Below are 55,292 nucleotides of genomic sequence, written 5' to 3' on the forward strand. Positions count from 1 at the left end.
TTGTTGGCCCCGGCTCTGCTGCTTTTGAAGTTATGCGAGATTTTGTCTACCACTTACCCGTTATTGTTACCCCAAAATGGGTTAAATCCCGTAATTCGCCAATCGCATTACGTAACCTACTTTATTATTTACTTGAATTATTAAAGTTCGAACCATGCCGCCATCAAGTCATGGACATCGCTGGCCCAGWAGATATCACCTATGAATCGCAGATGCGTATACTGGGCCGCCAAGCAGGGAAAAAAGTACGTATTTTACCTGTCCCCTTCTTAACCCCGAAATTTGCCGCACTTTGGTTACGCTTTATTACTTCGGTACCCACAAATATTGCTAAAGCCCTAATCGGAGGCTTACGATTCGATCTTCCTGCTGACGGCAGTGCAATACAGTCTCTCATTCCTCAATACCTGCTCAGTTACGATGAAGCCGTAGAAGAATGTTTAAGTCATGAAACCGAAGTCGTTAGAAGTGATATTTGGGGGTTTGACCCTGATGCTTTATCTCGCTGGCAACCAGGCTACGGTTATTACCCTAAGCAGGCAGGTTACACCTTACAAACAGACGCGACGTGCGAACAACTCTGGCGACAAGTGCAACTTGTGGGTGGTAAAGAAGGTTATTTTTATGCCAATTTTTTGTGGCGCATACGGGAATGGATGGACTTTGCCATTGGTGGGAATGCATTAAAGCGCCATCGGCGCGATCCTAATGAACTACAGCTCGGCGATAAAGTAGATTCATGGAAGGTTATTAACCTTAAAGAGAATAAGTTTCTCTCGTTATTATTTGGCATGAAAGCACCAGGGCTTGGCCGCTTAGAGTTTACTATCGAGGATAAAGGCGAATATCGCGAGGTCGACATTCGTGCATGGTGGCACCCCGCTGGTTTTACTGGCCTACTCTATTGGTTTGCCATGATGCCAGCCCACTTGTTTATCTTTCGAGGTATGACGCACGCCCTTGTCAAGCGATGCAAAGCAAAGGGACATGATGGTAAAAGTGATACACTCTAATAGGCCATCCATTGGCCGATATCATCACAAAATATGTAGATAAAAAATAAGCGAGAGCAAAAGCCCTCGCTTACTTATTCAGCCAATATGGTACCTTTTAGCGTGTTGGCAATTCAGGCAAGTGTGAACCCGCATTTCCTGGGTAAACAAGGTACTCACCATGGTACTTAACCATCGACTTATAATCCGTCACTTTATACAGCAACAAACCGTGCGCAAACGCGGCGTCAACCAACGCTTTAGCATCGCCACGAACAAAAAATGAAAGAGGCTTCACCAGCTCATCACCTTCTGAAAACCCGGCTTTAATTTGTGCCGAACACACCACTAATGAAGCTTGGCCATCCGTAAAATGCTTAACCTTACGATTAACTTCATATTCCGTTGTCACTAACCAATCATCAGCTTCAAGCTGCTGGTATAAAGCATCAATTTGGCTTTTGCTGATCGCTTTACCACTGTTGTTGTCATCAGCTTGAGTTCCACCTATCGTGTATTGAATGTGCTCAAACTGCTGCTTTAGTTGTGCATTCTTGCCCTTGCTTCGAGCTTGTTTTTGCCACGCAATAAGCGTTTTAGCCACACAATGATCATAATATTGCTGCTTGATCACTTTTGTAACCCAAGCACTAAGAAAATGGGTTTCACTGATTGGATTACGTGGTGTTTTACCTGATGACTGAGATTCAGACAATAAGGTTAAGCCATCGGTTACTAGTTTATAAATCTCTTGATAAAAAGTTGTCATGTGTTTCCTTAAGCATCACGCGATAAAAACCAGTAAAAGCCAGCAGATAAAAACGCACACAGCGCCATTGTAATTGCCATCGGCCATGCCGATGAATTGTGCATTAAAGCAACCAACCCACCGACAACAGTACCGGTTCCAAATCGCATTGTACCTGCCAATGAAGAAGCCGTCCCCGCCATATGCGGGTACTTAGCAAGCAAGCACGCCATTGTATTACTACCAATGATAGAAATTGTACCAACAAATAGCATGACAGGGATAACAACCCCCCACAAGCCTAGGCCTAGCACCTGCCCAAGAATCGCACCGATACCCGCAATTAGCTGAATAATCAGTCCAAATCGTAACATCCAATGCGAGCCCATTTTTTTAACTAAGCGTCCATTAATACTGGTCATTAATATTAAACACACGACATTTAAGCCAAATAACAAGCCAAAGTGTTCAGTGCTTACATTGTACAAATCGATGTAAACGAATGACCCAACAGTTAAAAACGTAAACATGCCTGCAAATGAAAAGCCACTACAGAAAATCAACCCAACAGCCGTCGGTGTCGTTAGCATTTTGGCGTAATTACGTAGGGTCGAACCAAGATGAAAAGGCAAACGTTTTTCAGGTGGCAACGTCTCGGGAATACGAAAGACAACGGCGATGACAATCAGTATCGCAAAGCCAGCCAATACCCAGAAGATCGAGCGCCAGCCAAACCATATCGATAAGTACCCCCCTAACATGGGTGCGATAAGTGGAGCAATCGTCATGACCAAGGTAATAAACGACATCATTCGAGCAAATTCTTCCCGCTCAAACATATCACGTACCAAAGCCTGAATTATGACCGCGGCAGCAGCGCCAGCAAAGCCTTGTGCAGCACGAACCCACGTCAGTTCAACGATACCTTGACTAGTTGCACTGAACATAGCAGCAATCGCGAAAGCAATAACACCAATGATTAAAATTGGTTTTCGTCCGTAACTATCGGCTAAAGGTCCATGTAAAAGCTGTCCAATAGCAAAGCCTGCGGTATACGCTGTTAATGTCGTTTGGACTAAGCTTGGGTTTACTGCTAAATCTCTGGCAATCGTCGGCATTGCCGGTAAATACATATCGATGGCAAGTGGTGTTAATGCACCAATCGCACCAAGAATAATAATTAATTGCAAGCTCAGCTTTTGGCCGTCTTGTGTTGTCATATGAACTCTATTACTGCTGGAATTATCAAGAAGAAGCTTATTGTACGATGAATTAGCTGAATTGACTCTTTCTCAATAAGAAAGATTGCGTTTCTAATAAGGTATCTACGGGATATGACGTAGATACTCGGCTTTCACCAATAGTTTATAGTGGGAAAAACTAAACAAGGGAGCAAAGCTCCCCTGAAAATCGTTTGTCTAATTTTGAATAAACGTTGAAACGCCTACTCTTACTTTTGAAACGATGCGACTTCTTCTTCCGTCAGTTGGCGGTATTCACCCGGCTCAAGCTCTTCATCAAGCTCAACACTGCCAATCTGCTCGCGATGTAGCCCAACAACCTTATTACCAACAGCGGCAAACATACGTTTAACTTGATGGTATTTACCTTCAGAAATGGTAATAACAGCTTCACGCTCACTTAAAATTTCAAGTTTAGCTGGTCGTGTTAGATCTTTTTCACCACGCAATTGCACCCCTTCAGCAAACTGCTGAATAGTTTCTTCTGGGAGAGGATCAGCCAACTCCACATAATACACTTTTTCGCAAACATGGCGTGGAGACGTTATACGGTGAGACCATTGCCCATCATCGGTAAGTAAAACCAACCCTGTCGTATCACCATCTAGGCGACCCGCTACATGAAGTTTTTCAGGGCTTACTTCATCAATAAGTACAAAAACCGTTGGGTTGTAGTCATCCACATGGGAACACACAAAGCCTGTTGGCTTATTAAGCATAAAGTAACGGGGACCATTGAACCGCAAAGAACGACCGTTAAATTCAACGTCACAATCATCAGTGACTTTTAGTGAGCCATTTTTAACAACCTCACCATTGATTTCGATCTGCTTGTCTTTTAGCAGTTTACCTGCTTCTCTGCGGGTAATACCTAGCGTGGTACTTAGGAATTTATCAAGCCTCATTACTGGCTCCATATGGTACAAAAACGCGCATCATAACAACTTACACATTGTATGCACATCTTAACGCGCATTATGAGCTAAAATAGAAGCGATCGTTGACATCATTCAATATGCAACCCTAGGAATTTGTGTAAGCTTTAAAGTTCAAGGTTATTTTTCAATTTCTAACGAACATCTAAATCTCGAACATTTTTTACTTTATGTGGTCTGAATTATTGGACGTGTCAGATATTGGTTACGTATAAACAGGATGTATACCTTTCACTACGTTTGGGTAGTGAAGCCTAACTGCTAAGGTCAAAATATGAACATCTCACTTGTTGCGCCAAGTATGTCATCAAAGGATATGCTACTTAAACTCGTTGAGGAGCTATTTGAATATGAAGTTCTTCCTCAAAAGAAAGAACAGACTCAACACGCAATCAATCAGCTTCTTAGTAACCCCGAACTCGGCCAAGCTTGGTTTATCGAAATAGACAACGATGGTGAAAAAGTCATTGCTGGGCATATCATTGTTAGTTACAGCTTCAGCCTTGAACACGGTGGACGGGTTGGTTTAATCGACCAATTTTACCTCAAACCAGACTGGCGTCAGCAAGGGATCGGCACAGACCTTATCCCTCAAATTGAGCAACATACTGCTGAAGCTGGCGTACACGCCCTTTCACTTGAAGTAAATATCGGTAATAAAGGTGCGCGTAAATTCTATGAAAAGCATGGCTTTGTTCCTCGACGCCAGTTCTGCATGATGACCAAAGTGATTAGCCCAAGCGAAATACCACTGACTATTGCCTCATAATACCAACATCAGAATAACTGCTTCATAATAGTGAACTGCCTAACCAAGAGGCAGTTCAAGTATCCAATCAACACTCGCCAATAAGCATAACGATCGGTACACTAGCAAGCCTCATCTCGCCATGCTCATTACGCCATTTTATGTATACCCTTCGTCCTTATCAGCAAGACAGCGTCAACGCAACTATCCATTACTTTCGTAAAAACTCTACCCCAGCAGTACTCGCTTTGCCAACGGGTGCAGGTAAGAGCCTAGTGGTTGCTGAGCTTGCAAGGATAGCCCGTGGGCGTGTTTTAGTACTCACTCACGTAAAAGAACTGGTAGAGCAAAACCATGCTAAATATGAAAGTTATGGCCTGAAAGCCTCTATTTTTTCTGCGGGGCTTGGTCGTAAAGAAACCGATAAGCAAGTTGTCTTTGCCTCTGTACAGTCTATGGCTAACAGTCTCGAGTTATTTGCCAATGAGTTTTCATTATTGGTTATCGATGAATGCCACCGTGTACCAGACGATGAAAATAGTGCATATCGGAAAGTCATCGCTCATGTTCAGAAGATAAACCCAGGCATTAAGATCCTTGGACTGACTGCAACCCCTTATCGCCTTGGCATGGGCTGGATATACAAGTACCACACGCGTGGGCAAGTGCGCACCGAACAAGAGCGATTCTTCCGAGACTGTATCTTTGAATTACCCATTCGTTATTTACTTGATGAAGGCTTTCTAACCGAGCCCAAAGTCATGGACATGGCAGTACTTGGCTATGACTTCTCCAGTCTAAAAGCATCAAACAGTGGCCACTATAAAGAGTCAGAGCTCGATAGTGTTATCGAAAAATCAGCCCGTGCGACCCCTATGATCATTGAGCAAGTCATTGACTATGCCAAAGATCGCCGCGGCATCATGATTTTTGCTTCGACTGTAAACCATGCGCAAGAAATCATGGGCTACCTTGAAGGTGAAAACGCCGCTCTCGTTGTTGGCGATACGCCGTTAGATGAACGAGATCGTATTATCAACAGCTTCAAGCGCCAAGAGATCAAATATTTAGTTAACGTTTCAGTACTTACCACAGGTTTTGATGCACCGCATGTTGATCTGATTGCGATTCTTCGTCCAACAGAGTCCATTAGCCTTTACCAACAAATCGTTGGCCGAGGTTTGCGCTTATCTGACGGAAAAAAAGACTGTTTGGTTCTTGAGTATGCAGGGAATTGCTACGATTTATACCAACCCGAAGTCGGCGACCCTAAACCAAACAGTGATAGTGAAGTGATCATGGTGCCCTGCCCTGCTTGTGGCTTTAACAACAGCTTTTGGGGCAAACTTGATCCTGCAGGCTTCTTAATTGAACACTATGGGCGTCGTTGCCAAGGCTATTTCGAAGATGATGATACTGGTGAACGTGAAGAATGTGGTTATCGCTTTAGAGCTAAATATTGCGAAGAGTGTGGCGCTGATAATGATATTGCCGCGCGTCGTTGTCATCAGTGTGATGCGGTGATGGTCGATCCGGATAAAAAACTCCGAGACGCGCTGAAATTAAAAGATGCCATGATCATGAAGTGCACTGATCTGCGTTTAGAGCCAGGCAAGAACAAATTTGAAAAGCCGCAATTAAAAGTTATCTACGTCAGTGATGAAGGCTCAGAAATTAGTGAAGTTTGGCCGTTATCGACTAAAGGACAAAAAAACGACTTTTTGCGTAAATTCATTAACCCGCACCTAGTGGATCGTCACCGTCCATTCACTGATACCGCACCAACAAAGGTCGCCAATAATGAACACCGTCTACGCCCGCCAGAAATCATTATTGCCCGCAAAAGTGGTCGATTTTGGGCGATTCGAGATAAGCTATTTGACATTGATCAGTACCAAAAAGCGTAGTCATATATAATTACATAATATCGACAATGACCGACCAAAATACAAATGGTTACAATAAAGTCGATTTTATTGTTTAAGTTATGACACTCAAAGGGATTGCATAATAGCAATATCATCTCCCATCATTACAATTCATAACTTGATCATCATCATAATGCTTCAGGGACTTAGTATTGAAGAACTTTAACAAGGCTGTATTACCACTTTTGCTAATCGTTACACCATTTTCAGCCAAGGCGATGACAACGTTCGATACCCGAAGTGTAGGTATGGGGGGAACAGGTGTAGCCTCTGCCAATTACCTTACAGCAAGTTTCCATAACCCTGCCCTTACAGCAGCTTATGGATACGATGATTCTTTCGGCTTAATCCTCCCTATGGTCGGTGCCCGATTACATGATGCTGATAATTCACTGGATAAACTTGACCATTTTCAAGAACTCGATAACAACCTTGGTAACAATCCTACGCCAGACGAGCTCAATCAATGGCGTGAAGCACTAAGACAATTAGATAATAATACATTAAATGCTGAAGCCAACTTAGGTATCGTCGTCGCGATTCCCAATCGTTATTTAAGTACCAACTTTTTTATTCAATCACAGATGTCTGCCATTGCAGCGTTTGATGTTAATGATGATGATTTAACCTTAGACGATCCTGCTAATTCAGAACTGAAATCCCAAGGCCAAGCTATTGCAGGGGCAACAGTCGATGTCGGTTTTACATTCGCAAAATCATTTGGTCCTAAAGATCAGCCATTATTTGTGGGCATTTCACCAAAATATCAACGCATCTATGCGGTTAACTACATAGAATCCGTGGATAAATTTGAAGATGATGACTTCGACTGGGCTGATGAGTATGTTGAGAAATCGACAGTTAACATTGATATTGGTGCAGCTTACCAAGTTACCGATGATATGTTGGTTGGTATTACAGGACGCAACATAATCAAACATACCCTTGCCGCTAATCCTCAAAATAGCATAAGGGCAACCTACATTGTGAACCCTGAATATGTCTTGGGTATCGAGTATGAGCTTGATTGGATTAGCCTTGCCGCAGACATTGATTTAAACACTAAAAAGTACTTCAAAGAGTACGACTATAAGACTCAATACGCCCGCTTAGGTGCAGAACTTGATGCTTGGGGCTGGGCACAATTTCGTATGGGTTACATACACAGCATGACAAGTTTTACCGATGATATGGTAACCCTCGGCTTAGGTTTCCGCCCATTTGGCAAAATTGGGTTTGATTTGGGCGCACAAGCAGGTAAAGACGATAATTACGCTCTTTCAGCGCAAATGACGCTGAATTTCTAACCCAGCGTCCCCTACAAGTCGAAACCGATGAATTAAAAAAGGTCTAACCATTGGCTAGACCTTTTCATTTTCAGTCGAAAGTAAACTTAGAAGCTGTAATCTAGGTTTACGCCCCAGTTACGGCCGGGTTGAGTACGACGATCAATACCTTCCGTTGACGCGGTTGCACCGTCAAGGTCTTGGTACTGCCAATACTTCTCATCAAAGGCATTAAACAAGCCTGCACGTAGCGTCAGATCATTCATTGGACGGTAATATGCGGTCAAATCAACAACAGTGTAGCTTGGTGCATCAACATTCGCTTCTTCACCAGCTTCAGGCGCTTCCCAATCACTACCTGATTTAGAGGCAACCATTGTAACTGTTACTGCACTACCCCAGTTTTCACTTGGTGCATCATAACCAAGGCCTACAACGGTTGTGAATGGTGCAATCGTATTCAGGGTTTCACCCGTTTCTTTATCTTCACCATCTAGGTAGGCTAAAGACAAGCGTGCGTATGTACCCATCGGGGCGCTAAATGCTTCATCTAACCATAAGTTACCTTTGAACTCAGAACCATAGATACGTGCTTTATCAATGTTCTCATTGGTCGTAACTTCTACACTGCCATCCATTGTTGTCTGGCTTTTAATGAAGTTCTTGTAGTCATTATAAAATGCTGACAGTTCAAGGTTACCGAAACGGTTAGCCGCCCTCACACCCACTTCGTATGACTGACTTTCTTCCGGTTTAAGATCTGGGTTTGCCTCAATACGATAACCAAACATCGTATTATCTTTGTCGTAATACATTTCATGAATCGTCGGTGAACGGAAACCTTCGCTGTACTGAGCATACGTACTTAGGTTATTTGTCCAATGGTATACCGCACCCAAACGTGAAGTTAATGCATCGCTATTATGCTCTTCTAGGCCTGACGAACTGTCTGGTGTCGCGGTAAAGTCATCGTAACGAAGGCCTGCGGTAACGACCATTTGATCATCCATAAAGAACATCTGATCTTGTACAAATACAGCGCGTTTTTCAGATTCAGAGTTCGGCACTTCTTGGCTGCCAGGGGTACTTGATCCATCGTCCAAGTTATAATCGGTGTAACTTAGGCTAAATTTATCGTTTGCCGCTGAAACACCGTAAGTGAATTCGTGTCGGCTTGTAGCCAGCTCAATCATTTTCTGCATTTGTAGATCAAACTGCAAACTTTCATCTTTACCTGAACGGAAGCGATTACGATTTCCTTTTGCTTGAGTGTGATCAAAGCTATTGTGATCAGCATCGCTTTCTGTCCAGTTCACGCTCCAATCGAGTGTGTCAAACACAACAAGATCAGCTAACCATTCATGCTCAAAACCAATGCGATAGCGCTGATCTTCATCTTCACCACGTACATTGGTATAAATGTAACCCGGCATACCACCATCACGACCTTCACCAGATAAAATTTTACCATTGGCTGATCGGGTGAAGAATTCGCCAGTGACACCAACACGATGTTCATTGTTAATTTGGTAAAAAGCTTTCGCTAATACATTATGAGATTCAATGCTATAGGGGTCAGCTTGGCCACGATCTGGACCTGTTATATCAGCGCCATCACCATGGGTTTCAGTTTCGTTCCCATCTCGGTAGGTATAGATAACCATGGTTTCAAGATCGCCAGTTCTATTTGCAACCTCAACTGTCGCTTTATACTCATCGCTTGCACTGGCATAACCCGTTTTCAAGCCAACATGCGTATCATCACCAGCCCCAAGTAAATCTTCAGGGTTCTTGGTACGCATCAGCACTGTACCACCAAGCGCATCACTTCCGTATAAGGTTGATGATGGGCCTTTATTCACCTCAATTGCAGTAAGGGTATCAACTTCAATCGTATTGGAGTTTTTACGCATCACTTCAGCACCAGGATTGTAAGATGATGGTTGCTCTACACCATCCACCATTACCTTTACACGGCTACCGCTCATGCCACGAACCGTAAAGTCTTCCATACCAAACCGACCTTGACCGTTAACCTGCACGCCCGGTTCATACTTTAGCGCTTGCTTAACATCTGTTGCTAAGTTTTGCTCAATGTCTTCTGAAGACACCTTAGAAACACTTGAAGGCACATTTTTAATACTTTGCTCAGAGCGAGTCCCCGAGACAACAACTTCATCAAAAATAGAAACATCTTCTTGGGCATGAAGAGAAGGTGAAAGTGCTATCACTACAGAACTGGCAATCAAAGTAAGCTTGTAACTCATAATCCCTGCTTAAAAATATTGTTATCAACAAATCAGTGGCTGAGATTATTACAAATACAAACGATAATTACTATCATTATCAATGTGATTTCGATCGAATTTTTCTTTTCTTGCAGAAAACAGGCTATAGCAAGAGCTATAATTTCTGCTATTACGGCTTTAAATTTGATGCATCCCGAATATGATGAAAATTGAAGAAACCATGTAATATAATGGCTACCATTACTCAGTTTTAGCCTGAATTGCTTAAAATATAAGTCGTTGAATGAATATCATGGGATTTAAGCTTGCCGACTCCACGGATCGTTGTTACTATCCGCGCTCGTTTTTACGACATTGAGTAAGGTCGCATTACTTGATGAACTTATATATATAAAGAGTATTTACTATGTCTATGAAATTTGAAGCAGTTGTACGTACTGACCTAGGTAAAGGTGCGAGCCGCCGTCTACGTCACGCAGAAAAATTCCCAGCTATCATCTACGGTGGCGAAGCTGCTCCTGTTGCTATCGAGATCCTACACAGCGATATCATCAACCAAATGGACAAGCCTGAGTTCTACGAAGGCATCATCCTAGTGATCGATGGTCAAGAAGTTGCTGTTAAGCCACAAGACATCCAACGTCACGCGTTCAAGCCAAAAGTTGAGCACATGGACTTCAAACGCGTTTAATCGCATTTGTTACCATACTCAATTTAAAAGCGCCTTAGGGCGCTTTTTTTATATTCACAATTCCAATCGTAATACCTACCACTAAAACAACTCCTGTTGACCAGAGTCTTCCCGTTTATCGCTCTCCTGTAACAACTGATTTTTCGCCCGTAAAATACGCAAATAACGTTGATGGCATAGCCTAACTACATTTCGCTTCTGCTCATTAGTGAATTGCTGCCAATGGAAACGCTCATCTCGGCTGCGAAAGCATCCTTTACAATAACCACGGTTATTTGCCTGGCATACACCCACACAGGGGCTAGGAATCGTGAAGAAATCAAGTTGTTCCATAGACTACCTCTCCCCCATAAAACCATTAACAGCAAACTAGGCACCTTCTTTGATCATAATCGTTTATCATGCTGAAACCAAATCGGTTACATTAAAATAACGAATTACTATGCAAGTAACTTGCAAGTCCAACAAATATTCTGGTAACCTTTGTGAGGTTATCAGGGTCGATAACCGCTCATTTTAACAGTAGGTTACTTCACTACTGTGCTTCTAGGAGGGAACCATGGATTTTTTTGTACCATCGGCATCTAGCCCGAGTCAGGCAGAGTCAGTATTCAGCTCTATTGCTAACCATGTTGACGCACCAACACAAGAACAACGCATCTTTAAATTAGAATGGCAACATGAAGGTCAAGCGTGTACATGTGAAATAGGTCAACCGCTTCCGGCAATTTTCCGTACAGATGAAACTGTGTTAGCTATTTTTGACTGCGGTGACTTATATAAAATTTGTACACCAAATAGAGGGGCGATTAAATTCGATCCAATTCATGCCTCTAAAACATCAGTGAATAGCGTCGAGTATTTCGGCTAATATCAACAATCTTCGTTGATATCATCACAATAAAAGCCCGCTAAATGCGGGTTTTATATTAATTCAACGCTCAATTCACAGATGGCTAAGCAGCCAGTTTATACTGCCGTCACCCCTGCTTCAGAAAAACTCGCCATATTGTTATAAAACTCGACTGCAGCTCTTAATATCGGTACCGCTAATACCGCCCCTGTACCTTCACCTAACCTCAGTGATAAATCCAATAAAGGCTTTGCATCAAGCATCTGCTATTTCCTTGTGTTAGCAAATTAAAATAATCCTAGTTGTGGTGCGGTGATCTCATCAAAATGTTTACCGATAAATGGCAGTATTCCGTCGGCAACAGGCTTTAGTTGCTTATCTACATAGTGGTCGTAGTCAATAAGGCTCTGCTGAGCTTCAATCGGTTCTGGGCCATTAATCGTGATAACGTATTCAATCCAACCACCATTTTGATATTGCATTGGACGATCAAGCTTTTTGTTCATTTCATCAGCCATTCGTGCTGCACGTACGTGTGGAGGGACATTTTTTTGATATTCAGAAAGGTTACGACGTAACCTCTTGCGGTAAATCAATTTACCGTCATAATGACCAGCTCGAGTATCTTCAACGTATTGTCTTACGTACTCCTCTACCACTTCGTCATGAAACACACGATGGTACAGTGCTTGCTGAAAATCTTGTGATAGTTTTGTCCAATCGGTTCTAACCGTTTCTAACCCTTTATAGACAATCCTTTCTTCATTGTTCTGCTTTACTAACCCGGCATACCGTTTCTTACTGCCAGTTTCTTGGCCGCGTATCGTTGGCATCAAAAACTTGTGATAATGGGTTTCATACTCAAGCTCAAGAGCCGAAGAAATGTTGTACTCCTGTTTCAAATGGTCATGCCACCATTGATTAATGTGGTCCACCAGCATCTGGCCAATATCATCAGCTTGTTCTGATGAATGGCTGCTCTTTAGAGAAACAAACGTTGAATCGGTATCCCCATAAATCACCTCGTACCCTTTTGCTTCTATCAGTTCACGGGTCGTTTTCATAATCTCATGCCCACGCATGGTAATCGATGAAGCAAGTCGGTGATCAAAGAAACGGCAACCCGATGAACCCAGTACGCCATAGAACGAGTTCATGATGATTTTGATTGCTTGTGAAAACGCTTTTTCACCCTCTTTTTTCGCCTGATCGCGCGCCGCCCATAAGTTTTCAATCATGCTAGGAAGGAAGTGTTTTTCACGGTGAAAGCGCCCACCTCTGAAACCGGCAATCGCCTTTTCTCCTTCCCGCCCCTCTTCGAGAAGCAAGCCTTCAACCAGCCCCAACGGATCAATGCGGAATGTTCTAATGATTGATGGATAAAGCGACTTAAAGTCCAACACTAATACCGACTGATAAAGTCCAGGTTTAGAGTCCATGACATACCCACCAGGGCTTGCAATCCAGTTCTCACTATCAAGGCTTGGGGCAACATAGCCAGCTCGGTGCAGTTGAGGGAGGTATAAATTTGTAAAAGCCGCGACCGAGCCCCCCACCCTGTCGATTTCAACCCCAGTTAAACAGCTACGTTCAATAGCAAAATCTAGTAAATGGGTATGTTCAAAAATACGGGTGACTAATTTACAGTCTTGAAGGTTATACTTGGCCAGTGAAAGCTTATCGTGGCGGAACATGTGATTAATTTCAGCCATACGATCATGAACATTATGTATATCTTTCCCTTCCCCCAATAACTCTTGCGATACTGACTCCAGCGACCAAGAACGAAAGTTATACGTTGCTGTTTTGAGCGTATCAATACCATCAAGTACCACACGGCCGGGAATAGTTATAAAGCCTTGGTTAGGGTTTTGATGTGATTTTCGCCAATGTGGTGGTTGTTTTCCACGCCCTATACGTAAACTAAGCGCATTCCATTCCGCCCGTTTAAGCAGCAAGTGAAAATCAAAGTCGATAACATTCCAGCCGATGACAATGTCCGGATCATACTGAATGAACCAACGTTCTAACGCGAATAGCAATGACTTTTCATCTTCTACCCATTCAATCCAATCAGCTGCGTCATCGTAGCTGTCAGCGCAACCAACCATTATCACTCGGCTGTCGGCATCACTATGAAGGCCTACGGAATATAAGATGCCTTTTTCTGAACACTCAATATCTAATGAAACAATGGATAGAGTCGGCTTATAGTCAGCCGACTTGGCTTTAACTTGCGAGTATTCTAAATAACCTGCACGCTGATGGGGCTGGCCTGAAAACGCTATGCCCCCCCGAATAAACCGCTCCATCAAATAGCGGTCTGCTAAACGAATATCAGATTCAAACGCTTCAACCCCAGCCTTTGCCAATATTTGAGGCAGCTGGATGCTGTCTCTTATTGACGAGCAATAGCATGCAGCCATATCTTGGTACTGAAAGTTTTTTAATGCCAAAGGCTTACAATTAACGCTAAGTCCAGCTTTATGGATTTCTTGTTGGGCAAGCACTAAGTCTTGCTGACGAATGAAGCAAACAGGTTTATCACCCTGTACAACAAGTCGCGCAGGGCCCGTTTCTGTCTTAACCCAAAGAATAACTTCCGTTGTTCCTCGGGTATCACGGCTTTGGCGCGTTAACACAAAACCATTGGATTGAGTTTGCAATGAAACCTCATTTGTTTATGTATAGCGATGTTAGTTCACGAACGTTCAGCGGTGACTAATTATCCGATTTTTCGCTCAATTTTGTCGAACTCAGTCACAATCCAGCCACCAAACTCATTAATCATAAATAATGCTGCTTTTTTAGGGACTTGCTGACCAGAGCACAAAATATACAGCCGCTCAATCTCGGTTTCTTTCTCAGGGTAGTATTTCAGAAACGTCTTCGCTGCATCGTCCAATGACAGTGCTAATTTTTTTTCTCGATGAAGAACTAGTGAGAAACAGCTCCAAATCATTTTCTTTGCAATAGCTTGGCAGTAGCCAATATAACTCGCGAGTACTTTCGTCGTCATGATTTTCTGTCGGTACCCCTTAAGCTGCTCTGCAATATCACCATTTAACGATTTAGCGATATCCCAACTAGGCTCAAAACAACCGAAGCGACTTGATAAGTCGTCACCATAAAGGCAAAAGCTACTGTGTTTAAGCCAAACCCCCCAAGTAAATACGGACGAAATAGAAAGCACATCTTCAAGCAAAACAACACGTAGCGATAGTTGCGTAAACACTTTCTGTTGATTGGCAAAATGATATTTTATCGTACTTAACAAAGCATCTTGGGCTGGACTTAATGCTCGATTGAGTACCAACGTTAAATTCAAATCAGAATCACCAATCGTTGCAGTACGGCGAGCTACGCTCCCAGACAAGTAGATACTATGGAGTGCAGTCCCAAAACTGGATGATAGCTGAGTAACGGCTTCAACAACGATAGAGTGACATTGAGTCTGGAGTGGTGATTGGCTATCAAGTGTGGGTAACGCAGTCGGCACGGTATTTCCTTTGCAGCTTTATAATAACAAGGTAATTATAAACGGAATAATCACTAAAATATTCTACTCATAGTCATCTAGGCTGAAAATGTTGGCTTTCTATCCCATATGGCTTCCGCTTTACTTCCCGCGTAACAGTGAACTGACGTACTCGCCCCTTTCATTTGTTCCCCTTCTTCTCAATCGTTATACTGTAGCTTCACTCAACCTGAGATAGATGTAATTCATGGAAACACCAAACCTGATTTCTTACGACGATGCGATTGATGCGGCTTACGATATTTTTCTAGAAATGGCGTCAGATAACCTCGAATCTGCAGATGTATTGTTATTTACCCTGCAATTTGATGAACGCGGTGCCGCTGAACTGGTCGAAACAAAAGACGACTGGGCTGAGCATGTCGGCTTTGACGTTGATAAAGAAGTTTATGCCGAAATTCGTGTTGGTCTGGTAAACGAAGAAAATGACGAACTTGATGATGTGTTTGCTCGTTTACTGGTTAGCCGAGATCCTGAACATAAATTCTGCCATATTCTTTGGAAGCGTGATTAAGGCAATTCGGGTTTAAGCGATCCAAGTTACTTCAAGATACTGAAACGGTATATTGATGTAACTTGGGTATATTTGTCGTAATTAATGTTGGCTTGCTTGCACGATCAACTCATCAATCAATGCCACCACTTCTGAGCTTGCTTTTTCCATAGCCTCTGTCGCGGCCAGCAAAGCATGACTATCGCCCTGCTTTTTCGCATTCAGCGCCATTTGTCCCATTTCATGCACTAAGCGGTGTGGCTCATCCATTTTAACAAATGCTGGGAAGTGACGATAAGACTCATTGCCTTCGCCTTCAAAATACCACTGACCTAGCCGGCACTCTTTATGAGTATTCAAGGTACCTATTTCATTATTAGCTATTCGGGTATAAACATTATTTTTCCATACCGCGTGATCTAATTTAACGGTTTCCAAAAATGCTCTTACTGCCGACTGTCCAATAACTTTTTGCATTTTATGGCTAGAATCAAGTACTTCCTCAATGACAGTGCGCATTTGTAGATTACTTGCTGATACATCTTCAACGCTGATAAGGCTTTCATTATTTGCCGACTTTATTTGTGATGTCATGTCTATAACATCATTAACAAGTCCATCAATATTCGTACTCGCTTCTGCACTGGTTGACGCTAAACTACGCACTTCATCGGCAACTACGGCAAAACCACGTCCGGACTCACCGGCTCGTGCAGCTTCAATGGCGGCATTTAATGCCAACAGGTTTGTCTGTTCAGAAATATTTCTAATTACATTGATAAACTCATGAATCCCAGATGCCGATTCATCAAGCCGGCCAATTAGGTTATGATTTTTCTCCGTTTGATCAGCGATCATATGGCTTCGCTCATCGAGTTTTGAAATTGCATCACGGGTTTGTGTAAATACACTCGTTAAGGCAGATAACTGCTGATCTTCACTATTCAGGTTTTCAGCACTATTAACTAGGCTTTCACGAATATCATTCAATAAGCGAAATCCGCTTTGCTGGTGATGAGACAGTGTTGAAAAAATCATTAAATCAGTATTGAGCCTTTCACTCTCTCTGCGTGATTCAACGAGCTCATCCTTAAGTTCTTCTATTTGTATTTGTAGGTGCTGTAACCCTTGCTTATGATCCGTTTGCAGTTTATCCATTATTTTTTGATGCTGTTTTTTGAGTATTAACATCGGTTGATTATTATCCTAATTATTCTATGGGTACAGAGGTGTAGCTCAGTAATTATATGATAATTAAAGATAAACCAATATGATTTGAAACATGAGAGGTGCAACTTTATGCACTATAAACTGTAACGATGTATATCTAAGTAATTATTCAAGACCAGAATATTAACCTCAGCATTTTTAGCTTTATAAACATTCGCTGTGGACTAAACACAAAAAAGGCGAAGTACTGTATGTTTCTCGATTACGAGTAAAAACATACGTACTTCGCCTTTTCTTTTTCTTCAATAATAGTATCTATACCAGTACGGGGGCATCATCTTGTTGATTACTGCGATAAACCAAAAACAAGCTGAGTACAACGAGTATTGCCATCACTGTCATAACTGCGCCAAGGCTATATTGATCTTCTGCACGCATCAAGGATGCCGCAAGTGTTGCTATACCGGCACCTAAATTCTGTAAGCCGCCAAGCACTGCGCCTGCTGTTCCAGCATGTTGTGGAAAGGGTTGAATCGCTGCAGTCGTTGCTGCTGGAAACAAAATACCCGCCCCAATAAAATACACGAACGCACCACCAATCAGTGAATTCACTGTCACTAATCCAGCCATACCTGGAATCAAGATTGATACTGCACCAACAATAATCGCCATCATACCCAAGATCATGACTCGGAAGTTACCCATTTGCTTAGCTAAGGTCGCAGATAACCAAGCACCCGCTAAATAGCCCGGAAGCGGTAATACAAACAACCAACTCACCGTTTTAGGATCTAGTTTTAACACACTGCCTAATAGCACCCCTGCTGCGGCTTCAAAAACAGCAATACCAGAGAATGTTGCCATCATGCATAAAACATACGCTTGAAAACGACGATTGCTTATTACATAACGGTAGCTAACCCAAACTCGCTCATTACGGCGTTTTTCGGCAGGTAACGTTTCAGTAAACATAAACATCATGGCGACAGTAACAATCGAACCAAAAACGAGTAAGAACACATAACTCGATTGCCAATTAAACTCAGCAGATAAGTATCCGCCTAATACTGGCGCAAGTAATGGTGAGAAAATAACCCCCATACTTACAAAACTATTGGCTCGATGTAATTCATTGCCGTTATAGCAGTCGCGGGTAACCGTACGGCACATTGCACCACTACAACCTGTACCTAAACCCTGAACAAAGCTGGCTAACAAAAATAACTCAAAGTTAGGCGCAAGTAATGCGCCTAACGCACCAACAAGAAAGATCACCATACCAATGATGATAACTGGGCGTCGACCAATACGATCCGACAGTGGGCCATAAACGAACTGTGAGAGACCATAAGGGATCAAATATACGGCCATCACGGCTTGCAAATATGCAGACTTAACCGAGAAGTATTCCGACATTGCCGGAATAGATGGCACATACATGGTTTGTGTCATTTGACCGACAGCAGCCAGAATGATTATTAAAAATAACAGCTTTGCTAACTTAGCAGAAGACGATTGCTGTTCCACAGCTAAATCCTCATCACAGAATAATATAAAGATAAAAGAGGTATTTATTAAAAACACCACTCGAAGGCAGGATAAAAACCCATAAGATAATCTTTGTTAAAACATAAACCCGCATTGATTGATTTACATGGTAACAAGCACTATTTGGGTGGAGGGATAGTAAAGCTGAATGGGCATTTGAGCAAGAATTTAGAGCGTAATTAAGCACGATAGTTTATTATGAATTTCATTAGAAAATATAATGCGAACTCATACTCTATAGATATAGCCAAAAGCGTGTAACAAGCTGAATAATATGCACACTTAAAAAACCACTTACATTATTATGAACATTATTACTAAAGGCTTAGGTATTCTGGCTAAAACAATATTATGATTTAGTGGCAAGTCTCGCTTCTATTGCATCTATGCAGAGTCGCACGAGTAATGGCATCGATGATTGAAAGGCGTGAATAGCGTAGACATTTGTTGGCATTAAATAAGCCCCGTCAACAACAGAAGTAAGCTTCCCCTCCTGCGCCAGCGGCTCAAAGAGAAACTCCGGTACAATTCCAATACCAGCACCTGACTCTATTAATGCCAATGCTGTCGGTAAAGAATCAGCAAACCGGGTTGGGTGCAACACTACCGTTAAGCCATCTTTTCGGGATGAATGAAAAAGCTGGTGAACCACGTACTTTCCCTGCCATACATTCGCAACGTAGTCTAATTGCTGTAAGTCCTCAGCGATAGTATTTGAATAACCTAACACTGTATTACTCCGTCGCATATAATCATGCGAAGCACACAATACATCACGAAATTCACCTAGCCTTCGTTGCTTATAACTGCTGGATGGTGATTCTCCCACCCTGATTGCAAAATCGATACTGTGTTCTATAAGATCTAACCGACCGTCATCAGCAATTAAATGCGGAATAATAGCTGGGTATACAGAAACTAGCTCTCCAATCGCAGGGGCCACAATGCTACTCATCAGTGCGTGAGGGGCTGTAATCGTTACTGTGCCCGTCGGTGTTAACTGGCTTTCTTTTGCGACTTCCCATGCATCTTGCGCTAGCTGATTCATTTGCTGACATTTTTCATAGAACGCGACCCCAGCAGGCGTTAACGTTTGCCGCCTTGTTGTTCTCACCAATAAAATAATGCCTAACTCATTCTCGAGTGTTTTAAGGTGCTGGCTAACTACCGATTTAGATAAACTCAATGCATCTGCAGCAGCACTTATCGAGCCTTTTTCTACCACTTTTGCAAATACAGCCATATGACGTAAGTAATTCATTTTTATTGTTCGATTTAACTAAACAGTACTTACATATTACTTCATATTTCTCCATCAATTTATCTTTTATGCTTATACACAAGCTAATGCGACTCGCTAGCACTAAATACAAACACTCTGAACATCTTGCTAACGATATTGATGACATTAAAGGATAACAACATGGACAACACGATGAATACACCAGTACCTGAAGCTTTTATAGCTGGCATAACTCGCTGGCAAAATGCATTTAACCAACAAGATGCAAAAGGATGTGCTGAGCAGTATCAAGCCAATACCATTATGCATGCCCGTCCATTTGGTACATTTACAGGGCGAGACGAAATTCAAGCGTTTTGGCAAAACATTATCGATTCAGGCTACAACAATGTTCAGTATCAAAATACAACGTGGGAAAAGAAAAGTGATAAGTGCTACATACTCCGTTCACAGTGGACAATGAACAAAGCGTTTGGTGTTGTACATGAAGAACATTGGGCACTACAAGAAGATGGGACGGCACAACTTGAGTATGATGACTTTGAAGTGCAAGGTGAACGTTAGATTTGATTCTTAGCTGAAACTGCTTCTTAAATGAAACAAGAAACAAAACAGCCCTGACTAATCAGGGCTGTTAAACATTAAGATTAATCAAAATGGAAGCGGTGTTTACCGTGACTAGCCTTGGTTTTTAGGTAGCTTTCATTGCCATCTTTGACATGCGCTTTTGTCCCAACAACCTCTGAGATAGTAATGCCAAGTGCTTCAAGTTCACGAATTTTCTTAGGGTTATTCGTAATTAAGCGAATCTCATTGATACCGAGCGCCTTAAGCATATACGCGGCTTCAGTGAAGTCGCGCAAGTCATCACCAAAACCAAGGTGATTATTCGCTTCATAAGTATTCATGCCCTGACTTTGAAGCTCATAAGCATCTATCTTATTGTATAGGCCAATGCCGCGACCTTCTTGACGAAGGTATAATAATACCCCACCTTCTAATCCCATTTTTTCAATGGTTTCGTCTAGTTGTTCACCACAGTCACACCGTGATGAGTGGAAGACATCTCCCGTCAGACATTCAGAATGCATGCGAACCAAAGGTGGCTCATCACATTGGTCTGCCGTTTGAAAAACTAAAGCAACGTGCTCTTTACCTGACTCTAAGTTATTGAACGATAGAAGGTCTGCTGAAATATTGCTTTTTAAGCCAACTTTAAAAGGCACTCTCGCCCTTACATTTACCATGTTGTTCCTAAGTACTTCTGTTGCCAAGCGAGCGCCTGCTTTGATTATTCACTAATTCGATAAATCAATATCAAAGGACACTTACTATCTGGCCAATATTCTTTAATCAACACTTAATATGACATGCATTGAAGCACTTAGCACTTATCAAGCATTGCACTTTTTCTAAGATGATATCTAAAATTATTACACTAAAACAGCTTCGTGACACTCTGTTAATACATTAAAAGTAAATATTAGGTAAAACGCCAACGAATTGTTATGTTATAACATATCACGACGGGAATTATCAACCCTATCTAGGTGCTAGCTTCTTATAGAAATTATTGACTTTTTCAGTCTGAAAACAGCATGCCGACATCAACGTAAAGCACACTACGCCCCCCATGATACACAATAACCGGATCCAATCATTACCCATCATCAGTCTTAGTGACACCATGTCATAAGTGATCATTAACCATTGAGCTGCAACAACAACCAGCAACACCGTTATTAACTTCGGCGTATATGAGGAACGGTAAAGAAGCAGCAAGGGTAAGCATGCTAGTACTAACAGCATGCCTAGATTAGAAAAGCGTAAGTAATGTGCTGCAAGTAACCAAAAACTGATCACTACAGGCAATAATCTGAACACTAACATGGTTATCTCTTCCCTCTCAAATAACTTGTATTATTTATATACCTTTAATGGCGTTATGGCTACTCCCTTGACCACCGTTCTAATACAACCACTTACAAGTGCGAATTATTTAATCATAGAAACAAGCAGTATACTGCCTGCTTTTTAACTATTATATTCGCTACAGCTATGATTAAATGCTTCTTTTATTCATACGCATATTTGGCTTAATGACTCACTCTTTCTGGTTACGTTGGCGTTTACCCTCCCTTCTTTTCATCTCTGGCCTCGCCATTATTGCCATTTCATCGAGTATGCTCAGCAATCAGCTATTTAAGTTTGATGTAAGTAAACGATTAGACAACCTTCATTCATTTTACCAAGGTCGCTACCTTGAGTTAGGTAAGGAACTTGATCAATTAGTTGATCAGCTAAGTTTTACTTGTAATAAAAAGGATTTAGCCTTACTGCGTGAAACCATTGAAGAGTCGACGGTTATTCAGCTTATAGAACTTCATACCAAGCAATCACGCTGCTCAATCTATGGTGACGAAGTCAGTTTAATAAAAGAATTTAATGAATCAGAAGCAAAGCTTCTAAGCGGCAATGCTAACAGGAGTTATTCCGTCGAGCCCTACTTTAACCATCGTGTCAAAGTAACCTTCAACATGCCAACGGGCCAGCTCATTACCATTACAGAGCCATTTCAAAATATCTATACTGATAGTGAAATGTGTACAGGTTGCGTTGCCATGGCATTAGAATATCAAGGCAGCCATATCCCGTTGTACCTTCAACACCCTGATAAGCAGTACACTCCGATAGCCAGTAAAAATTTCAGCCCTCAATATATCATTACGATATCTGCCACCCCTGAGGGCATAAAATACATTGTTCAGAAAGATTTACTCACTGTACAACTTTTACTTTCATCATTATTGCTATCAGTATGTTTGTTGATTGGGCTGAAACGCACGCCTGAGCGTACGCTGCAAGATTTGATAACAGTTGGGTTACAAGAAAAAGAGTTTATCCCGCATTATCAACCCATCGTTAACACGCAAACCAATCAGCTCGAAGGTTGTGAGGTGCTTATGCGTTGGCACAAAAAAAATGGTGAGCATATTTCACCAGAGCAATTTATACCTATTGCAGAGTACAGCGGGCAGATCACTGAACTGACATACTATTTGTTATCAGATATCACGAGTAAATTTACTCAAGCATCAGCACATCAATTAGCTGGATTTTTAAGTTTAAATGTCACTCCTGCATTACTTGAAAGCCATGCTTTCGCCGACGATGTACTTGCTATGGTGGAAAAAAGTCAGATACCGCCATCTTCAATAGCATTTGAAGTAACAGAAAGAACGCCCTTTTCCAATTTACCACTGGCACATGAAGTCATTACTCGCCTAAACGAACATGGTATTTCTATAAAACTTGATGATGCAGGTACAGGTTATGGTGGGTTTAGTTACCTTCAGGCTTTACCAATCGACACGTTAAAAATTGATAAAATGTTCATCGATACGATTGGTACGAATGACATGAAATCGACCATTCTCGATTCAATCATACTTTTCGCTAAACATGCAGGGCTCAAGCTCATTGCTGAAGGTGTTGAGAACCAAGCCCAAGTTGACTACTTACAAAGCAAAGGCGTCTGGATTATGCAAGGTTACTTCTTCAGTAAGCCACTGTCATTTAGTGAAATACTAAAATATAACGCTAACCCAACAGCTTCGACTGAACAGCATATTAGCGAGCAACAACAGAGCTAAATAGGCGTTGAAATAAACAATTGCACCTTTTTTAGGTCACTTCAATTGTTATTTTTCACAAAAACTCTAAAATTGCTCGGTTAGAATTCCAGTTACTCTTTCATCTGGCTGGATTGATTAAATTGTCTAACAGCTCAAACGCTGTTATTGACGCAGTAAAGGAAACGAAATGATTCAAGTAGTTGGTCACAAAAACCCTGATAGCGATAGTATTTGTTCAGCACTCGTCGGCGCAGAGCTACTGAAAGCTCGCGGTCTTGAAGCTAAAGCCGTTCGTCAAGGTGAACTAAACCGTGAAACGCAGCACATCCTAAAAACAGCTGGTGTTGATCAACCAGAAATGTGTACTGGCGTAGCTGGTGAAAAAGTTTGGCTAGTAGACTACTCAGATCTAGCACAAGCACCAGACGATATCGCAGACGCTGAAATTGTAGGTATTGTTGACCACCACCGCCTAGGTGATGTAATGACAGTCAACCCACTTGAAGCTTGGATCTGGCCTGTTGGTTGTACTTGTACCATCATGTTTAACCTATTCAAGATGGAAGAAACTGAAATCACTCGTGAACTTGCAACACTGATGATGTCTGCAATTCTAAGTGATACTGTTGGTTTTGCCTCACCAACATGCACACAAAAAGACAAAGATGCAGTAGCTGAACTTGCACTACTTGCTGGTGTTGAAGATCTTGACCTATTCATCAAAGAGCTACTTATCGCTAAAACTGATATTGAAGGTCTTTCTGCTGCTGAGTTAGTAGAAAAAGATCTTAAAGCTTACCCATTCAACAACCGTGACGTTGTTGTTGGTCAAATTGAACTTGCAACTCTTGAGCAAGTTGATGCAATTATCGATGAACTAGATGCAGACCTACAACGCCGCTGTGATTCAGAAGGCCTTGCAATGGCTGCGCTAATGCTTACAGATATCACAACAAGCACGACTCGCCTACTTTACAAGGGAGAGTGGAACGCAACTCTAGACCAGTTTGCTGACAATGGTCAGTTAATGATGGAAAACACCCTAAGCCGTAAAAAGCAGGGCTGGCCTTGGCTACAGAAAGTTCTAGCTTAATCGTTAGAGTCAAAAAAGGAACGCTTTCGCGTTCCTTTTTTATTCCAAATAATTCCAATGCCTTTATTTCACTGAAGGGCTTACGGAAGACGTTTCATTTAGAATATCCGCAAAGTGATTAACAAATTCACGTCCCACTTTTTTGCCTTCTCTGTAATCAATTTCCAGATCATCTTTATCACTTAGTAGTGCTCGACTACGCAGGTTTTTTTCTGGCGTAATCTGGATAACTTTCAAACCTTCAGGGGGAGATAGCATAAATTCATGAGCATCGTTATACGTTGTATAATACCGATTGAGCATTTCTAATATTTCGTTGCTTTTGCCTTTCCCCGTCATTGCCAGCAGCCGTTCAATATTTTCTTGGGAAAGTAAACTCCACCCTCTTTCTTTCGATGCTGCCACTTCGTCGACATTTCGATCAGGGAGGCTCATCCCTTTATCTCGTAAACTATGTTTCCATTGGTCAAACTTTGTTGAAAACTCACTATGCAGCGTCTTCACCTTATCAAATGATGTGTTCATACTCAGTCGGTCAATGTACTCAGGTAAAGCTGACTCTATTCTGCCACGCCAATCATTTGTAGTACGGCTATCGCCTTGCTTATATGCAAGCGGTTCTGTTCGTACCACCACAACCAAATCAGCACCACGTTGCCACGCTTCTTTTACAGGTACAGCTGCACTCACGCCCCCATCAACCCACTCAAGATCATCAATATTAACAGGCTGGTTATAAATAACGGGAATGGCACAGGTTGCTTTTAACACTTCACACCAATTGTGGCCGTAGAGTGGTAGATACAAATCTTGGAGATTATCTTTTCGAGTTGCGCATGCCAAGGCTGTACGCTTAGCGAGTACCTCTTGCGCCTTTACAACATCCAACGGCATTGAACCGCCAGGTATAACGGCTTGCAATGCCCAATCCAAATTCATGGGCTTTTGTTGGCTTAAATATTTATAAAGGTTGAAGAACTCATTGTCAGTTGTGAAATCAACGATGAAATTATAACTAAAACCAGGTTGTCGACTAATAAATGATGATAAATTAAGTGCGCCTGCAGAGGTACCGATATAAAGCTCAAAGGGATCAAACCCAGCATCTAAGAACGCATCAAAAACACCAGCTGTAAATATCCCACGCTGTCCACCACCCTGAACAACAAGCGCAATTTTTTTCCTTTTCACCTGCAACAACTGTCGAGAGAAATTGTTAACTAATGGTAAATTAAAATCTTTTAAGCTAAAAGGTAAATGATTCGTCATACACATTCTCACCAATACTTCGAGAACACTATGTCGACAGTATACCCTACCTTGCTTAATCAAACTGGAACACTGTTAAGATTATCAATAATTATTAGCAAGTTATGTTGTGATTGCGATTAAACCAAAAGTGRTAATGACAGACATCGTAACTGCAGCTAATGCAATGGCGTGTTTCAAATCTTTTTCCATATCATGCCTCTAAATCAAACTAAACATTAACAAAGTATTAACCTTATTTTAGGGGGAGTTCAAGATTCTAGCCATTGAAAAAGCATGAATATCAGAATGATGTCACACTACAATTAAGTATTAATACCAACTTTTAATATAAAACGCCTCATACCCAGCGCCCTGAGAGTAATATTCAGTCTAAAATTAGCTCGGGTATTCATTCTGTCGCCACGTTAACGGGTATGGATAATGATAAAAATGAGATTCATGATGTTCACTTTAGGGGTAATAGCCGTAAGTCCGGCTCTTGCCAGCAATGCCGTCTATGTAACGCCTTATCTAGGTTACAGCTTTTCTAATAGTTTTAGCGATGAAAACAACATCAAAATTGATATTGATAACGACGTTCATTATGCACTCGGTCTCGAAACTGATTTATATAATGGACGGGTTGGATTATATCTAAGTCATCAACCTACAAATGTTGCAAATTTTAATGACAGTGGTTCGCTATCATATGTGCATTTTCAAAGTGCACTACGGTTTGATACTTTCGAACACGTCGATACTTTTGTCGGTGCCAGTCTGGGTACTACGATTATTGATGCCGATTGGACTGACAGTGATATGCTTTTTTCAGGCGGGCTACATGGCGGTGTCGAATATAAAATCGCCTCGAACCTCAACCTTGTCTTTGAAACACGTTGGCTATTCAGCTTAATCGACAGTGATACAACAACCATTTGCAACCTGCCAACAGGCGACGAAAGCTGCAATGTCAAAATCGAATCTAAATGGATGTCACAATTCCATACTAACCTTGGTATTAGTTACTCGTTTTAGGCAAACGTCTCACAATTTATGGCCACCAAGGTGGTCAATTTCCATCCATTACACCCTACTCCATATGATTTAACTATGAATCACTGGTTTTACAGTCAGTTTTCTTATGTCTGTAAAATAATATTTCAAGCCACATAAGCCCCAAAGCATTGGTCATTTAAACCAGGTGAAGCAAATAAACACTTCATTTGTACCGCGCATTAAAAGAATACCAATAATTAACACCTAATCACACAGGCATTAACAACACCACACTCTATTGATTTACATCTCTTGTCTGGTTAATCTCAACCCATTAGCGTGGTCTTACCTTTCAATTTCCACGCTTGTTATTGTTAATACACAGAATTTTTACCTTCTAAATCTTGGTTTCATAGAGATATGCAGTACATAAGGAGATGTATATGAAACGCGAACAATGGGGCTCTCGTGCCGGGTTTATCCTTGCCGCAGTAGGCTCAGCGATTGGACTAGGGAATATTTGGCGTTTCCCTTATATGGCTTATGAAAACGGTGGTGGCGCATTTTTTATTCCTTACCTTTTTGCCATGCTCACCGCTGGTATTCCATTTATGATTATGGAGTTCAGCCTTGGCCATAAACTACGCGGGGCTGCACCTCGTGCTTTCTCGAAACTAGGCTTTAAGTTTGAATGGTTAGGCTGGTTCCAAGTATTTATCGCAGCGATCATCGCTGTTTATTACGTTGCAATTATCGGTTGGGCTATTTCATACCTTAGCTATTCATTCACACAAAGCTGGGGTTCAGATACGAATGGGTTCTTCTTTGGTGAATACCTAAAGTTAGGCGATAACACTCCTAGCCAATTAGGTAGCCTACAGAGCCATATTGCTATTCCAATGGCAATTGCATGGGCAATTACCTTTGCTGCAATTTTTACTGGCGTTAAAGGCGGTATTGAACGTGCAAGTAAAGTCATGATGCCTTTACTGTTTATCATGGTTATTGGTCTAATTAGCCGTGTTGTGTTCTTACCCGGTGCGCTTGATGGTCTGAACTACTTGTTCCAACCTGACTTCAGTAAAATATTAGATGCGAAAGTATGGTCAGCGGCATACGGTCAAATATTCTTCACCTTGAGTGTCGGCTTTGCCATTATGATTGCTTACTCTAGTTACCTACCGGATAAGTCAGACATTAATAATAACGCCTTCATGACTGTATTGATTAACTGTGGTTTCTCTATTACTGCTGGTGTACTTATCTTTGGTGTACTTGGTTACATGGCACAAGAGCAAGCCAAACCCATCACGGAAGTTGTTTCCGCAGGTGTTGGCCTTGCATTTGTAACTATCCCAGCAGCTATTAACTTGTTACCTGCACCGTATATTCTTGGTCCACTGTTCTTCTTTGCATTGGTTGTCGCTGGCTTAAGCTCGCACATTTCCATCATTGAAGCGGTAACATCAGCCATTATTGATAAGCTGAATTTAACACGTAAAGTGGCTGCTTGTTGGGTATGTGGTACTGGTTTTATCGTTTCAATGGCTTTTGCAACCAATGGCGGCCTATTGCTACTTGATCTGGTCGACTACTTCATTAATAACGTCGCGTTACTTGCAAGTTGCTTAATTGAGCTGGTTATCATTGCATGGCTGCTTAAAGTTTCGGATATCCGTAGTTATGTAAATAGCATTTCAGAGTTTAGCATTGGTAAGTGGTTTGAAATTTGTATCCGCTTCCTAAGCCCAGCAATGCTTGCGATTATTCTAGGCACAAACCTTGTTAACACCTTTAACGAAGGCTATGGCGGTTACGCAACGTCTGATCTACTCATGTTAGGTTGGGGACTCGTTGCTGCAATGTTTATTGTTGCCGTTATTATCAATATTTCATCGAAGCCACAGAAAGAGCAGGAGGCATAATATGACAACAGGTGCAATTATCATGATGCTGTTCGGACTAGGCATCACTTGGGGTGGCGCGGCGTATTGTATTTCCGTTGCAATGAAGAAGCAGAAAAAATAGCACTCACCAAGCACATAGCAACATAACCATGAAGAGGCTCATTTGAGCCTCTTTTTTATGTTCTGCTCCTCACTCACTGAATCACCAGAATAAATAATGTTAAGAATGTATTGTTCTGGTAAATAAGGCTTTTCCTTCATTCAAGCAGAGCGTTACAATCAAGTAAACAAGCGCGGTAACGTAATCTCAATTTAGACTCAATCAAGGAAAGGCAATGAAGTTAGCTGCTATTTTACTTACGACTGTCATGCTGCCAACAACAGTATTTGCATCTTCAACAAGCTGTGAAAGCGATAAATATCATCAATATATTGATGCATCACTCTCTTGGTATCAAAGCCTTGTGGAACTAACAGTCGAAAAAGATGAAAACCTTAAGGAAGTCGGTGACTGGTTTCTAGCTGGACGTAAACATCATTTTGAGCTCAACCGTGAAGCAGTCGATTGGTATTTAGAAAACGATAAGGACAAACTCGCACTTTCTCAGCCGATAGAGTCGTGGCTAAACCTTAGCCAAAAAGACGTTAAAGCGTTATCTGAACAAGACAATGAGCTGGGTAAAATTGCGAAGCTATCTTTCGATGATCGCCAAAGTAAACCTCACCCGAAAAATTATGAATTGCGCAGTGCATTTGCGGAGCTGCTGACTCATCCGGGTACCATCGAAAAGCCGTTAAACGCCTATAACGAAAAAATAACGGCGATTTCAGGTATTGAATGCAACTAGTTCTATAAAATATAAGTAAAATATTCCCACTATGGGTGGTCTCAAGGAACGAGATCATCCAAAATAAACCTCTTTTTATAACAACGAGTTATTTAAACTCGTTTACCGTTGCTTATTTGGGCACTCTCATAAAAATGTTTTTTACAATTAAAGCAAGGAGCGCAGGATGATCCCGCAGCGTCATGCCGTCACCATCGGCATATTTTCTTTGGCTCTTCTTTCACTAGAGGCGCACGCCAACGGCCCTCGCCCATGGACCCCAGGGTTTGGTGCTGATATTTCTTTCCTTGTCGGTTACACCGACAGTACGTCACAGTTCAATACTGACAACCATACGATCTCAACGCTCGATTCAGAGGCTTCTTCACAAAGCAACGCCTTTGTCGCCCCACTTGGTACTGTCAGTTACACAACAGAAGATCGTAAACAACAACTCTATTTTGGTACAAGCCGCTCAGATTTGGCCTTAGGTCGCTTCCATGTCGAACTTGGCTACCGCTACCGTATAGAAAACAATGGTATGATCACCCTAAGCTATGTGCCGGGGGTGCTAAAAACAGACACATGGAAAGACCCATTTATTACCGACACTCGACGTGAAGAGACCGAGAGCACAATTCAAGGTGTCCGCTTTCAGTATGACAAAATCTTAGGGTCTAATTTCTCGCTAGAGCTCTCTGGTGGTCAGCAAGCCATTGATGATGAACAAAGTGGCTTCGCAAGCTACACCCCAGAAGAACAAGCGAAACTTAATCGTGAAGGGAATATTTTTTATACAGAGATCGGCTACTTCCACCCTATCAGCCGATTTCAAATTTTACGTAGTGCCATTAACTATACCCGCCTAGACGCCGATGGTGCGGCGATGGCAAGCAATAGTTTCGGGGCAGAGATTGGTATCATTCAAGCTATGCGCAGTTCAAGCTTGGCTTTGACATTAAGCTACAACAACACAAGTTATGATGAATCAAACCCCGTTTTTGATACTAAGCAAAAAGATGATAAATGGGGTGCCTTCCTTGCTTATGAATACAAAGAACCGTTTGACTGGGAGAACTGGGGGGTTGTCTCACTCATAGGCTACAACCAAAGCCAATCAAACATTAATTTCTATGATGAAGACTCGTTGTTAATCAGCCTTGGTATCAACTATAAGTTCTGATCACAAAGGTATTGATGTGCTTCAGATAAATGGGCTAAGCCATTCAGTGCTTATCCCATTTTTTATCATTATCAATAATAAGGTCATTAGTAGAAGGCATCAAATCGTTATTTTTTTCGAGACACAGGCGTTAAATTGCATTAAATTAACATCAGTTTGCCGAATCAAAGTATAAGTAATAGCTATATATGGCAGTGGATTACAGAAAAGCCGATGCGACCGAAGAGTCGTTGCATCGCATTTTTACGGTGCCGGAAGCACCCGATTCAACCCTTGGTCGAATTGAAAAGGATATCTCGGAAAACCTCAATGCGTTTTTACAAACACACATTGCAGCCCGAGAGAAACCATTAGCAGAAATAGAAAAGGACTTTTCATCAGCTGCCTTGCCTGAAAGCCCTAGCTTTGTTTCTGATCATACACACTTCTTACTTGATAAGCTGGTTGCTCAGTCGGTTCATACCTCTGCGCCCTCTTTCATCGGTCATATGACATCGGCTCTCCCCTACTTCTTGATGCCGTTATCTAAGATCATGATCGGGCTAAACCAAAACTTAGTTAAGATCGAAACATCCAAAGCATTTACGCCACTTGAACGGCAAGTGTTAGGGATGCTGCATAACTTGATCTACCAAGAAGATGACAGCTTCTATCAGCAATGGATGCATAGCGCCAACCATTCTCTGGGCGCATTTTGCTCTGGGGGAACAATTGCGAATATCACTGCGCTTTGGGTTGCCCGTAACAATGCATTAAAGCCTGATGGTCACTTTAAAGGTGTCGCACAAGAAGGTTTGTTCCGCGCCATGAAGCACTATGGCTATGATGACCTTGCTATTTTAGTGTCTGAACGTGGTCACTACTCATTGAAAAAAGCGGCGGATATACTTGGTATTGGTCGGGAATGTGTGATCCCCGTAAAAGCTGATAATAATAACCGTATTAGCATTCCTGAGCTAAAAGCAAAAATGGCTGAGCTAAAAGCGAATAATATTAAGCCATTTGCAATTATTGGGGTCGCAGGCACGACAGAGACAGGCAATATAGACCCGCTTGATGAGCTTGCCGATATTGCTGAACAACATGGTTGCCATTTCCATGTTGATGCCGCTTGGGGCGGTGCAACGTTGATGTCGAACACTTATCGCCCAATGCTGAAAGGGATTGAGCGAGCAGACTCTGTCACCATCGATGCACACAAGCAACTATATGTGCCAATGGGGGCTGGGATGGTTATCTTTAAGAATCCTGCGCTCATGACCGCGATTGAACACCACGCCGAATATATTCTGCGTAAAGGGTCGAAAGATCTAGGTAGCCACACCCTAGAGGGCTCACGTAGCGGGATGGCAATGCTACTCTATGCCAGCCTCAATATTATCAGTCGACCAGGCTACGAAATGCTCATCAATAACAGTATTGATAAAGCAAAATACTTTGCCAAACTCGTGACTGATAACCCTAACTTTGAGTTAATCTCTGAGCCTGAGTTATGTTTACTTACCTATCGCTTTGTTCCGGAACGAACACAGCAAGCCTTAGTCATTGCGTCTGACGAAGACAAAGAGACACTACTTGATGCGCTAAATGATCTCACTAAATTCATTCAAAAACGCCAACGCGAATCAGGTAAATCATTTGTTTCTCGTACACGATTAACGCCTGAGAAATGGAATAGGAAGATAACAACCGTATTACGTGTTGTACTCGCAAATCCGCTAACAACGGAAAACATCCTGCAGGATGTCTTAGACGAACAACAAGCCATTGCGAAGCAAAGTATTATTAGCTATCCACAAATTCAAGCGTTGACCGAGAAGATCTTAAACGAAAACCACTCAAAAGGTTCCGACGCTTCCTAAGTTACCCTTGTTTACTTCAAACAAAAAAGCCTGACCTTGTCAGGCTTTTTTGTTTCAAGGCAGCCGAAAACCCGCTATATTTTTCTTGATACCAACCGACATAACTCGTCATTTAATAAAGCTTGTAGACATTCACTATCAAGACCTGAACACATTTGCTCATTTCTCCCCCGGACAACTGTGGAATAAACAAGCAACCAGTATTAGATTCGATAAAAACGCTCAAAAGCAGCCGTTTAATTTAGTTAATAAATTGAGAGAAAATCATCACTTATAAGTAAAAATGCTCAAATGAACCTTTTTACCCCCTACAAAACATGATCACCATCACGTTTAACTTATTCATAACAATTAACAATTATTGATTAAGATCAATAAAAGGTTCGATTCTTAGATATGAAAAAGGCCGATATAGTGGATATACCGGCCTAAATATTACAGTTTATGTCAAACTGAACTTATGTGCATGACGGTTAATTAGTCACCCGCAAACATGTAACCTTCACCATGAACAGTCACAAAAATCTGTGGGTTCTTCGGGTCAACTTCCATCTTCGATCGCATACGTCGAATGAGCACATCAATGGTTCTATCGTTCGGTGCTTCTACTCGATGACTTAGCATGTTCAATATACGTTCACGGCTAAGAACAACGTTAGGGTGAGAGGAGAATGCCACCAATAATTCGTATTCTGCCTTAGTTAGTTTTACAGGCACACCATTATGAGTAAGTGCACGTTTGTTTATATCGAACTGCCAATCACCGAAGCGAATAATACTGTCTTCTTGCAGTTCAACCATGGTCTCATCACGTGCCTTTTCAACCAATGAGATGCGCCACAACAGGTTTTTCACACGAACAAGCAGCTCACGTAACTCAAACGGTTTAGTTACATAATCATCGGCACCCATCTCTAAACCGACAATACGGTCGATGCTATCAGTACGGCCTGTAACTAAAATAATACCCACTTCAGACCGGCTGCGTAATTCTCTGGTTAACATCAAACCATCTTCACCAGGTAGATTGATATCAAGCATAACGAGGTCGATTTTTTCGCTTGCCATCACCTCACGCATTTGGGCACCGCTTTCAGCTTGGCTGACTTTATATCCCTCATTTTCAAAGTACCCAACTAGCTTCGTCCGGGTAACAATCTCATCCTCTACAACAAGTACATGGTGACTCATTTTATTCTCTTTATGTCTTATTTACTGTTCTTTTAAAACTTAGCATAACAGACAGCTGTTCACAATTTTTCATAAACATGAAAACCCTGTTCATTGCCGCCCTTATCGTTATTCATATCGTGACATTAAGATTAAACCATAAAAATTTATACGTCACCGTAGTTTACGGCAGACATACATACTTAAATGGAATCTTCCACTATGAAAAAACTTTGGCAAAAGTTAATCAAGCCAAGCAGCAAGTATCCAATTCTTGCTTTGGTCTTGGTTGGTATCGGTATCACCTTGGCTGGTACATTTGTTGTACACAAGGGTTTTGAAGCCACCTCTTCTATCGAATTCTGTACCTCTTGCCACACCATGGAACAAAACTACGAAGAATATAAAGAAAGTATCCACTTTAAGAATGCTTCTGGTGTTCAGGCAACATGTACTGACTGCCACCAACCAAAAGATTTTCCTGGCAAAGTATTCCGCAAACTCGAAGCGGCTAAAGACCTTTACCATCATTTCGTAACAGGAAAAATTGATACACCTGAAAAGTTCGAAGACCACCGTTTAGGTATGGCTCAAACTGTTTGGGATCGTATGAGCAAACAAAACTCGAAAACCTGTAAGAGCTGCCACTCTTACGATGATATGGATCACAGTAAACAATCAGCTCAAGCTGCTTTTGAAATGAAGCAAGCAGCAGCTGAAGACATGAACTGTATCGAATGTCACAAAGGTATTGCTCACGAACTACCAAACATGGCTGGTGGTTTCCAGAAAGACTTCGAAGTACTACAAGCAACTGCGAAATCTCAAGGTGCTACAGCTGAGAAACTTTACTCGTTAGGTGAAAAAGACCTTTTCGCTACAGCTGATGCTAACGGCAGTGTTTCAGGTAACCTACTTCCTGCTTCTGAAGTCACCGTTCTTGAGCGTGACAACGACATGCTTAAAGTTGAAATCAATGGCTGGCTAGAAAAAGAAGGCCGTGGTCGAGTACTGACTGAGTACATGGGTAAGCGTGTATTTAAAGCAACTATCCGCGGTGAAGTTAAAGAAAACGAACAATTGATTGAAGAGCTAACAGACAGCGCGACAAACATTGTTTGGCAGAACGTTACTGTTGAAGCTTGGATCACTGCTGATGACATGATCGATGATATCCAACCTATCTGGAACTACGCCGATGACATGTATGGTGCAACTTGCACGGCTTGTCATGCTGCACCAACACCAGACCACTTCGGTGCGAATGGTTGGATTGCCAGCTTGAATGCAATGAGTGCTTACTACCGTTTAAGCAAAACTGAAGAGCGTACGCTTCTTAAGTACCTTCAGAACCACGCTAACGACACTGGCGGCGCTGGCGCGCATTAATCCTGATTGGGTGGTGGAATCATTCGGATACCACCACCCAGCTAAAAAGAATTCAAATTTAAGGATCTAACGATTATGGCGACTCAAATTCTAAATAAAGGCATTTCACGCCGTCGCTTTTTGTCTGGTATGGTTGCAGCAAGTGCTGCTTCTGTCGTAGGTACAAGCCTACTTGCTCCGCGCCAAGCTATGGCTGCAACAGACACTAAAGCTAGCTTCACCGGTGAAGTACTTTCAGGTTCTCACTGGGGTGCATTCCGTGCAAAAGTTGTAGATGGCGTATGGGTAGACACAGTTCCATTCGAAAAAGATAAAAACCCAACGACCATGATCAATGGTGTACGTGAAGTGGTTTATAACCCTGCACGTGTTAAATACCCAATGGTTCGTATCGACTGGCTGAAGCATGGCTACAAGTCAGACACCACTCAACGTGGTGATAACCGATTCGTTCGTGTTCCTTGGTCGCAAGCTTTAGACTTCTTCTATCACGAAATGGAACGTGTTCAGAATAACTACGGCCCAAGTGCATTATATGCTGGTCACACTGGTTGGCAGTCGGTTGGTAAACTGCACTCTGCAGGTACCATCATGATGCGTGCTATTGGCCTTCACGGTACTTACCTAAGTAAAATGGGTGACTACTCGACAGGTGCTGCACAGGTAGTCCTTCCGTACGTTGCTGGTGCAATGGAAGTATATGAACAGCAAACATCTTGGCCGCTAGTTCTAGAACATTCAGATACCATTGTTATCTGGGGTTCCGACCCAGTTAAAAACCTTCAAGTTGGTTGGTTAGTACCAGACCATAGTCCTGTCGAGTACTATGATCAGCTAGCTGAAAAAGTAAAAAACAATGAGATCAAAGTGATCTACATTGACCCAGTAAAATCTGAGACGCAAAAAATTGTTGGCGGTGAGCAAATCAAAGTAAACCCGCAAACTGACGTTCCTCTAATGCTGGCCATCGCGCATACGCTATATCGCGAAAACCTTTACAACAAAGAATTCGTTGCAGATTACACTACAGGTTTCGACAAGTTCGTTCCTTACCTAACAGGTGAGAAAGATGGTGTAGAAAAAACACCTGAGTGGGCTGAGAAAATTTGTGGTATTGAAGCTGATACTATCCGTGAACTTGCACGTCAGATGGCTTCTGGCCGTACTCAGATTATCGGTGGCTGGTGTCTACAGCGCATGGAGCATGGTGAGCAGTACGCTTGGATGCTGGTTGTTATTGCCGCAATGCTTGGCCAAATTGGCCTACCTGGTGGTGGCTTCGGTTTCGGTTGGCACTACAATGACGCAGGTTCTGTTACCTCAAACGGCCCGCTGATGTCTGGCTTTAGTGGTGTAACGGGTGTTGCCCCAATCCACAATGGTTCTTACAAGGGATATTCAACTTATATTCCTGTAGCACGTTTTGTCGATTGTATCGAAAACCCAGGTAAGACTATCGATGCTTATGGCCATCGTATTACCTATCCAGAAATGAAGATGGCAATCTTCTGTGGTAACAACCCATTCCACCACCACCAAGATCGTAACAAGATGATCAAGGTATGGCGCAAGCTTGAAACAGTCGTTTCGGTTGAAACCCAGTGGACAGCTACATGTCGCTTCGCTGATATTGTACTGCCAGCAACGACAACTCACGAACGTAACGATATCGAGCAATACGGTAACCACTCTAACGCAGGTATTATCGCCCTGCCTAAAGTTGTTGAGCCAATGTATGAAGCGAAAGATGATTTTGAAATCTTCCGTGAACTTTGTCGTCGTTATGACCGTGAAGAGGCCTTCACTGGCGGTAAAACGCAAATGGAATGGATTGAAGAGATCTACAATGGTGCTCGCCTGCAAGGCCGTGGTATCGGTGTTCGTATGTCTAACTTCAAAAAATTCTGGGAAGAAGAAGGTTTCATTGAGTTCCCTGAAGGTTCAGAGTGGGTACGTCACGAGTCATTCCGTAACGAACCTGATCTTGAGCCGCTAGGTACCGCTTCTGGTCTTATCGAGATCTACTGTAAGACCATTGCTGATATGGGCTATGACGACTGTCAAGGTCACCCAATGTGGTTCGAAAAGACAGAACGTAGTCACGGTGGCCCACGCTCTCAACAGTTCCCATTGAACCTACAGAGCACGCACCCGAAACACCGCCTGCACTCACAGCTTTGTTCGTCAACTGAACACCGTGCTACCTACTCAGTCGCTGACCGTGAGCCTATTTACATCAGTACTGAAGATGCGAAATCTCGTGGTATTGTTTCTGGTGATGTCGTACGCGTCTTCAATGACCGTGGTGAAGTACTCGCTGGTGCTGTCGTTACTGACGACTTCATGGCAGGCGTTTGTCGTATCCACGAAGGTGCATGGTACAGCCCATTAGAAGGTGGAAAACCAGGTACAATTTGTACTTATGGCGATCCAAATGTACTGACTCAAGATATTGGCTCATCAAAACTGGCTCAGGCAACAACTGCGTCTTCAACATTAGTCAATGTCGAAAAATACACAGGTGTAGTTCCTGCTGTAACTGGCTTCAATGGCCCAACTGAAGTAACCGATATTAACCCGCTATTCCCAGCAATGGATCTTGAATAAGTGAGTTAACAATTAATAATGTAGTCAGGGGTTGCCCCTGACTACACTTTTTGTTTAAAAATTATGCACATAAAATCTATTCACATATAATTATCTATTAGCATTAATAATTTTATCTGAATATGTTTTCACTCTACGGCTGAGACACAGGTTTAATCCTCACACCACTGGCCGTAATGCCTTTACTTGGAGTAAAAATGAAAGAATTCATTGCTTTCAACGAACAACGTGCCGAAATTTATTGGTGGATGTCATCACTATTTGCTCGTGAACTAACAGAACAAGATATTGAGCAATACCAAAGTGGTGATATGGTCACTTTCCTTTCTGGTCTGGCAATGACGGCAGAATTAAAGCAACCTGTAGATCAATTACGTGATGCTTTGAAACGATTAGAGGAACGTGAAGACGCACAGCTTGAACTCGCGGCAGACTTTTGTGGATTATTCTTAAGTACTCCAAAATCTGGTGCATTACCTTATGCATCCATGTATGTGGGTGAAAGCGGTTTGTTAAACGACAAACCAGCCCAAGACATGAACAAGTTAATGGATGAATACGATATCGCTCAGCGAAAAGAATTCAATGAGCCAGCCGATCACCTTGCTGTTGAACTCGATTTCATGGGTAACTTGATCATAATGGCGAATCAGAAAAAATCTGAGCAAGAGGCTGAGTCGCTAATGCAGGCTCAACTCAAGTTTATTAATACGATGTTGCTTAATTGGCTACCAACTTTCGCAAAGGCTGCAAAATCGCGTGATAACTTTGGTTTTTATGCTGCTGCAGCCAATGTACTTGTCGCTTTCTGTCAGCTTGATGCAGCATTTTTAGCGAGTGATGAATCTTAATTCCAAGAGACAAACAGAACACGACCAGCACTAACTGGCGAGTCAAATAACTATCTCTTATTGCCGGCATATGGATCGCCGGCTTTTTTATACCCACAATTTGAACCTTAGCCTGTTCAGCAATCATCAAGGCTTCATGACAATCTACTGACAATTGCACTAGAGCGCTTGTATACATTGCATAGACCCACTACGGTAACTCAATTTGATATAACTGAATGCCAACGGGTAAGTACCAATTATTATAAAGGTTCTGATATGCAAAACACTAAAACACGCGTAGCTCAATCCCCTAACCTAGCCCGTACATTTGCCAAATATTCTTTACCGCTTATGTTACTGGCGATGTTCAGTCTTGCCCCTAAGGTAAATGCCAGTGATGTCGCGACAACAACGGTTGCTAGCCAACAAGAAGCCACCCAGCGTATTAATGCGATTCAGCGAGACTTAACCAGCATTCGCCAACAAACAATGCAGTCAAACCCTGAGCTAGTTGAACAAGCAAAAGCCTTCGAACAGGCATATCAGCAAAAAGCTGATGAAATTGGTTACGATCCAAACTCCTTTATAGAAAAGGCTCAAGAGATCCAAGTAAAGGTGCGTGATGAAGACACCAGCGAAGAAGAACGCAGTGCATTAATCAAAGAGTTTGCTGATGCTAAAAAAGCGATGGCAATGCAACGTGAATCTATTCTTTCTGATGAAGAGCTAATGGGTATGCAAGAGAAGCTGCAAAAAGACACTTTTGCCGCAATGAAAAAGAATAATTCTGATACAGAAGAGTTAATTAAAGAGCTGAACACGCTGCTTGAAACACTTCAGTAAGCTGGTTTTCAGATAGGATGCTTCAAGCTGTGAAGCATCCTATTTATTTAACCCTGTTTATTCAAGTCTGACGCAGATTCATCATAATTACTCAAATTAATCCCCATCTCTTCAGCGACTTCCACCCAGTAAGGTTCCGCCTCACAGACACAACAGTCGCACCATATCGCAATACCATCATGCATACTCATACTTTCATGCTGAACGAATTCACCCTGTTCTAATCGTTCCTTATTCCAATGCTTCGCTGCCATAACCTCTCCTTTCAAACCGTACTGAGAACAGTTGGCTTGTATAATAAGTATAGAAGTAATGCTAGGGCTTACATTATGCCAAAGAGAAGGGGCAGCATCTCTGCTACCCCTCTATATTAAATTAAGCACAGTTATACACTATGATTGGTTTACTGGAATCATGTCTGGTTCATCAGTCATGTTACGTGTCACGTATACCGCAAGTACTAAGGCACTTAAACCACCGACTAATTTGCCCGCGACTACAGCCGAAATCATGTCGCTATTTACCGCCGCGGTGAAACCAAGGTGATCACCAAAAACAAACGAACCACACACCGCAAAGGCAACATTGATGACCTTACCGCGGTTATCCATATCTTTGAAAATATTAAACATCGCGATGTTGTTAGCCATTGTCGCCACGAGCCCTGCAGCAGCCGTTTCTCCCATCCCCATCGAACTACCGAGTTTGATCAACGGTTTGTTTAGGTGCTTGGTAATAAAGTGAACCATCGGGAATGCACCGGCCAATACAATGGCAATGGCGCCAACAATTTCGATACCATCGGAAATCGGAGCCATACCCGGGATCAATACAACCCCAGTTAACGTTTCAACCACGATCGCAGCCAGCGCAATAGTAATAACAGCAATTACACCTTTGCCAAACACTTCAAAACCACGGATCATTGCTTCTGGCTTGAGCCATAGACCTACGGCAATCAAACCGGCCACAATGACAATCGGCACTAAATTGCCGAGGATCATCCCCATATCAAAGCCTGCTACCAAGCCACCCACAAAACAACCGACTGGAATGGTCGTCATACCGATTAGCACCCCGCGGGCAAGGTACTTAGTGTCTTCTTTCTGAATGATCCCCAAAGCAACTGGAATGGTAAATACCAATGTCGGCCCCATCATGGCACCAAGGATTAAGCCTGAAAATAAGCCTGCAGCTTCGGTTTCAGCCATACTTTGCGCCAGTGGGTAGCCCCCCATATCGTTAGCCAATAATGTACCGGCGAACATCGCAGGATCAGCCCCCAGTGCAGTGTAAAGCGGCACCACAACGGGACTTAGCAAGTTGGCTAAAACCGGGGCTAAACTCACAACCCCGACCATAGCTAATGCTAGAGCTCCCATTGCCATGAAGCCTTCATCAAATTGCTGTCCGTAGCCCCAACGGTTGCCGAGTACTTTATCTACTGCACCCAACACCATAAAGCCCACCATAATGTATAAAATAATGTCATTCATGATGTACCTTCCTTTTCCCAAATAATGATTTTCATCAGTTACAAGTGCTGGCTACTTTTTTAAAGGTGTAAGAAGCCCGCCCTATGCAACTGCATACGGCTAAAAAATGGAACGTATTAAATCGCCTGACTCGGGTGAAATACCGTCTTGATAGGCGCTACTGTTTGGTTATTCGCTGGTTAAATTTTTCCTTCTAGGATCTCCTTACGTGGCTGCGCAATCACCACCTTGTCGACCAACACGCCTTTATCCCTAATTCTGTCGGCAGCGGCTTCTACCGCCGCTTGTACGGCAGCCACATCACCGGTCAGGGTGACAAAACCTTTACCGCCGATAGCCATTGCCATATGGACTTCTAGCAGTTCAATATTTGCAGCCTTGACTGCCGCATCAGCAGCTTCAACAATCGCTGCAACTGAAAATGTTTCAACAATACCCAGCGCAGAGGTATGCTCGACAACGCGGGTACCCGCAATGGCCGGGAACACATCCGGATGAACATTGGCAATGATCAGATCATCGACTACCTCACCGCCGCCAACCTGTAACCCCGTTTCAACAGCCGCATTAATCGCAGCCACATCCCCACTCACCATAACCATAAACTTGCCGGGACAAATCGTACGGTTAAATAATATCTCGACGTTGGCCGCTTTTAGCATCGCATCTGCAACCAAGTAGCCCCGAGCAATAGAGTTGAGTTCAATACAGCCAATTGCGTTTAACATTTATTTTTCCAATCTATTTCTAATTGCATTAAGCCACCTATTCAGTAGCTGCCTGATGCTTAATAACGACAGAGTCACCGACTGAAGCAACAATACCAGAGATACTGGCATGTATAGCGGTACTGAGCCCGCCCTCTGCAGGTTGGCCGATCATCTGCCCTTTAACTACAGTTTCACCTTCTTTAACAATGGCTTGTGCTGGTAGCCCTATATGCTGCGCCAACGGAATTGAAACCACTTCCGGAACATAATCACTTGAGCGGTAAGCTGCTTTTGTTTCCATGTACTGGCTTAACTCCAAGCGCCGGGCAAGCCTTTTAGTCGGCACGCCCCGGTATTCCCGCAATGGATGCACATCCGTCGTTTTGGCTTGTAGTTCTGCTGGTGATTGCCATTGCTGCTGCTCACGTAGTGCCCGCTTGGTAGTGGCACATACCCGACTCGGATCCAGCCCCTCGGGACACGACCACATCGTACAAAGGTTACATTCGCAGCAGGCTTGCGCCGCTAAGGCAAAGCTCTGGTTATTGCTACCTGAAACCTGAAGCGATCGCATCGCCAGATGTGGCTGAATTGGATAACCCAGCAAATTCCGGGGACACATGGAAGTACACAAGCTGCATTGATCGCACGCGGCTTTACCTATCCGTCGAAGATCAGCTTCGCTGCGCAACTTGACCCGTGCTATCCGTGAACTTTTCGGCAACACCAGTAAACCACTGGAAACTTTCGTTATCGGCTTATCTAAATCAGTCGTTATCGAGCCCATCATCGGGCCACCTTCAACAACGACACAGTCCTTACGGATCATCCCCCCCGCAAGTGCAATAGCTTCACGGTAAGTCATGCCAATGGGTAACCACGCCGAATACGGCGAGGAAACCTCACCGTGAACGGAGATCATTGTTTCTGTCACAGGCTGACCGTTTGCTGCACGGAAAACATTGATAAAGGATTCAATGTTATTAACCATCACCCCGATATCTTTCGGTAGTCCACCAGCAGGAATACGTTTCCCCGTAGCGTGGAAAACCAGTTCAACTTCATCGCCAGCAGGATAAACATCATCCATCAGCAGCAATTCGATATTGGCCGGCAGCAAGGAGGTCAGTATCGCGATGGTATCGGCATTTTTCTTTTTAATGCCAATGATCCCGCGTGCCGCACCGACCTGCTTCATGGCCAATAACATCCCGCCACACAGCTCATGTCCCCACTGCTGCATCAAGACCTGATCCTTATACAGCAATGGCTCACATTCAGCGCCGTTGGCCAACACCAGCTCAACTTGGCAATCAAGTTTGACGTAGGTCGGGAAGCCTGCGCCCCCCGCACCAACGACGCCGCCCTGCTGAACTAGGTTCAATAACGGTTCCACATCCACCTCGACTAATTAGCTATTGGGTTTCGAGCAACATCAAGCACGGCAGCCTCAAACGCATCACACGCTGCGCGGCACGCCGCTTGTGAACCGGCTAAATGACCGCCACCAAAGTTAGTTTCCGACGGTGGTGCAAACAGATTAACCAACTGTACATCAGCGGCTTTCAAAGCTGCATCTAGGGCATACATTGCTTCTAACGGAGGAGCAATCAAGTAGGCTAATGCTTCACCCTGCTCTACCCCAGCTTCAGCGGATAGATAGCTGCCTGTTGATGAAACCAAGTGGGCAAAAAAAGCGATATCACCATTTTCATCAGCGCACTGAAAAGCGGCTTCGTCTTCAATAAACGCTTTTGCTCGTTCCAGCCCAGCAATGACATCTGCTGGGCAGCCACCAGCCAAAATACCGATCACTTCACCGGATGTCGGGCCGGATGAGTGCGCAGCACCGGCATAAAAGGAACGAGCATAAACCACATCCACATTTGCCGCTTTCGTTGCTTCATCCAAGGCGCAATAAGTCACGTCATCACAATCAGACGTGATAATACCTATGCTATTGTGATGGGGCTGAAGCCCCATTTTTTCCTTGTAAACCGGATCGACCGAGGCAATCACACGGGTCGCCAGTACTGATGGTTGAATTTTGTCTAAAATTGCCATGCTTCGTTCCTTCTTAGCGCTTCAAGTTAATGCCACTGGCTTTCTGCGCCAGCATGGTTTTGACCAAATCGACTATCACCGCCGCCGCTTCCACAGGTGGTGTACCCCCAGCGTGAATATTTGATATTACGGTGCGATCTGACTCGACTGTTTTTTCTGTTGGCTTGTAGATCGCATAACAACTTAAGGACTCTGACTGACCTAGCCCAGGACGCTCTCCAATCAGCAGCAGGTTGACTTCAGCATCTAGCAGCATGCCAATTTCATCTTGTGCTTTTACCCTGCCGTAACGCAGGAAGAAAGGCGTGCCGACATCCAGTCCGGCGTTTTTCAAACCGTTGATCAGTGGTGGAAGAATTTCATCATGGTTGACAGTTACAGCATCCAAACTTAACCCATCAGACAGCACAACCTGTACCTGTGGCGCTTTTTTGCAGTTATCACGAATCAGCATCTTGGCATCATCATTTAGTTTACGGCCAAGATCCGGACGGGTTAGGTAAACATCTTTGTCAGCTGCGCAAGACTGCACTTCCATCAGGTTGCGCTCTTGCAGCCATGACGATTCGACATTCTTAATCACCGTATCTTTCGAACGTGAGTGATCGGCCAAAAATCGCAGTAACGCGGTTGTTCTTGGACGTGGGCCGGTGCGGCCAGTCCCCACCCGGGCATCTGTCTGCGACATCAAGTCATCGATGACTTTGCTATCAGCAGCCTCACTAATGCCATTCCATTTCTTAAAGCACTTATCCCCTAAATCAGGTAACGATTCCGTGCTGTTATTACTCTGTTGTGTGACTTGTGCATCAACCACCTTGGTGACCGCAGCTGGACTGACATCTTTTTCACCTAGCTGCGCAAGTACGGTGGCGACAATATCCTGAATCTTCTGTTCGTTCATTCCTAGCTACCCCTTATTTGAAAAACACTGATGGGTCGCCCGCCTTGCGGGTTAACCGGCCATTTTCCATAAAGCCCATAGTTTCCATCCATGCTTCAAACTCCGGTGCCGGACGCAGTTTCAATAGCTGTCGAACAGTGGCGGTATCATGGAACGAGGTGGTTTGGTAATTCAGCATGATGTCGTCACCAAGCGGCATACCAATAACAAAGTTAACCCCGGCTGCAGCCAGAAGAGTCACTAGGTTTTCGTTAGAGTTCTGATCTGTATCGGCATGGTTGGTGTAACACGCATCACACCCCATCGGTATTCCCGACAATTTACCCATGAAATGGTCTTCCAACCCGGCACGGATAATTTGTTGGTGGTTGTAGAGGTATTCAGGACCAATAAAGCCAACAACGGTATTCACCAAGTGAGGGTTATAACGTTGTGCCAATGCGTAGCATCTCGCTTCCATCGTCATCTGATCGGCACCATGGTGGGCATCGGCAGAGAGTTCAGAGCCCTGTCCGGTCTCGAAATACATCATGTTCTCGCCAGCCAGGTTGCAGTACTGCTTACCAACTTCATAGGCTTCGTCGAGCATGTCGACACTCACACCAAATTCCGCCAGTCCTTTTTCTGAGCCAGCAATACTTTGGAATAACAAGCCCCCAGGCGCTCCCCGGCGAACCGCTTCCATCTGAGTGGTTATGTGCGCCAAGACACAAGGCTGGGTAGGAATATCCCACTTGGTGATCACATCTTGAATTGCATTTAGCATCTGGGTGGTGTTTTCGACGCTATCTGTGACTGGGTTGATACCAATCACGGCATCGCCACAACCATAGGTTAAACCTTCATAGGTTTGGGCCAGAATCGAATTGACGTTATCACGGGTATCATTTGGCTGCAGGCGACAGCTAAAGTGCCCAGGCAAACCGACGGTCGCATTGGCCTTGGTGATCACCGGCATCTGACTGGCGCCATACATCAAGTCACCGTTCGAGCACAGCTTACCAACGGCTGACACCATTTCTGCGGTTAAGCCTTTGCGCAGGCGTTGCATGTCTTCGTTGCTGACATCACTGAGTACGTACTCACGCAGCTCACTCACCGTCCAGTTCTGAATTTTCTCGAACATGGTGCGATTCAAGCTGTCTTGATTAATCCGGGTGATCAAATCGGTTTCGTAGCTGACAACCGGATTTTCACGCAGATCCTTCAATGTCATTTCTGACAGCACATGTTTAGCCGCGACTCGCTCTTGCGCCGTATGCGCCGCAACGCCCGCCAAAATATCGCCCGAGCGAAGATCTGACGCTTTAGCAAGTACATCTTTCACATCCCTGAATTGGTAAGTTTGGCCAAACAGGTGGGTTTTTAACTTCATGTAACAACTCCTTTTAAGACGGGAAGGCGAGAGATTTCACAGTTAATGGCACAATCTCCCCGCCGAAGTAACTGTTTCCAATATCGATATAGTCACCCTCATGGGTGATCACTTCATCAATGACAGTGACAGGCAGAGGATGCAGCTGAGGCTGTAGTTCCATCCCCAACGCTTTACCGATATCGTTATGTACAATGACAAATGCCGGATCCTGATGATTTCCGTGCTGTTGATAAAATCGGGTTAACTCGGCCGCCACATGCTGCACGGTCTGGTAACGGATTGGCATTCCACGGTCGAGGGCAATCGCGTAGCGGTCACAGCCAATGGCAAGATCCATTCGCTCGGCAGCAATCACAATTTGATCGCATATTTCAGGCTGCGGCTGTTGCCAGTCCACAGCAGGGTGAACCACTGGAATATTTTTCAGTGGCAACTCGGCAGAATTAAGCCAGATAGTTGAACCCGATAGCGTCAGTGAATATGCCCCGGCACCAATCACCGTGGCACGTAATGTCTGGTTTGGACGACGCACCGGGTAATGAGCCAACCGGCCATGACGCAGCAATGAAAGTGCAAGTTGAGGACCAATATCACCAAAGTTGCCTATGTGTGCGGGGTTATCCGCATGGTAGTAACACTCTCCAACGCCACCACTCAAGAAAACAGCATCAAGATCCTTGTGCTCCGATAAGCCCGATGTTTGCAGCAGTTGGACGGCCAGTGGTGATAGCTGCCCCTCCATGACTTCAACAATCAGATCGGCCATGCGGTCAATTATTCGCTTAAGATGATCCGCTGTGATCTGGCGTGGGTGTAGGGTTTCCCCAAACAGATCCTGCATCACGACCACGGCCGGTTTATGGACATACACCACTTCACCGCTGTCGTTAAGCTCCACCAAACGGCCGCCAATATTAAGGCAAGCAGTCTCGACAACCCGGCCACAGTCAAACACCACATAATTGGAGGTACCACCGCCAATATCGATATTCATCACCTTAAGGTGGCCGTTCTGCGCAAGCTCCTGAGCACCACTGCCGCGGCCTGCAATAACCGATTCAAGGTTAGGCCCAGCGGTCGCAACCACAAAGTCACCTAGCCGTTGTGATAAATCCATGATGGCATCACGGGCGTTATGCGCTTTTGCCGTTTCTCCGGTAATAATAATCGCGCCGGTTTCCACCCCTTCCCCTGCTTTATCACCGGAATCTAAGCCCGCAAGTTCGATCTGCTGTTCTATAAATTGCTGGAGCCCAAGCGCATCAATCGTGCCCTGATGGTTAATCGGTGTGAAGGTAACCGGGCTCTGATATACGATGTCACGCTCGATGAATTCATAGACCGGAACCTGAGAAGCAGGCGCACGGTTAACCACCGTCAGGTTAGAAAAAATCACTTGGGTGGTCGTTGTGCCAATGTCGATGCCGACACTATGGATAACTTTTCTATCCATCAGCAATATCCTTCCGGCAAGGAACCGGTAATAACTTGCTGCAATAACCCTGTGATCTGCGCAGGCCTCACATCTCTTGGGTTACCCTGTAGGCAGATGTCTTTCATTGCCTGTTCCGCCAGCAACGGAATATCCCGCTTAGCAATATCAACGTCGGCAAGTGATGTCGGCAGCCCCAAATCCATCACTAACTGGCGAACCGCCAACACTGCGGCCCTACAGCGTTCACGCGGTGTCATGGAATCACGCCCCACACCCAGAGCATTGGCCACTTCCGCTAACTCGGCTTCACAGCTAAGGGCATTAAAAGCCATCACATACGGTAGCAAGATGGCATTAGCGACGCCGTGGGCAAGATGGTATCGGGCCCCAATCTGATGAGAGATAGCGTGGGTTAGCCCCAACCCGGCATTACTGAATGCCAAGCCTGCTTTATAGGCTGCAACTGCCATGTCATACCGCTTATCAATGTCTTGGCCATAGCCTGCGGCTACCGGTAGTGCTTTGCTTATGGCTTCAATCGCGTGATAGGCATACGCCTTTGATAGCGGATTAGAATAGCGAGAAATATAAGCCTCAATGGCATGGGTAAGCGCATCGATACCCGTCGCAGCGGTGATCTCAGCAGGTACCCCCAGCATCAAGGCAGGATCGATAAGGGCCATATCAGGTACTAAGGCTGGACCTTTGACCGGCACCTTGATACCTAACGCCAAATCTTTAATCACGGTAATATCGGTGACTTCAGAGCCCGTTCCTGCCGTGGTCGGGATCGCGCCCAGGCCGACTCGCCGTGATGCTATTCCACCCACTTTATAGTCAGTCAGTTTTCCTTGGTAATCACCAATTACGGCAATGGCTTTGGCGGCGTCCAATGCCGAACCACCACCAACACCTAGCACAAAATCGGCACCGCAAGCCTTGAGGGTGTCGCTCCCCACCTTCAGGCAATCACTATCCGGCTCGCCGGCAATATCGGTAAACAGCGTAAGGGAAAGTCCGGAGAGTTTAATTGCCGTCTCACAGCCTGCCGTTAGGCCAAGCTGGTACACCTGCTTGTCGGCTACCAGCAGAACGTTTGACGCACCAAGCTCTTTAAGCACATCCCCTAATTGGTTGACGCAGTAGCCGCCCGTCACCGTGACAGCAGGTGATCGGAATGTAAAACCACGGTGAGGTCGATATTGAGTCAGGGTTTGTCGAACAATCGCCGCAACATCGGCTTGTGACACGCTCATAACTTACTCCTTACCTTCCAACATCAAGCCATAGCTCGCAATGGCAAGTGGCGTCAGGTACAGGGCACGTGAAAACTCAACCACATTAATTGTTGGGAATGCCTTACGGAAAATATCACTAAAGCCCGCAATCAAGGTGCCACCACCGGTCAAATACATCGCGGTCGGCTGATGGCCAGCCAAATGCTCACTCACAATGTCTGCCATCTTTTCAATGACCGGCTTTGCCATAGTGGCAACAAGTGGGTCTTCATGGCTACGTCGCTTGTATTGCTCAGCTTCATCCACCTCAACCCCTAGCCCACCGGCAATCGTCAAGCTGACATGGCGGCCACCCGACGGTTCGTCAAGCGAGGTGACCAACTCGCCATTGGCGATAATGGCAGTGCCCGTGGTACCGCCACCGACATCGATCACCGCCCCCTCTTGGATTTGCAGCAGCTCTGCAACACTGCTTGGCTCATCAATCACATGGCTCACCAACACCCCGGCAGACTCCACCACGTTGATAGAGATCCGCGGATCAGTCCCCGGTGGGTATGAAGTGATTGCATGCTCGACAGCTACACCAAGCTTCTGCTCAACTTTTCGTAACTGCTCCCGCACAATCCGGCAAGCACCGACATAATCCACAACCACCCCATCCCGGACCACATCAGCCCAATCAAGAAAAGCGGCGACAGGTATGCCTCGACCATCGATCACAACGGTCTGAATATCCGCCGTCCCTAAGTCGATACCGACATGCCACTGGTCTGGTGCAGACACCGGCGACTCGTCATTGACCAGTTCATCAATGAGCAATAGGTGTTGGTTAACATGTTCGAGCAAACTAGTCATAGCTATACGATCCTGAACGCATCAACTGCGGTACAACGGCGCTTACGAGTGAAAGTCAACGCATTCGTCACCCCTTCCCCGGTTGGGGTCGAAATCGTCATGGTTGTCCAGCCTTCACCACCAGCGCCTATTGCCGCAATCGCAGGTCCATTTTTGGCCAATAAACTACAGTCCATTTCAAAGGCCATGCGGGTGAGTACATCGATATTTTTCGAATGAATCGCCGCGGTATGTCGATTACCGTTTTCAAGCTCCACCGCCCAATCAATGGCCTGATCGACATGCTGGGCCCTGATCAATGGAATAATTGGCATCATTTGTTCAGTCGTGGCAAAGACATGATCTTTATCCGCATCAAATACCAACAAGCGAGTATCACCAGGCACTTGAATATCTGCGGCAGCGGCAATCTTGGCCGCATCTCGTCCAACCCATTTAGGATCGGCTGAAGGATGCTCACCGGGATACCCTTTGAGCACGATACGGGCAACTGACTCAGCTTGCGCTGGACTTAACTCAAACGCGCCATGCTGGCACATGCAGGCTTTCAGCTCGTCGGCAATCGATGCAACCGCAATGATTTCTTTCTCTGTGGCACAAACGATGTTGTTATCGAATGAAGCCCCCTGCACGATAGAAATTGCAGCACGTTGCAGATCTGCCGTTTCATCGACTACCACTGGCGGGTTACCCGGGCCAGCAGCAATAAGGCGTTTATCAGTGACTTTGCGCGCTGCATCGACAACGGCGTCACCACCAGTAACCACCAGCAAGCCGATCCCCGGATAGCAGAACAAGGCTTGGGCATTTTCCAGTGATGGTGTCGCCACCGTGGTACAGATATTGGCCGGGCCACCGACACTTTCACTGGCTTTGTTTACCAGTTGGATCGCGTACTGTGACACTTTCTTGGCTGCTGGATGCGGTGCAAATACCACTGCATTACCCGCAGCAATCATGCTGATCGCATTATTGATCACCGTACAGGACGGGTTAGTACTCGGGGTGACAGAAGCAATGACGCCCCATGGGGCATTTTCCATCAAGCTCATTCCCGCATCGCCGGATACCGCCTGCGGGGCTAAAATTTCAGTCCCCGGGGTACGCTGTGCAACTAACAGGTGCTTGGCAATCTTGTCTTCTACACGGCCAAAACCCGTTTCTTCTACCGCCATGGTAGACAGCTCTTTGGCGTGCTTTTTAGCCATTCTGCGAATAGCTAGGATCATCTCGTCACGCAAAGCCAGCGAGTGAATTTGTTTTTGAGCCTGTTTCGCGGCGGCAACGGCACCATCCAGCGTTGGATAGATACCGTAATCACCGGCCCCGCAATCAGAAGACGTGCCGTTTTGAGTCATATCGAGTTGCATGACAACACGTCTGACAATTTCTTCTATTTGCTGCTGATCCATAATGAATCTACTCCATGCAACAGGTTAAATTTTCCGATAAAGCTGTTCGCGTGACGCGGTGACTTCATCAATGATCCCCACCACGCAAAGATCGACAGGTGAGCCGGTTTGCAAATCACCGTAAGCTGCTCGGGCCGAACTGCCCGAGACCACCATCACCCACTCGTCCTCGCCCGCTCCAAGCTGATCCATCGCAATATGGATCTCACCCATGCCGTTACCTTGCTTATCGACAAACTCCACCAAACAGAGCTTATCCATCCGCATGTGTTGGCTGCGGACGGTGGCAATAACATGGCCTATAACTTTCGCGATGCGCATACGAACTCCTCATGCTGCGGCTCCCCTTAGCACATGCCAAGGGAAAACCATTACTTCACCGTGATCGGAAATACTTTTTCAAGATCTTGGTGAGGACGAGGGATCACATGGACCGCCACCAACTCACCCAGACGTTGGGCCACAACCGAGCCTGCATCTGTTGCCGCCTTGCACGATGCCACGTCACCACGGATCAATGCGGTAACATAACCAGAGCCGATTTGCTGATAGCCAACAAGCTCCACGCGTGCAGCCTTGACCATCGCATCCGATGCTTCGATAAGTGCGGTCAACCCTTTGGTTTCTAGAATTCCTAATGCGTCCATTTAACTGCTCCTTGGATTATTTGCTTTCAGTGCGTGATTTAGTTGCTGGTGCCTTTTTTTCTTCTACTTCCGTAGTGATTGGGAAGATTGCTTCCAAGTCGCCGTGCGGACGAGGGATCACATGAACTGCAACCACTTCGCCTAGACGTTGAGCGGCTGCAGCACCGGCATCTGTTGCCGCTTTGCAAGCCGCCACATCACCGCGTACCATCGCTGAAACAATGCCTGACCCAATTTGCTTGTACCCCACCAACTGCACGCGAGCGGCCTTAACCATCGCATCAGATGCTTCAATCAATGCAGTCAGTCCTTTGGTTTCAATAATGCCTAACGCTTCCATTAGCTATTCCTCAACATTTGTTTTTAAAGTTATCGACACAGACATGAAGCCAATACCGAAATATCAACGATATCGTTCGCACTACAGCCGCGAGATAAGTCATGTACCGGTGAAGCCAAGCCTTGCAGCATCGGCCCCAACGCAATATATCCGCCTAACCGCTGGGCAACCTTGTAGGCTATATTGCCGGCGTTAAGCGAAGGAAAAATAAACACATTTGCCTGCCCTTCGAGTGGGCTATTCGGCATTTTCTGCGCCGCAACCGCAGGGACGATGGCTGCGTCAAATTGCACCTCACCATCGATGATCAAGTCCGGACAGCGCTGGCGCACCATCTCTGTCGCTTCGGTCACTTTGCTTACAGTAGGGTGCTCTGCACTCCCCTTGGTGGAAAATGACAGCATGGCTACCCGCGGTGTTTGGCCGGTAAGCCGGGCGAAGTTTGCGGCGGTATCAATCGCAATATCAGCCAGCTGCTCAGCCGTCGGCAACGGGATCACCCCGGCATCAGAAAACGCATGCACGGCTTGGCCATCAGGAGAGAGCATCAGGAAAAAACTCGATACCGTTTTGGAGTTAGCGGCAATGCCCACACCGCGAATAGCTGCCCGGATCACATCACCCGTTGTCGATACGTTGCCGCCAATACACACATCAGCGTAACCATGGGCGACCATCATCATGGCGAAATCCAATGGCTGCTTGAGCCGGGTTGCTGCTTCCTCAGCAGTAATAGGCTTGCGCTGGCGGCTCACATAGCTGGCAACCATTTCATCAAAACACCCAGCCGATTCCGGCGACAGTAATGTCAAACAAGGCACGGCTATCCCGCTACGATGGGCCATATCACGCAACCGGAACGGGTTACCCAGCAAAATAGGCTCAGCCAATCCCGCCAATTTCATCTCATTGGCAGCATGGAGTAGACGTACGTCCTCAGCATCAGGAAAAACGATGCGCTTCGGTTGTTTACGACAGGCTTCCCGGCAAGTTTCAAGCAACTCCATGACCCAGCTCCTTGAGGATGGCTTGATGGCCTTTTTCACACTGCAATACCAAAATCATCACGACGTAAACCACACTGGACAGCCGATTCAAACCTGCCACAATGTCATTTCGGCTCAACTGCATGCAGTCATCGAGATAGACCTGGCTGGCAATCAGCTCAAGCTCGCGAACCAACGCACGTAAATAATTCAGCTGAGCAACCGTGTGGCCGTAACACGCATCGGGCAATAAATGATCATGACCCAAATAAGCCAGTGGCTTGTGCGACCAACGATGCACCTCATCGGCGTCAAAACTGCCAAGCCTAGGCAACGGCAGTGGTTGCTCTGTGACTTCAGCCTGCAACACTTGCCCAAGATAGGAGCGAATATCAGCCATAAAGCCTTTGAGCAGCTCAGGCTGATCTTCCAGTGCACACTGCGCCATCACACAAAAACAGATGCAGCTATCGAGTTTTCCCCGTAATGCAATCCGCGGATGGGTTTTAGGTACGAGCACTTGGTCATTCAAATGGGTCATTAAGGCCGGCTTATCGGCAATATGCGATCCGCACATCACGCACGCATTCTCAGGGCGTACATTATTAGTTTTCAATGGATGTACCTGCTCGGCAGGCTCTAGGGCCTCACCTTCTCTGCTCGAAAACACCAGCCCATTGTCACTACGCCACTTCACCGTAATTTGCCGTTCAGTAACCATTTGCTGGGCTGCGGGTGTAAAGCGTGTCCCTACCGGCAAAAAGATCTCACCGCCAGTACGTAAACCAACATGCTGACGTAAGTAATCTTCCGTAATAAAGGCAGGCGTGGCTTTGCTGTCCATGATTACGCCCACTCAACAGGGTAAGTAATGTAGACATAGCGCACATGGGTCGGAGTACCGAACTCCACCGTGCTTCCCTTAGGAATAAAAATGACATCACCCGGCTTACCAACCGTGGTCCCAGAGGCCGTTTTCACATGAAACTCCCCTTCCAAAACCACATTGACTTCGTCATAGCATAGGGTCCAAGGGAAGAAAGCATTCTCCCAGCCCATGTAACCGACGCCCATGTTGCTATTGTCTTGGGCACCAATAACATCCGTTAGGCCGATATTCTTGCCAGGCGCACCATCAAACTCACCCAGTTGAACCGCGCTGCCTCGTACCAGAACAATGCCGTCATCATTAATTTGCCGTGCCGACGGCGGTGCCTGTACACCAAAGTCCTGTAATGCCTTGCTGATCAGTTCTTTAATCAACGCACTCTGATCACTGTCGACACGTGTAAGCTTCGACTCAATCTCAGACTGGATCTTGGCAGCAAGCTGACCTGAGCATTCAACGTCACTTTTCTTTACTTCAGGCAACGACTGGACACTGGCTGCATTTACCGGCGGAGCCTCAACTTGCTGTTGACGCGGCTCCGTATCAAGCAGTTCCACGCCCTCAACGTTAGCAACATCGCGTGCTTCCGGTGTGATGATGTACTGCGCCACCGGTACAACTAGGTAGCTTTCTTTATTCGCTTTTGCTTTACGTATATCCGCAGCAGAAATTAACTGTTTCATTACCGCTTCCCTTGCAATTAGAATGGTTTCATTCAGCATTTACTGGCTGAAGAGAAAGTAAGTGCTCATAGAGTTGGTCAATCGATGAAGGATCATAAATAGAGGTGCGGAAGTAAGGTCCGGTTATCCCCTGCCCCTTCAATAGGCGCTCTGCCCTTTCACAATCAGCACTCTCAACATCAGCCTTGCTGATCACCGCTACAATATTCTTATTCGGATACACTCGTAATAAGCCGCTCGGTGCACTGACACGCTTCGCATCAGCAGGCTGTAAAATCACAATTGTTTTTACCGTCGAGATAGTCGAAAGCAATGCACCATTCCAAGAACGGTTATCGACAAACTCTCCCGGTGTATCAATAACGCTGCCTTGATAAAAAATAGCGGCCTGCGTCTTTCCAGTATTAGTTTCCTGATCTAGAATTTTATTAATAAGTGCTGATTTACCGGCATCAACCTCACCAATAAAAGCAATATTCGATATTTGCTGGTTATTCATGTTAGGTCCTAGTTATTTCGCAGGTGTTATAAGACAAAGTGGTATTAAGTACAGAAATAACTGTATTCAACGCCTCATCGACCGATGCAACACTGCCGGTTATAACTAAAGCACCTGAGAAACGGTCTAAAAATCCAATATTTACATTTGCAGATTTCGTTGCGATATCTCCGGCGATAATGGATGTTTCGCCTGGTGTTAGCGTCAATATCCCAATAGCTCCATTGCTCTCAACCCCGACTCGCTCACACAACTCCTCAGTTGGATTGGCGACAAGGTGGGCAAGCGTAACCTGTTTACCCGGAACAAACTCCTGGATAATCCGCTCTTTACCAGATGATAGATCTAACATGTGTGGACACTTAGTATAAAAACACTAAATCAATCTACACCTATGCTCATTGATTTTATGAAACACCCATCACATAACTATTTTTTGATCGCAATAAATATTAGAGTTATCGATAAAACATGATCGTTATCACCAAATAAAT

General features: G+C 44.4%; 55 protein-coding genes and 1 pseudogene. 20 read left to right on the forward strand and 36 right to left on the reverse strand.

The window, feature by feature from the left end; all coding sequences use genetic code 11:
- Nucleotides 1-1,013 (forward strand): DUF2867 domain-containing protein (locus tag L4D09_RS19995; protein ID WP_428459294.1); only part of this gene is annotated, 1,013 nt, incomplete at its 5' end.
- A 97-nt stretch (nt 1,014-1,110) separates the two neighbouring features.
- On the opposite strand, the gene L4D09_RS20000 is transcribed toward L4D09_RS19995, so the two are convergent.
- The 3 genes from L4D09_RS20000 to rsuA all read right to left on the reverse strand — a co-directional run bounded on the left by L4D09_RS20000 (nt 1,111) and on the right by rsuA (nt 3,886).
- On the reverse strand, nt 1,111-1,761 hold the full coding sequence (locus tag L4D09_RS20000; protein WP_428459295.1) for a DUF2913 family protein: 651 nt from the start codon (nt 1,759-1,761) through the stop codon (nt 1,111-1,113).
- Nucleotides 1,762-1,769: 8 nt separating this feature from the next.
- Nucleotides 1,770-2,960, reverse strand: a complete 1,191-nt coding sequence (locus tag L4D09_RS20005) for a Bcr/CflA family multidrug efflux MFS transporter (protein WP_428459296.1) — start codon at nt 2,958-2,960, stop codon at nt 1,770-1,772.
- A 230-nt stretch (nt 2,961-3,190) separates the two neighbouring features.
- A complete protein-coding gene (gene rsuA, locus L4D09_RS20010; protein WP_428459297.1) occupies nt 3,191-3,886 on the reverse strand; it encodes a 16S rRNA pseudouridine(516) synthase RsuA in 696 nt (231 codons plus the stop codon).
- 304 nt (nt 3,887-4,190) lie between these two features.
- On the opposite strand from rsuA, the gene L4D09_RS20015 reads away from it, so the two are divergent.
- The 3 genes from L4D09_RS20015 to L4D09_RS20025 all read left to right on the forward strand — a co-directional run bounded on the left by L4D09_RS20015 (nt 4,191) and on the right by L4D09_RS20025 (nt 7,899).
- Nucleotides 4,191-4,685, forward strand: a complete 495-nt coding sequence (locus L4D09_RS20015) for a GNAT family N-acetyltransferase (RefSeq protein ID WP_428459298.1) — start codon at nt 4,191-4,193, stop codon at nt 4,683-4,685.
- A gap of 140 nt (nt 4,686-4,825) precedes the next feature.
- On the forward strand, nt 4,826-6,571 hold the full coding sequence (gene radD / locus L4D09_RS20020) for a DNA repair helicase RadD (RefSeq protein WP_428459299.1): 1,746 nt from the start codon (nt 4,826-4,828) through the stop codon (nt 6,569-6,571).
- A 173-nt stretch (nt 6,572-6,744) separates the two neighbouring features.
- A complete protein-coding gene (locus L4D09_RS20025; protein WP_428459300.1) occupies nt 6,745-7,899 on the forward strand; it encodes a conjugal transfer protein TraF in 1,155 nt (384 codons plus the stop codon).
- An 86-nt stretch (nt 7,900-7,985) separates the two neighbouring features.
- On the opposite strand, the gene L4D09_RS20030 is transcribed toward L4D09_RS20025, so the two are convergent.
- Complete coding sequence (locus tag L4D09_RS20030; protein ID WP_428459301.1) at nt 7,986-10,145, reverse strand: TonB-dependent hemoglobin/transferrin/lactoferrin family receptor; 2,160 nt, start codon at nt 10,143-10,145, stop codon at nt 7,986-7,988.
- Between the two features lie 394 nt (nt 10,146-10,539).
- Here L4D09_RS20030 and rplY point away from each other — a divergent pair, with 394 nt between their 5' ends.
- Entirely contained in the window at nt 10,540-10,818 is a 279-nt protein-coding gene (rplY, locus tag L4D09_RS20035) for a 50S ribosomal protein L25 (protein WP_428459344.1), read from the forward strand.
- An 81-nt stretch (nt 10,819-10,899) separates the two neighbouring features.
- Here the strand turns inward: rplY and L4D09_RS20040 are convergent, their stop codons facing one another.
- Nucleotides 10,900-11,151, reverse strand: coding sequence for a DUF1289 domain-containing protein (locus L4D09_RS20040; protein WP_428459302.1), 252 nt, complete (start codon nt 11,149-11,151; stop codon nt 10,900-10,902).
- 226 nt (nt 11,152-11,377) lie between these two features.
- On the opposite strand from L4D09_RS20040, the gene L4D09_RS20045 reads away from it, so the two are divergent.
- Nucleotides 11,378-11,689 carry a hypothetical protein gene (locus L4D09_RS20045; RefSeq protein WP_428459303.1) on the forward strand — a complete coding sequence of 104 codons (312 nt, stop codon included), beginning with the start codon at nt 11,378-11,380 and terminating at the stop codon, nt 11,687-11,689.
- A 98-nt stretch (nt 11,690-11,787) separates the two neighbouring features.
- On the opposite strand, the gene L4D09_RS20050 is transcribed toward L4D09_RS20045, so the two are convergent.
- Genes L4D09_RS20050 through L4D09_RS20060 form a run of 3 tightly spaced genes read right to left on the reverse strand, consistent with a single transcriptional unit; the run spans nt 11,788 to nt 15,170 of the window.
- Nucleotides 11,788-11,934 (reverse strand): nicotinate-nucleotide--dimethylbenzimidazole phosphoribosyltransferase, encoded by a 147-nt coding sequence (locus tag L4D09_RS20050; RefSeq protein WP_428459304.1) that lies wholly within the window; start codon nt 11,932-11,934, stop codon nt 11,788-11,790.
- A gap of 24 nt (nt 11,935-11,958) precedes the next feature.
- A complete protein-coding gene (locus L4D09_RS20055) occupies nt 11,959-14,337 on the reverse strand; it encodes a DNA polymerase II (RefSeq protein WP_428459305.1) in 2,379 nt (792 codons plus the stop codon).
- Between the two features lie 59 nt (nt 14,338-14,396).
- Nucleotides 14,397-15,170, reverse strand: a complete 774-nt coding sequence (locus L4D09_RS20060) for a nucleotidyltransferase domain-containing protein (RefSeq protein ID WP_428459306.1) — start codon at nt 15,168-15,170, stop codon at nt 14,397-14,399.
- Nucleotides 15,171-15,396: 226 nt separating this feature from the next.
- On the opposite strand from L4D09_RS20060, the gene L4D09_RS20065 reads away from it, so the two are divergent.
- On the forward strand, nt 15,397-15,723 hold the full coding sequence (locus L4D09_RS20065; protein WP_428459307.1) for an HI1450 family dsDNA-mimic protein: 327 nt from the start codon (nt 15,397-15,399) through the stop codon (nt 15,721-15,723).
- Nucleotides 15,724-15,804: 81 nt separating this feature from the next.
- Here L4D09_RS20065 and L4D09_RS20070 read toward each other — a convergent pair whose 3' ends face one another.
- The 4 genes and pseudogenes from L4D09_RS20070 to L4D09_RS20085 form a co-directional block, all read right to left on the reverse strand.
- Nucleotides 15,805-16,221: a CZB domain-containing protein gene (locus L4D09_RS20070; RefSeq protein WP_428459345.1), complete on the reverse strand. Its 417-nt coding sequence runs from the start codon at nt 16,219-16,221 to the stop codon at nt 15,805-15,807.
- A 6-nt stretch (nt 16,222-16,227) separates the two neighbouring features.
- Nucleotides 16,228-16,893, reverse strand: a pseudogene (locus L4D09_RS20075) (methyl-accepting chemotaxis protein); the annotation flags it as partial.
- 294 nt (nt 16,894-17,187) lie between these two features.
- Nucleotides 17,188-18,399: a multidrug efflux MFS transporter EmrD gene (gene emrD / locus L4D09_RS20080; protein WP_428459308.1), complete on the reverse strand. Its 1,212-nt coding sequence runs from the start codon at nt 18,397-18,399 to the stop codon at nt 17,188-17,190.
- Nucleotides 18,400-18,769: 370 nt separating this feature from the next.
- Nucleotides 18,770-19,681: a LysR family transcriptional regulator gene (locus L4D09_RS20085; RefSeq protein ID WP_428459309.1), complete on the reverse strand. Its 912-nt coding sequence runs from the start codon at nt 19,679-19,681 to the stop codon at nt 18,770-18,772.
- A 174-nt stretch (nt 19,682-19,855) separates the two neighbouring features.
- Here L4D09_RS20085 and L4D09_RS20090 point away from each other — a divergent pair, with 174 nt between their 5' ends.
- On the forward strand, nt 19,856-20,227 hold the full coding sequence (locus L4D09_RS20090) for a nuclear transport factor 2 family protein (RefSeq protein ID WP_428459346.1): 372 nt from the start codon (nt 19,856-19,858) through the stop codon (nt 20,225-20,227).
- A gap of 83 nt (nt 20,228-20,310) precedes the next feature.
- On the opposite strand, the gene L4D09_RS20095 is transcribed toward L4D09_RS20090, so the two are convergent.
- The gene (locus L4D09_RS20095) at nt 20,311-20,910 is read right to left on the reverse strand and encodes a GTP cyclohydrolase II (protein WP_428459310.1); all 600 of its coding nucleotides are present in this window, start codon (nt 20,908-20,910) and stop codon (nt 20,311-20,313) included.
- 295 nt (nt 20,911-21,205) lie between these two features.
- Nucleotides 21,206-21,553: a hypothetical protein gene (locus tag L4D09_RS20100; protein WP_428459311.1), complete on the reverse strand. Its 348-nt coding sequence runs from the start codon at nt 21,551-21,553 to the stop codon at nt 21,206-21,208.
- Between the two features lie 209 nt (nt 21,554-21,762).
- Here L4D09_RS20100 and L4D09_RS20105 point away from each other — a divergent pair, with 209 nt between their 5' ends.
- Together L4D09_RS20105 and L4D09_RS20110 are read left to right on the forward strand one after the other, a co-directional pair.
- The gene (locus tag L4D09_RS20105; protein ID WP_428459312.1) at nt 21,763-23,316 is read left to right on the forward strand and encodes an EAL domain-containing protein; all 1,554 of its coding nucleotides are present in this window, start codon (nt 21,763-21,765) and stop codon (nt 23,314-23,316) included.
- Nucleotides 23,317-23,485: 169 nt separating this feature from the next.
- Complete coding sequence (locus L4D09_RS20110; protein ID WP_428459313.1) at nt 23,486-24,391, forward strand: manganese-dependent inorganic pyrophosphatase; 906 nt, start codon at nt 23,486-23,488, stop codon at nt 24,389-24,391.
- A gap of 63 nt (nt 24,392-24,454) precedes the next feature.
- On the opposite strand, the gene L4D09_RS20115 is transcribed toward L4D09_RS20110, so the two are convergent.
- The gene (locus tag L4D09_RS20115; protein WP_428459314.1) at nt 24,455-25,582 is read right to left on the reverse strand and encodes a patatin-like phospholipase family protein; all 1,128 of its coding nucleotides are present in this window, start codon (nt 25,580-25,582) and stop codon (nt 24,455-24,457) included.
- Between the two features lie 180 nt (nt 25,583-25,762).
- Entirely contained in the window at nt 25,763-25,852 is a 90-nt protein-coding gene (locus L4D09_RS28895; RefSeq protein WP_489686002.1) for a hypothetical protein, read from the reverse strand.
- A 249-nt stretch (nt 25,853-26,101) separates the two neighbouring features.
- On the opposite strand from L4D09_RS28895, the gene L4D09_RS20120 reads away from it, so the two are divergent.
- The 6 genes from L4D09_RS20120 (at nt 26,102) to panP (ending at nt 32,417) form a co-directional block, all read left to right on the forward strand.
- Nucleotides 26,102-26,677, forward strand: coding sequence for a hypothetical protein (locus tag L4D09_RS20120; RefSeq protein ID WP_428459315.1), 576 nt, complete (start codon nt 26,102-26,104; stop codon nt 26,675-26,677).
- Between the two features lie 404 nt (nt 26,678-27,081).
- On the forward strand, nt 27,082-28,563 hold the full coding sequence (locus tag L4D09_RS20125) for a sodium-dependent transporter (RefSeq protein WP_428459316.1): 1,482 nt from the start codon (nt 27,082-27,084) through the stop codon (nt 28,561-28,563).
- Nucleotide 28,564: 1 nt separating this feature from the next.
- On the forward strand, nt 28,565-28,666 hold the full coding sequence (locus L4D09_RS20130; RefSeq protein WP_428459317.1) for a MetS family NSS transporter small subunit: 102 nt from the start codon (nt 28,565-28,567) through the stop codon (nt 28,664-28,666).
- A gap of 214 nt (nt 28,667-28,880) precedes the next feature.
- Nucleotides 28,881-29,393, forward strand: coding sequence for a hypothetical protein (locus L4D09_RS20135; protein ID WP_428459318.1), 513 nt, complete (start codon nt 28,881-28,883; stop codon nt 29,391-29,393).
- Nucleotides 29,394-29,559: 166 nt separating this feature from the next.
- Entirely contained in the window at nt 29,560-30,555 is a 996-nt protein-coding gene (locus tag L4D09_RS20140) for a DUF2860 domain-containing protein (protein ID WP_428459319.1), read from the forward strand.
- Between the two features lie 188 nt (nt 30,556-30,743).
- Nucleotides 30,744-32,417, forward strand: coding sequence for a pyridoxal-dependent aspartate 1-decarboxylase PanP (panP, locus tag L4D09_RS20145; protein WP_428459320.1), 1,674 nt, complete (start codon nt 30,744-30,746; stop codon nt 32,415-32,417).
- A 477-nt stretch (nt 32,418-32,894) separates the two neighbouring features.
- Here panP and torR read toward each other — a convergent pair whose 3' ends face one another.
- Nucleotides 32,895-33,608: a two-component system response regulator TorR gene (torR, locus tag L4D09_RS20150; protein WP_428459321.1), complete on the reverse strand. Its 714-nt coding sequence runs from the start codon at nt 33,606-33,608 to the stop codon at nt 32,895-32,897.
- A gap of 201 nt (nt 33,609-33,809) precedes the next feature.
- On the opposite strand from torR, the gene torC reads away from it, so the two are divergent.
- The 4 genes from torC (at nt 33,810) to L4D09_RS20170 (ending at nt 39,259) form a co-directional block, all read left to right on the forward strand.
- Nucleotides 33,810-34,976: a pentaheme c-type cytochrome TorC gene (torC, locus tag L4D09_RS20155; protein WP_428459322.1), complete on the forward strand. Its 1,167-nt coding sequence runs from the start codon at nt 33,810-33,812 to the stop codon at nt 34,974-34,976.
- Between the two features lie 75 nt (nt 34,977-35,051).
- Nucleotides 35,052-37,583, forward strand: coding sequence for a trimethylamine-N-oxide reductase TorA (gene torA, locus L4D09_RS20160; RefSeq protein WP_428459323.1), 2,532 nt, complete (start codon nt 35,052-35,054; stop codon nt 37,581-37,583).
- A 197-nt stretch (nt 37,584-37,780) separates the two neighbouring features.
- Nucleotides 37,781-38,434: a molecular chaperone TorD gene (torD, locus tag L4D09_RS20165; protein WP_428459324.1), complete on the forward strand. Its 654-nt coding sequence runs from the start codon at nt 37,781-37,783 to the stop codon at nt 38,432-38,434.
- A 258-nt stretch (nt 38,435-38,692) separates the two neighbouring features.
- Nucleotides 38,693-39,259 carry a hypothetical protein gene (locus L4D09_RS20170; RefSeq protein ID WP_428459325.1) on the forward strand — a complete coding sequence of 189 codons (567 nt, stop codon included), beginning with the start codon at nt 38,693-38,695 and terminating at the stop codon, nt 39,257-39,259.
- A 47-nt stretch (nt 39,260-39,306) separates the two neighbouring features.
- On the opposite strand, the gene L4D09_RS20175 is transcribed toward L4D09_RS20170, so the two are convergent.
- The 19 genes from L4D09_RS20175 to eutS form a co-directional block, all read right to left on the reverse strand.
- Nucleotides 39,307-39,513 carry a hypothetical protein gene (locus L4D09_RS20175; protein WP_428459326.1) on the reverse strand — a complete coding sequence of 69 codons (207 nt, stop codon included), beginning with the start codon at nt 39,511-39,513 and terminating at the stop codon, nt 39,307-39,309.
- A 138-nt stretch (nt 39,514-39,651) separates the two neighbouring features.
- Entirely contained in the window at nt 39,652-40,755 is a 1,104-nt protein-coding gene (eutH, locus tag L4D09_RS20180; protein ID WP_428459327.1) for an ethanolamine utilization protein EutH, read from the reverse strand.
- A 179-nt stretch (nt 40,756-40,934) separates the two neighbouring features.
- Complete coding sequence (locus L4D09_RS20185) at nt 40,935-41,483, reverse strand: BMC domain-containing protein (protein ID WP_428459328.1); 549 nt, start codon at nt 41,481-41,483, stop codon at nt 40,935-40,937.
- A 37-nt stretch (nt 41,484-41,520) separates the two neighbouring features.
- Complete coding sequence (locus L4D09_RS20190) at nt 41,521-42,861, reverse strand: 4Fe-4S dicluster domain-containing protein (RefSeq protein WP_428459329.1); 1,341 nt, start codon at nt 42,859-42,861, stop codon at nt 41,521-41,523.
- Between the two features lie 11 nt (nt 42,862-42,872).
- Nucleotides 42,873-43,529 (reverse strand): ethanolamine utilization microcompartment protein EutL, encoded by a 657-nt coding sequence (eutL, locus tag L4D09_RS20195; RefSeq protein ID WP_428459330.1) that lies wholly within the window; start codon nt 43,527-43,529, stop codon nt 42,873-42,875.
- A 13-nt stretch (nt 43,530-43,542) separates the two neighbouring features.
- Nucleotides 43,543-44,433 carry an ethanolamine ammonia-lyase subunit EutC gene (gene eutC / locus L4D09_RS20200; RefSeq protein ID WP_428459331.1) on the reverse strand — a complete coding sequence of 297 codons (891 nt, stop codon included), beginning with the start codon at nt 44,431-44,433 and terminating at the stop codon, nt 43,543-43,545.
- 13 nt (nt 44,434-44,446) lie between these two features.
- Nucleotides 44,447-45,808 carry an ethanolamine ammonia-lyase subunit EutB gene (locus L4D09_RS20205; protein WP_428459332.1) on the reverse strand — a complete coding sequence of 454 codons (1,362 nt, stop codon included), beginning with the start codon at nt 45,806-45,808 and terminating at the stop codon, nt 44,447-44,449.
- 13 nt (nt 45,809-45,821) lie between these two features.
- A complete protein-coding gene (locus L4D09_RS20210) occupies nt 45,822-47,264 on the reverse strand; it encodes an ethanolamine ammonia-lyase reactivating factor EutA (protein WP_428459333.1) in 1,443 nt (480 codons plus the stop codon).
- A complete protein-coding gene (locus L4D09_RS20215; RefSeq protein WP_428459334.1) occupies nt 47,264-48,502 on the reverse strand; it encodes an iron-containing alcohol dehydrogenase in 1,239 nt (412 codons plus the stop codon). The genes L4D09_RS20210 and L4D09_RS20215 overlap by 1 nt, the downstream gene beginning before the upstream one ends.
- A 3-nt stretch (nt 48,503-48,505) precedes the next feature.
- Nucleotides 48,506-49,342 (reverse strand): ethanolamine utilization protein EutJ, encoded by an 837-nt coding sequence (gene eutJ / locus L4D09_RS20220; protein ID WP_428459335.1) that lies wholly within the window; start codon nt 49,340-49,342, stop codon nt 48,506-48,508.
- Between the two features lie 2 nt (nt 49,343-49,344).
- Nucleotides 49,345-50,754, reverse strand: a complete 1,410-nt coding sequence (locus L4D09_RS20225; protein WP_428459336.1) for an aldehyde dehydrogenase family protein — start codon at nt 50,752-50,754, stop codon at nt 49,345-49,347.
- A gap of 24 nt (nt 50,755-50,778) precedes the next feature.
- Nucleotides 50,779-51,075: a EutN/CcmL family microcompartment protein gene (locus L4D09_RS20230; protein WP_428459337.1), complete on the reverse strand. Its 297-nt coding sequence runs from the start codon at nt 51,073-51,075 to the stop codon at nt 50,779-50,781.
- 50 nt (nt 51,076-51,125) lie between these two features.
- Nucleotides 51,126-51,401, reverse strand: a complete 276-nt coding sequence (gene eutM / locus L4D09_RS20235) for an ethanolamine utilization microcompartment protein EutM (protein WP_107348726.1) — start codon at nt 51,399-51,401, stop codon at nt 51,126-51,128.
- A 16-nt stretch (nt 51,402-51,417) separates the two neighbouring features.
- Complete coding sequence (gene eutM / locus L4D09_RS20240; protein WP_428459338.1) at nt 51,418-51,741, reverse strand: ethanolamine utilization microcompartment protein EutM; 324 nt, start codon at nt 51,739-51,741, stop codon at nt 51,418-51,420.
- Between the two features lie 29 nt (nt 51,742-51,770).
- The gene (pta, locus tag L4D09_RS20245) at nt 51,771-52,748 is read right to left on the reverse strand and encodes a phosphate acetyltransferase (RefSeq protein ID WP_428459339.1); all 978 of its coding nucleotides are present in this window, start codon (nt 52,746-52,748) and stop codon (nt 51,771-51,773) included.
- Entirely contained in the window at nt 52,735-53,571 is an 837-nt protein-coding gene (gene eutT, locus L4D09_RS20250) for an ethanolamine utilization cob(I)yrinic acid a,c-diamide adenosyltransferase EutT (RefSeq protein WP_428459340.1), read from the reverse strand. The genes pta and eutT overlap by 14 nt, the downstream gene beginning before the upstream one ends.
- Nucleotides 53,572-53,573: 2 nt before the next feature.
- Entirely contained in the window at nt 53,574-54,299 is a 726-nt protein-coding gene (gene eutQ / locus L4D09_RS20255) for an ethanolamine utilization acetate kinase EutQ (RefSeq protein WP_428459341.1), read from the reverse strand.
- 28 nt (nt 54,300-54,327) lie between these two features.
- Entirely contained in the window at nt 54,328-54,798 is a 471-nt protein-coding gene (locus L4D09_RS20260; RefSeq protein WP_428459342.1) for a EutP/PduV family microcompartment system protein, read from the reverse strand.
- A gap of 1 nt (nt 54,799) precedes the next feature.
- Nucleotides 54,800-55,150, reverse strand: a complete 351-nt coding sequence (gene eutS / locus L4D09_RS20265) for an ethanolamine utilization microcompartment protein EutS (protein ID WP_428459343.1) — start codon at nt 55,148-55,150, stop codon at nt 54,800-54,802.
- Nucleotides 55,151-55,292 lie beyond the last annotated feature (142 nt).

Source organism: Photobacterium makurazakiensis (genome assembly GCF_050336715.1).
GTDB lineage: Bacteria > Pseudomonadota > Gammaproteobacteria > Enterobacterales > Vibrionaceae > Photobacterium > Photobacterium makurazakiensis.

Coding starts and splice junctions, on each gene's coding strand:
- eutH (WP_428459327.1), bottom strand. CDS start 40,755: ATGAATGACATTATTTTATACATTATGGTGGGCTTTATGGTGTTGGGT.
- L4D09_RS20095 (WP_428459310.1), bottom strand. CDS start 20,910: ATGGTAAATGTAAGGGCGAGAGTGCCTTTTAAAGTTGGCTTAAAAAGC.
- L4D09_RS20030 (WP_428459301.1), bottom strand. CDS start 10,145: ATGAGTTACAAGCTTACTTTGATTGCCAGTTCTGTAGTGATAGCACTT.
- L4D09_RS20215 (WP_428459334.1), bottom strand. CDS start 48,502: ATGAGCGTGTCACAAGCCGATGTTGCGGCGATTGTTCGACAAACCCTG.
- L4D09_RS20110 (WP_428459313.1), top strand. CDS start 23,486: ATGATTCAAGTAGTTGGTCACAAAAACCCTGATAGCGATAGTATTTGT.
- L4D09_RS20185 (WP_428459328.1), bottom strand. CDS start 41,483: ATGTTAAACGCAATTGGCTGTATTGAACTCAACTCTATTGCTCGGGGC.
- eutC (WP_428459331.1), bottom strand. CDS start 44,433: ATGAACGAACAGAAGATTCAGGATATTGTCGCCACCGTACTTGCGCAG.
- torD (WP_428459324.1), top strand. CDS start 37,781: ATGAAAGAATTCATTGCTTTCAACGAACAACGTGCCGAAATTTATTGG.
- eutM (WP_428459338.1), bottom strand. CDS start 51,741: ATGGAAGCGTTAGGCATTATTGAAACCAAAGGACTGACTGCATTGATT.
- L4D09_RS20040 (WP_428459302.1), bottom strand. CDS start 11,151: ATGGAACAACTTGATTTCTTCACGATTCCTAGCCCCTGTGTGGGTGTA.
- L4D09_RS20140 (WP_428459319.1), top strand. CDS start 29,560: ATGATCCCGCAGCGTCATGCCGTCACCATCGGCATATTTTCTTTGGCT.
- eutL (WP_428459330.1), bottom strand. CDS start 43,529: ATGGCAATTTTAGACAAAATTCAACCATCAGTACTGGCGACCCGTGTG.
- L4D09_RS20045 (WP_428459303.1), top strand. CDS start 11,378: ATGGATTTTTTTGTACCATCGGCATCTAGCCCGAGTCAGGCAGAGTCA.
- L4D09_RS20085 (WP_428459309.1), bottom strand. CDS start 19,681: ATGAATTACTTACGTCATATGGCTGTATTTGCAAAAGTGGTAGAAAAA.
- L4D09_RS20105 (WP_428459312.1), top strand. CDS start 21,763: ATGACTCACTCTTTCTGGTTACGTTGGCGTTTACCCTCCCTTCTTTTC.
- L4D09_RS20135 (WP_428459318.1), top strand. CDS start 28,881: ATGAAGTTAGCTGCTATTTTACTTACGACTGTCATGCTGCCAACAACA.
- radD (WP_428459299.1), top strand. CDS start 4,826: ATGTATACCCTTCGTCCTTATCAGCAAGACAGCGTCAACGCAACTATC.
- L4D09_RS20005 (WP_428459296.1), bottom strand. CDS start 2,960: ATGACAACACAAGACGGCCAAAAGCTGAGCTTGCAATTAATTATTATT.
- L4D09_RS20100 (WP_428459311.1), bottom strand. CDS start 21,553: ATGTTAGTGTTCAGATTATTGCCTGTAGTGATCAGTTTTTGGTTACTT.
- eutJ (WP_428459335.1), bottom strand. CDS start 49,342: ATGACTAGTTTGCTCGAACATGTTAACCAACACCTATTGCTCATTGAT.
- L4D09_RS20120 (WP_428459315.1), top strand. CDS start 26,102: ATGATGTTCACTTTAGGGGTAATAGCCGTAAGTCCGGCTCTTGCCAGC.
- L4D09_RS20015 (WP_428459298.1), top strand. CDS start 4,191: ATGAACATCTCACTTGTTGCGCCAAGTATGTCATCAAAGGATATGCTA.
- eutQ (WP_428459341.1), bottom strand. CDS start 54,299: ATGAAACAGTTAATTTCTGCTGCGGATATACGTAAAGCAAAAGCGAAT.
- L4D09_RS20065 (WP_428459307.1), top strand. CDS start 15,397: ATGGAAACACCAAACCTGATTTCTTACGACGATGCGATTGATGCGGCT.
- torC (WP_428459322.1), top strand. CDS start 33,810: ATGAAAAAACTTTGGCAAAAGTTAATCAAGCCAAGCAGCAAGTATCCA.
- L4D09_RS20225 (WP_428459336.1), bottom strand. CDS start 50,754: ATGGATCAGCAGCAAATAGAAGAAATTGTCAGACGTGTTGTCATGCAA.
- L4D09_RS20070 (WP_428459345.1), bottom strand. CDS start 16,221: ATGCGCACTGTCATTGAGGAAGTACTTGATTCTAGCCATAAAATGCAA.
- eutM (WP_107348726.1), bottom strand. CDS start 51,401: ATGGACGCATTAGGAATTCTAGAAACCAAAGGGTTGACCGCACTTATC.
- rplY (WP_428459344.1), top strand. CDS start 10,540: ATGAAATTTGAAGCAGTTGTACGTACTGACCTAGGTAAAGGTGCGAGC.
- L4D09_RS20000 (WP_428459295.1), bottom strand. CDS start 1,761: ATGACAACTTTTTATCAAGAGATTTATAAACTAGTAACCGATGGCTTA.
- torR (WP_428459321.1), bottom strand. CDS start 33,608: ATGAGTCACCATGTACTTGTTGTAGAGGATGAGATTGTTACCCGGACG.
- L4D09_RS20050 (WP_428459304.1), bottom strand. CDS start 11,934: ATGCTTGATGCAAAGCCTTTATTGGATTTATCACTGAGGTTAGGTGAA.
- L4D09_RS20125 (WP_428459316.1), top strand. CDS start 27,082: ATGAAACGCGAACAATGGGGCTCTCGTGCCGGGTTTATCCTTGCCGCA.
- L4D09_RS20170 (WP_428459325.1), top strand. CDS start 38,693: ATGCAAAACACTAAAACACGCGTAGCTCAATCCCCTAACCTAGCCCGT.
- eutT (WP_428459340.1), bottom strand. CDS start 53,571: ATGGACAGCAAAGCCACGCCTGCCTTTATTACGGAAGATTACTTACGT.
- L4D09_RS20130 (WP_428459317.1), top strand. CDS start 28,565: ATGACAACAGGTGCAATTATCATGATGCTGTTCGGACTAGGCATCACT.
- pta (WP_428459339.1), bottom strand. CDS start 52,748: ATGGAGTTGCTTGAAACTTGCCGGGAAGCCTGTCGTAAACAACCGAAG.
- L4D09_RS20210 (WP_428459333.1), bottom strand. CDS start 47,264: ATGGATAGAAAAGTTATCCATAGTGTCGGCATCGACATTGGCACAACG.
- L4D09_RS20205 (WP_428459332.1), bottom strand. CDS start 45,808: ATGAAGTTAAAAACCCACCTGTTTGGCCAAACTTACCAATTCAGGGAT.
- L4D09_RS20230 (WP_428459337.1), bottom strand. CDS start 51,075: ATGCGCATCGCGAAAGTTATAGGCCATGTTATTGCCACCGTCCGCAGC.
- L4D09_RS20175 (WP_428459326.1), bottom strand. CDS start 39,513: ATGGCAGCGAAGCATTGGAATAAGGAACGATTAGAACAGGGTGAATTC.
- panP (WP_428459320.1), top strand. CDS start 30,744: ATGGCAGTGGATTACAGAAAAGCCGATGCGACCGAAGAGTCGTTGCAT.
- rsuA (WP_428459297.1), bottom strand. CDS start 3,886: ATGAGGCTTGATAAATTCCTAAGTACCACGCTAGGTATTACCCGCAGA.
- L4D09_RS20260 (WP_428459342.1), bottom strand. CDS start 54,798: ATGAATAACCAGCAAATATCGAATATTGCTTTTATTGGTGAGGTTGAT.
- L4D09_RS20090 (WP_428459346.1), top strand. CDS start 19,856: ATGAATACACCAGTACCTGAAGCTTTTATAGCTGGCATAACTCGCTGG.
- torA (WP_428459323.1), top strand. CDS start 35,052: ATGGCGACTCAAATTCTAAATAAAGGCATTTCACGCCGTCGCTTTTTG.
- eutS (WP_428459343.1), bottom strand. CDS start 55,150: ATGTTAGATCTATCATCTGGTAAAGAGCGGATTATCCAGGAGTTTGTT.